Here is a 57,671-nt window from a genome sequence, read left to right on the forward strand (position 1 = left end):
TTTATCTTTTTTAACAACCTAAAGTCGGATAATGGTGCTGTTGAGCATACTGGTGATAACCGTACTGGTGAGGGCGACGGCGATGATGAACAAATCAAAATCAACCTTGCAAGCATTCCAGCTGACGTCAGCAAAGTAGCTATTTGCGCCATCATTTATGAAGGTCAAAACCGCAATCAAAACTTCGGTCAAGTTGGTGAAGCTTATATTCGTGTCGTTAACGACACTGGCCAATCTGAAATCGCACGTTATGACTTATCAGAAGATGGTAGCACCGAAACTGCAATGATTTTTGGGGAGTTATACCGCCATAACGGTGATTGGAAATTCCGCGCAGTTGGTCAAGGCTTTAGCGGTGGTCTAGGACCATTAGCTGCCTCTTATGGTGTCAATGTTTAATCATTGATTTTAACCATTTATGAGTAAACGTAGTCAATCAGATGTCTGATTGTATTTCCCCCTAAGCCATCAAGTGTATTGACCACATTTGATGGCTTTAAATATAGATGATTACGTAAAATATTTGAATATAATTGCTTAGTAAGATGTTTATAATCAATATAGAATTAGAAGGATTTTTCATTCATGACTGCTACGTTTAGCTTAATCGGAACTATCGAACCATTTTTGCATTGTAACCTTAAAAAAGGCGATTCGATTTATTGCGAAGCCAATGCCATGGTAATGATGGAGTCCAATCTTGAGCTAAAAGGTAAAATGCAAGGTGGATTGATGCAATCGTTAATGCGCCGCTTTGCTAATGATGAATCACTGTTTCAACAACAGATAGAAGCGGTCAATGGTGAAGGTGACTGCCTACTTGCGCCAACACTGGATGGCGATATGCAGATACTGGACGTCGGTACTCAGCAGTATACTCTGAGTGATGGCGCCTTTGTCGCCGCACAGACAGGGGTCGATATCAGAGCAAATATTCAGCGTAACCTCGGCGGTGCGGTGTTTGGTGATACGGGCGGCTTTATGGTCATGCAGACCCAAGGTAAAGGTCAAGTCGTTGTCTCTGGCTTTGGCTCCTTGTTTGAGATTGATGTGACGCCAGACAAAGATGTCATTATCGATAATGGGCATGTAGTCTGCTGGGACTCAAACCTTGATTACAAGCTGTCGGTCTCAACCAGTAAGAAAAAAGGTATTATGAGTAATATCATCAATTCAGTCACTAGTGGTGAAGGTATGGTGCTAAACTTTTCAGGCACTGGTAAGATCATTATTTGTTCACGTAATCGAGACAGTTATCAGGGCTGGCTACAAAGTATCTTAGGTAGCAGTTCGGGTGGTCGCGGCGGCAATGGTGGTTTTTTAGATAACATCTTATAAGCAAACTTTATAAGCAAAATGAATGGCTAACTACAGTAATCAACATTTAAATATTCCACTTACAATTACTAAAATACTATCGACAAAAATGCGAGTAGCAAGGAAAATAAGTGTCCGTACTATGCATCGTAGAACTACGCATCATAGACTAAGCAAGTTTGACGCAGCTAATCATAATTTTTGAGAGGGTATAAGGATCTCATCATGGCAGTTAGTTTACAAAAGGGTCAAAAAATATCCTTAAGCAAAGAAGCTGGCGGCAACCTTACCCAAGTCAAGCTAGGTCTTGGCTGGGATGTCGCACAAGGACCCCAAGACAAAAAAGGTGGCTTCTTAGGTAAGTTATTTGGTGGCGGCACTGGCGGCGACTCAATCGATTTGGATGCCTCATGCATTATGTTTGATAACAACAAACAGCCTGTCGATGCCATATGGTTCAGTCAGCTTAAGTCAAAAGATGGCAGTATTGTTCATACTGGTGATAACCGCACAGGCGACGGCGACGGTGATGACGAAGTGATCAACGTCGATCTTGCAAAAGTTCCTACTAAGGTAGTATCACTGGTTTTTACTGTCAATAGCTTTACTGGACAGACATTTGAGACAGTAGAAAATGCCTTTTGCCGTATCGTCAACGCTGACAACAACTCAGAAGTGGCACGTTATAACTTGTCTGCACAAGGCAGTCATACAGCGATGATTATGGCAAAAGTGTATCGCCATAATAATGAATGGAAGATGCACGCTATTGGTGAAACTGCTTCTGGTCGTACCTTTCATGATTTGATGCCTGCTATCACGCCACATGCATAATAGGTTTAAGCACAGTCTGCTATAATTGTATTGTGATTATAAAAAAACAGCCCGTATGCTATGCATAGACGGGCTGTTTTTTATTTAAATATCGGGGCTAAATATTACTTACGCCCGCGCTTCCAACTAAAGCCCCAATTAAAAGCTTTGTCCATTTCTTGATGACCTTTAAAATATTGATTGATGCGTTCAACGTTAATACTGCCTTGCTGGTTTACCAAACGCGCAATAGCACACATTGGTAGATTACCAGCGCCTTCGGTTAAGCGAGTTTCAATCGGTGGTTGTTCTGGCACATGTATCGTCGCCACCCCATCCGTCTGCGCCCAGTTTGGTGCGCCCTCATAGATAAAGGCAAAAATAAACACCTCTTCGATTTGTGCCCATTGCTGACCATTAATATCGAGCCACTCGCCACCACTTACCTGTCCAGTTCTGTCGTCAGCACGCAACAATACATAAGGCGCTGATTGCAAACTACCAAAACGATTGCCTAGTGCTTGAATCAGTGTTTTTTCGCCATTTTTCAGATGAATCATCGCACCGACATCAAGATCAATACCGCCTTTACCATGCTGCTTAAATAGATCGCCTAGTAAGCCTTTTTTGGGCGCTGCCTTATCCGTATTTGGGCGCTGATTCCAATCCAAATTAACTGATATTTTACCAAAGTCATCGCGTTTTTTGAGGTTAATGCTGGACTGGTTTTTGGTTAAGGTAATTTTACTTAAATTGATTGCAGGACTGGTCTGAATCGGCGGCGGTATGCTTGCTTGACTTGCACTACCCGCTTTTTGGGTGTTGATAGGTCTTTGGGTATTGATAGATTGTGATTGACTCTGTGGTTGATTTTGTGACTGGTTCTGAACTGGCGCTTCATCTGCAATCTCAACACCGAAATGCTCGGATAATGGTTTTAGTCCACCTTCAAAACCTTGAGCAATAAAGCGAAATTTCCAGCTACCTTGCCTGCGATAGCATTCTGCCAGAATGATGGCTTTTTCATTACGTCCAGCGCTACTAAGCTGGCAAGTCATCAGTACCTGACTGCCTTGCAATACTTGAATGTCGACATCACCCAGTTGCGCCAGCGTCTGCCCACTAGAAAATGCTAAGGCTATTTTTTCGATGCTTGCAGGCTGCGCAGGCAAATTGATATCAAAAAACCCATCACTGTCATGACCTCGAAAGCTGACGCTATTATCATCACTACTTTTTTGACCATAAAACACCATATCGCCATCACCGCGGACTTTGCCGCTGTTTGTCAGACGATAAGCGGCACAATCAATCGCATTTTGACTCAAAATTCTAATACTAATATTGTCATTTGGTAATGGCGCATTGGCACCTGCAACTAGGGTTTGACTCATGATTTATCCTTTATATGGTTATACAGTTGAGATATTTTTAGCCTTATTATCGTCTTATAGTAGCATGGATATGACTCAATTTTTAGCAGCTGCTGAATGAGAATACGCTTGTTATGGTTAAGCTTGAAATCTACTACATCAGCTGTCGTGCATTACTTGCATAATGATTTATAATTTGCCACATTTGTATATAATGACTGTGAACATAGTACGCCAAACCAAACGACGTTGAGAGATTTATGGACAACCAAGACAATGAATATCAGTATGATTTAAGCGCGGCTTGGCTTGCTGAAGGACAATCAAGCCAGCGCGATATGTTATCTAGCTTACAAACCCTAAAAACTCGTTCTAACACCCCATTTGATGTGATTGCCTCACATCGACATCATCGTCCTGAGATTTTTGAATTTGCTGATTTGACTTATCAAGAGCCTACTGGCGTGTTAATAGATGACGATCAAGACTCAGCCTTAAAACCTGACATGCCGCGTTGGCAATTTGTATTAGAGCATGCAAAACAACACAACGTAAAGGTGCTTTTGACTGGTCGTAATGGAATTGACTACGAAGTGCAGCGTAAAGCATTTGACACAGCAGGTATTCGTTTATTAACGGGTGCAACCAGCGTAGAGGCACTAGCGTCAATTGAAGATAAATTTGCGTTTATGCAGCAGTGTCATACGCATGATATCCCCGTGGCAGACGCTTGGCGCTTTGACACTACTGATGAGCTTGAAGCGTTACTGGCTAAACATGGTCATCAACCACTATGTGTAAAACCGGTTACTGGTATTTTTGCTCAAGGATTTTGGCGATTAGATACTGGCAAAGCAGCTAACGAACAATATGATAGTTTTGAGCATCTGTATTTTACAGACAGTAAGAAAATCAATATTGAACAGTTTGTGAATGCCTATACAAACAGTCAGATGGTGCATGAGCGTCCTATTCCTATGTTACTGATGCCTTACTTATCAGGGCAGGAATATTCTATCGATGTGGTCTGTGAATATGGCGAAGTCTTAGCCGCAATCACTCGCCATAAAACAGGGAAAATCCAGCATATCGGCTACGAGCAGTCAGTCATGGACGTCGTTATGCCATTGATTAAAACTTTTGGTTGTGATGGTATTGTTAGTGTACAGACCAAGGCGGATGATAATGGTCAGCACCGTGTCCTTGAGATTAACAGTCGCCCATCAGGTGGTATTAGCTATACGGCTCATAGCGGTGTAGATTTAACCCAAGTAGGGTTTGCCTATTGGTTAGGACTAACAGCTAAGCCAAAATTAGCTGACATCATCGAGCAGATTACCCCCTGTCAGGTGCGCTCAATTACGACGAGTGTGAAAGTTTAGAATGAGTTAAGACATCTAGTATTACTCGAAAATATTGGGTTCGGCGAGAAACTGCTTCCGCATCAAGATTGTATTCCATAAAATCTACTATGAAAAGACGTCAACACAGTACGGCAGAGGTGAGAATAAAGACAATGATTCAGATCATATAGTCAGTTGAAAATAAAACTGTCATAAGTTCAAACGTGATACTGGGATAAATTTTCCTTGCTTGCTGCGTTCTTAGAGACTGCGCAAAATTCATCCCAGTATCGCTGCAACACGTTTAAGTTAAACCTACTATATAAGAACAATGTAAAAAATCCTAAGCCTATAACGTCAATTTAAGTAGTCTTTTATTTAACGCGGCAACCTTAAAACAGTTTCACTTATAACCCTTTTACCGTATAGCTAAAGCTGGCTTAAGTATTCAGGCACAAAAAAAGGTTTCTAGATATAAATCTAAAAACCTTTTTTATGGTTTAACTATAAGAGTGTTATTAGCTTGTTATTATTCGCCAAACACTAGTGTCGCTTTTTTAGGTGCGTTATAAGAGGCAGCAGCCCATAGTAAGCTTAATACAATGACTGAGCTAATAAAGATAGTCAGTGATGAGGTGAATGCACCTGAATTGGTATAGCCCATAGACATCATATCGCCTGTATGGGTCATTTCCATCGCAGCCATACCTGTATAATGCATACCGCAAACCGCGATTCCCATAATGAACGCGCTACCAAAACGTTGTAAGTTACCGCGTAAGTTAAACGCCAACCATAGTGCAGCGGTAGCAGCTACGATAGCAATAATAATTGAAGCGATTAGAAGTGTTGTATTATACGACATGGTCGCTTCCATCTGCATTGATGCCATACCAGTATAGTGCATGGCTGCAACACCAAGACCCGCTAGTGTGCCACCGCCTAATAACTTAGCAATACTTGGTGTACCGCGACCTACAATAACGATTCCAATTGCAACGAACACAAACGCAAGTATCATAGAAGCAATCGTCATACCTACATCATAAGTCACTGGCATCTGCATATCGACTGCCATCATACCGATATAATGCATTGACCAGATGGCACCACCAATAGCGATGGCAGATAAAGCTACCCAAAAATACAGATCTGCGCCTGGCTTTGCAGCTGGAACACGAATAGCAAGGTTTAAACCAACATAAGAGCCAAATACTGCAATCGCGTATGAGACAAACACCAAAAGCATGTCATATTGAACTTCAATCATTTTTTTATCCTTCATATGTAATAAAAGTTGAGCATAAGACCATGCTGGTTTGGTTGAACCGAGGTGCTTAATACATCTACTATTTTTGTTTATAGCGGCTAAACTAACTATGAGCGACTATTTTATCTAATGTTAAACTCACAAGTATTGTTACCTCCAGCTCCACAGCTGGTCTCCTCAACACTTGCTTTACCTACTGCAGGATTGGCCGTTAAAAAGCCTTCTATGTAACCTACTACAAAGTCACAACTTGAATGACTGCTAGTTGACGAACCACAAAACGGACATCTAATTAAACTAATCATGTTTTCATTAGCTTTAACTTTAGCAAAACTTTTCAACGCTGGAACAAGCTCTCGACTGATGGCAACAGATTTTTTTAACGGACTCCCAAGCGCATAATCGCGTTGATAGATACCACCGCCAACCTTACGGCCTAGTTCGTGTAACGCAGTCGCACGCTTATTGTCTGCTAAACTGTCAGCGTATTGGTTGACCACATTAACTATATTGGGATATTGAGCACCGATAGTCGCCAAAACATCTTTTTCATCCATCGCTTTTTTGGTTGGTGCTTCAGTTTCTTCGTCAGAGATTTCTAAATTGAAGAGCGTACAGCCTGCGATAGAGGATAAGTCGTCGACCAGATCAGCTTGTGTTTTTGATCCTTGACTTCTAGCGACCACATGAATAATATTTCCACCGTTTTCTGATGGTTCTTGTTTTTGCGATACTAGTTGATAACCTGCTTTAATAAGAGGCGAGATTACGTTAACTAGGCGAATGCGTTCAGATGACGTTTCTAATGCACAAGAAAATTTCAAAGACCACTCCTTTTTTTGTAAATATAGCTAGACTTTTTAGTACCAAGCTATTTAGACAAAGTTCATAGTCAAAATAAATGGCATATACGGTTTATAGTAGCATTATATATTTGGTTTATAATTTTTATAAAAATTGCAGTATTTTTTTATAAAAATTATAATTATATCTAGCCAAAACCTTCGGTTTTATAAGTTATAATATATAGTCATTCCATAGTTTCTTTAGTCTAACCTTATGAATTCTATCTACATAAACGTAGGCATCAAACTAGTTTTAAAGATATAGAATTACTGATTTAACAAAGTGAGTATCAGCTATAAATATTAGCTTACAGATTAAATTGTTATATATTCTCTCTACTAATATTTATTTTCAAATTAATAAAGATAGTAGTTATGTTTTTATTAATTTGAAAAATATTCTTTTATCTTTTCTTAATATTACTAAAAAATCTAGCATCTGTTCTATGGAATGGTTTTTCAATATTATTACTGAAGGAATAAACACTAGCAAGCTTTAGCACAATATCATCCGATAAAGGGATGTTTCTTCCGATAAATGACATTCGACTAATAAAGAAGCCAAAATTAAATAAAAACTAATGCCTATTTTATTTAAATTCGTTAATCCGAATAAACGTAATAGGCATTTAGTTTACTAATATACTTATATTTATTTTACTTCTGCTGTTATTGTAAAAAGTATAAAACTTGCGCGTTATAATGACATTTTAGTTATCATATGCCCCAATCGTCGCTCTACAAAATTGAAAATTTAAAGGAACATCAATGTCATCTCAGCAGCAGCATACAACCATCGCCCTACCTCGCGGTACACTAAGTTTGACCTACCAAACTAAAGGTGTGACAAGTGATAATGACTTAGAGCAAAACGACCATTATCAGTTAGAAGATTTACTTGGATTTGCGCAGCGTATCAATCCAAAGCGTGCATTTTTGTTTGTATCAAAAGTCTTGGGGCGTCATATTCCAGTTGCGCCTACTACCATGCGCCAAGCGTTTACTGATTTGGCAAACTCAATTCCTAGTGACTTGCCTGAGCCAATTTTAGTCATTGGGATGGCAGAAACTGCCGTTGGTTTATCTGCTGGTGTTCATCAAGCGCTACAAACGCGCTATCCAAATGCCTTTCTGCTAAACTCTACTCGTCATGCACAGCATGCAGACGGTGACGAAAACGCCCTCTTAACCACCTTTAGCGAAGATCATAGTCATGCCAGTCAGCATCTGATCTATAAAAGCGCTGATAAAGCCATACAAGCACAGCTACTTGCCAGCAGAACACTTGTCATGGTTGATGACGAAGCGTCGACAGGCAATACTTGCATTAATGTGGTGACAGCTTTACGCAACTCAGGACTCTCAAAGCTAGAACAAGTACATCTCACCACGTTGGTTGATTGGTCCCTAAATCAGACCCAGACTGCAACTGACGCAGACGAGCCAGTCTCTGATCAGGTATCAGCATGTCTACCTAATATTGACTTCCAACGTCATCATTTGCTGTCAGGTACTTGGCAATGGACAGATACTCCTAACCCTAGAGCAATTATCATGCCACCGGTTGACACTACTGATGCCGGTAGTCAGCCTTTAGGAAACACTGGTAATTGGGGACGCTTCCCGACCCTCGATAGTACAGATGGGTTCGCTGACTATCTATTAAAGTTTCAAAAGGCATTCACTCACTTTAGTGGTCATTTACAGTTTGAACAAAAACAGTTGCCTGAGCGGATTTTGGTTTTGGGCAGTAATGAATTTGTTTGGTTGCCGTTTTTATTGGCGGAATGGCTTGAAAAAGAGACACAAATACAAGGCTCTGAAACAGTACCAGCCGTCAAATTTAGTGCATTAACACGCTCACCCATTGCGCCTGGTGGTGCGATTAGTACAATGATGAGCTTTAACGATAATTATGGGCTTGGTATGACCAACTTTGTCTATAACGTTGAGCCAAAAGATTGGGACTTGATTGTACTGTGTGTGGAGACACCTGCTGATAGTGTCGATGGAATGTGGCAAAGTTTGGATAATGTGTTGGTGGTGAGTCCTACGTTTTAGACTACTCTCCAAGTTGTGCTCTGACTAGGTTATGTTCTGATTTTCACACTCATCATTTACGGACACTTTTATGACTATCCCGTTTTTTAAGACCAACCCTGACATCATCAAACCTTATACACTTATGGATTTGGACGATACGCTGTTTCAAACTCAGCGTAAAATTGATGCGTGGGGTTTACCCACTTCTGAAACCGAACACTTAGTATGCGCCGCGGTCAACAAACAAGACGCATCATTGAGCTTTATGAGTCAGCGCCAAGCTAATTTCTTTAACTGGCTACTTGTGAGCACTGACTTAATAGTCGTCACTGCACGCGACCGCTATGAGATTAAACGCGTTAAATTGCCTTTTAACAGCTGGCAAGTCTTAACTCACGGAGCGATTATTTTAACTTCTGATGGTGAGCTATTAAGCACGTGGCAGCAGCATATGTATAACGAGCTTGTACCCTTACAAGATAAACTGCACCAATTAAGCCAAGTATTTGCAAACCATAGTAAAAACGATGACAGTCAGCTAGTATTTACACCGCATATCGACAGTTTTAGTAATGGGTCTGTTAATGAAGAGCTGACCATTTATCTAGCGATTAAACATGCACAAAAGGACCATCAAGCATTGGTAGAGTTGGCCAAGAAGCTGCCTACATTGATACGTGATTTTGAGCAAGATTTTTATGTCCACGTAAATGCTAACAATCTTGCCATACTGCCGCATGCAGTGCATAAGCGTCATGCCGTACAGTTTTTACTAGACCATCATTTAGACAGTCAACGACCAAGTTTTGGTTTTGGTGATAGCTTAGCCGATTTGCCGTTTTTACAGCTATTAGATTGGTACGGTATGCCCAATCATGGTCAGCTGCACGACAATATCAGTTCTCAGTAATTATAATAACAATAGCTTATACGAGAAAAAACCTTCTATGACCCACCCCAATATTCAACAACTAAAAAAATACAGCTCAGGCAGCTATCTTGCCAGTGATGTGACGGTACTGCTTGATATCGTCGATAAAGAGACGGTGGCCGATGTGCCAGTCAGTCAAAAAGAAGCCCTTATTCAAAGTGGTCAGCGTCATTATTCAGACATGCTAACCCTAGAGCAAGCACCGACCGCCATGCATGAGCAGCTATACGCGCAAGCCCTAGCTCAAGGCACAAATAGATGCGCGACTGATATTGCTCATTTGGCCCATACGCTACATCATACTTTTCAGCACACTATTCATGATGAGTGTCCGTTAGTACTGGTCAGCTTGGTACGAGCAGGTTTGCCAGTTGGGGTATTGTTGCAGCGAGCCTTAGCCGATGCCAATAGCAGCTATGCTTTGTCCAGTGTGCATTATGGCGTCAGCATCATTCGTGATCGCGGTCTTGACTCAGTCGCACTGCAGATGATATTGGAGGCTTATCCAAACAGTCCCATCGTATTTGTCGATGGCTGGACGGGTAAAGGCGCCATTTACCAAGAGTTGGCGCACAGTTTAGAAGCCTTTAGTAACCCCAACCATCCATATTTTGCCAGTATTTATCATCAAGGTAAGGGCACCATTCCTTTATTAACACTGGCTGATCCAGCAGGAGTCGCTTGGCTGGCAGCCAGTACTGATGACTGGCTAATCCCATCAGGATTACTTAATAGTACCGTATCGGGGCTGATCTCTCGTAGTTTGTATACCGAGCCGCAATCAGGGCTACATCGCAGCGTGTTTTATGATAATTTGGTAGAGGCAGACCATAGCCTAAAATTTATCGAGCAAATCGATAACGCGCGACGAGCACTGACGATAGCAGAGCAATGTTTGCCGACGTTTACGCAGCCCCGATATCAGACCGCCGAGCTGATAGATAAAATCGCAGCGGACTATGACATTGCCAACCGTAATCGCATTAAGCCAACGATTGCAGAGGCGACAAGAGCGATATTACGCCGCGACCCTGAGCGTATCTTGTTAGCAACTGCTGAGCACCCTGACACGGTGCTATTACGTCATTTATGTAGCGAGCGTAATATTGCTATCAGTGTTTTAGGTGCTAAAATACTGCCTTATCAAGCCATCACTCTTATTAAGCAGCGCGGCAAAGACGATTAGCGCCTTGTAATCTTCTACTCTTTGTCACCTTTTATACTTTCTCATTTATCCTTATTTACGATGCCAACTATGTCAGATACGCCAAACAACGAAACAAATATTTATAGCCACACACAGTCTTATGAGCATCTGATCACTGAACGTCATGCTATGATCAAGCCGCACACTTATCATCCCTATCAGCTTGGCGCAAGCCTTTATATGCCTGCTACCCGTCAAGACATTTGGCAAGTCATCAAGCGTGATAAATTACCGACGATTAATAGCATTATTATTTGTTTAGAAGATGCCGTTAGCCATAGCGATGTCGAGTTGGCACTTGAGCGCTTGCAAGCACTACTCCATACGTGGGCATTACACGTCGATGGCATTAATAAGCCTTCAAGACAGACGGATATTCAAACGCAGCAACCAACGCGGCCGCTAGTCTTTGTACGCCCACGTAATCCGATGATGCTACAACAACTTGCAGATTTTGCTCATATTGATCTTGTCGATGGTTTTGTCATGCCCAAAGTCGATATGTATAGCTTGTCGAATTGGCGTATGTCCTGCCAAAATGTCAGCACGGAGCAGTTATTGATGCCAACTTTGGAGACTGCCGCTTTATTTAATCCGCATCACAATCAAGAGTTGGCGATTGGTTTTAAAGAAGCCTTTAATCAGCCCGTCTATGCCTTACGCATTGGTGGCAACGACTTGTTTGCCGCGCTGCGTTTGCGCCGTCCAAAGGACAGTGTCGTCTATGATACTCCGATTGGTACGCTCGCTTATCAACTGCTTGGCTGCTTTGTACCGCATGGTTTTTATCTTAGCGCGCCCGTGTTTGAGTATTTAGATCAACCAACGCTGTTTATGCAAGAGCTGACACGCGATGTCAGCTTGGGCTTAGTCGGTAAAACCGTCATCCATCCAAGTCAGATTGCTTTGGTGCAGCAAGCTTACTGCGTGCCGCTTAGTATGTTGGATGAGGCGCAAGCGATACTCCATAGTGAAGCAAAAGCGGTATTTAAATATAACAATACGATGTTAGAGCCTGCGACACATCGCGCTTGGGCGCATGAAGTGGTGAATCGTGCCGAAGTGTTTGGCACAATTAATGATGGCAATAGTGACTACAAACCCCGTTTATAAGATTGATGATTTATACGGTACATTAACCTAAAAAAACCGCTACCCCGTTAGGGCAGCGGTTTTTTTAGGTTAGACTTTATATACTACACGCAGCACTCTAAAAACTTACTTATCACAGTATTTACTTGCTCAGGCTCTTCTACAGTCGCTGTATGACCGGCGCGCTTAATGACTGCAAACTTAGAGCTTTTAATGGCAAAGTGCATGCGCTCAGACTTTGAATAAGGGGTTGCAGCATCTTCATCACCGACTACGATCAGTGTTGGCGTAGTGATACTTCCCAGCTGCTCATAGGTTCCGTTACGTTCGATGACGCCCATTGTGGCCTTACTCACCCCAACCTTATGATTGTCTTGAATCTGCGCAAGCCACTCTTTGCATTCAGATTTGCGCGATTTATCTGCCAAAAAACTACTGCCAAACATAATAGGCAACGCTTTTTTACTGACTCGTTTCATCCCTAACCATCGGATCGCGGTAATGAGTTTACGGTACTGCGGGACATTTTTGGGATCTTCAGGATCAGATGATGTCTCAAGTAGTATCAAAGAGGACAGAAGTTCTGGACGGTTTATAGCGATTCGTTGCCCAATAAACCCACCCATTGACAAGCCTACGAAGTGGCAACTATCAATATCAAGAGCGTCCAGTAGCGCAATGGTATCATCAGTTAAAGAGTCCATATCATAACCAGTTTTGGTGACCTGCGACTGTCCCTGCCCGCGAAAATCAAAAGCAATACAGCGATAATCTTCTTTGAAATAAGCGACCTGCTTATCATACATTCGTGAGCTCCACAGCAGACCATGAGCGAATACCATGACCGGTTTATTCTGATCGTTGGGTGCACTGTCCTCGTAATAAATATCGGCATTGTTGATTTGTATATGTGGCATAGAAGCGTCCTTGTCTGATGTAGTCAATTAACTATAGTTGTTTATAAGCAAAAAGCGATTGGCTTGTTTGTGAGTATTTTTATATACAGGTTTTTATGCTTCAGCATAAGACACAAACCCTCTGTCGCCTAGTAGGGTTTTTCGTAATGAATGTAAGCAAATTTAAATAAATACATTGTTTTTATCAAGTGTTGAGACTGACCCCTGATTCATAATCTTCTATATATTATTTATCTTACTGTGGCTTTAGCGCTCACAGAACCTGCTTTTATAATCATAGCAAGCTGCTATAGTAATTGGCATTAGTAGAACCGACTTATTATCTTCTCTTTGTATTGACTGCTAATAGATATAAACAACTATATAAGACAAGGAAATCCAAAATGCTCCAATCTCTCGTTGAGTATCAAAGCGAAAATCATATCGCCACTATTACCCTAAATGATCCAAAGAGCCTAAACGCCTTTAGTACCCCTCTTAAAGAAAGTGTACTAACAGCGCTTAAGCAGGCCGACGCTGATGATGACGTTCGGGTAATTATCTTACAAGGTGCTGGCGGTAACTTCTCAAGCGGCGGTGATATCAAAGAGATGCTGTCTGAAGGCATCGACAAAGAGGTAATTTCCAATAAACTAAAAGGTATGGTCGAAGGCGCAGGCGAAGTCAGCTTAAAGCTGCGTAGTATCCCCAAGCCTATTATCGCCAAGCTCGAAGGTGCTGTCGCGGGCGCTGGCATGAACTTGGCGCTTACCTGTGATTTTCGTATCACCGCAGACAACGCCAAATTTGTCCAAGCGTTCGTCCATATTGGTCTCATACCTGATGCTGGCGGTGTGTACTTATTAAATCAGCTAGTCGGTCCTGCCAAGACTACCGAGCTTGTCATGCTGGGAGATAAAATCGGCGCACAAGATATGGCTGACTTAAATCTAGTCAATCAAGTTGTCACTGCCGAGGCGTTAGATGACGCAGTACTAAAGCTCGCCTCTCGTCTGAGTGCCTTGCCCGGTAAAGCACTGTCTATCATGAAAGACTCTCTTAATACCCATGCCTATTCTGGCCTACACGAAGCCCTAGATAGGGAAGTACAGCAGCAAGCCATGCTGGCCAAAACCGATGATTTTATTGAAGGGGTAACCGCCTTTATCGAAAAGCGCAAGCCAGTTTATCAAGGCAAATAACACCTCTTTATATCTGTATAAATTACTCAAAAAGCTGCCAATAATAGGCAGCTTTTTTTGAGCATAGTTTATAAATAATAAGCAGTACTTTGATATATTGGTGCTGTTTAAGAAGCAGGGGCTGGCTTATGATGGTTTGGTAAGGTAAATATCTTGTCAAAAATTAAGGTAAAAACGAAAGTGTAAACTAAGAAGAAAAGCAGTAATGCCACCTCCATCATGAAGGCTTCTAGCAAACCAACATCGTACCAAATCATATAAATCGGTAGGCAAACCAATACCAAGCCGCCTTCAAACCCCAATGCATGAATACTGCGGATTAATAACGTACGCTTTGCCACCTGTTGGCGCCGCTCCCATGCTTCAAAAGCGGTGTTATATATAAAGTTCCAAATTACCGCTGCCAATGACACCATCACCGCGACTGGCAAAGACTCTGCCGCATTGCTACCGCTAAGTTTCATCAATACATAAGTGGACGAGATAATAGCGATAATTTCAAAGATAACCACATAAACGATGCGACGTTTGAGAGGGGATAAAGTAATCAACCAAGACTCCAAAGCACCTGGATTATAAGTGCATAATTAAAGTATCGGTCCGTCCCGAGATAGAAAAAGTAAAAAAGTGCAGAGCCACGGTTTCCGCCTGCCCTTATATTATACAGAAGATAACTGGGAAAATCAGTTAGTGCTTTTATCGTTAGATAAGCGCCAGTAAAACGCTTACTTTGCTGGTGGACCCCATTGATTGGTTTCATGCTTGGTATCGCTTGCCATAAACACTAATAATATGATACCGCCTATAAGCGGCACAAACGATATCAAAAACCACCATCCTGAACGACCAGTATCATGTAATCTGCGCACAGTCACCGCCAAACCTGGCAGAAACAAGCCAAACGCTACTATAATATAAAACAGTCCCGTCTCTGAACTAAATATTATGGCATCTACTATCATTGCAAGGATAGTTAAACCCAATTGTACTAAGAAAAAATACCAAAATTCTTTACGGCGAGCACGGCCCGAGAAATTGACATAATTTCTCAAGGCTTTTTTAAACCAATCAATAATTCCGTAGTTCGCTTCGGCGGCATTATTATTGATAGTATTCTGTGGTAAGGGTGGCGGCGTCGCTTTATTGAGCATATTTCTATTTTCCATAGGGGTTGTCATCATTTATTTGTAACGGTAGAATCGGCAACTCAAGATTTTAACTGGCTCCTTAAATTATAAACACTCAATAAAAGTTTGCAAACCGTTATTAAAGTATTTTGTAGTTATAAAAAAACCCCGCATCATTTCGATACGGGGTTTTCTTTCAAAAGATTAAAAAGCTTTCAAATGAAAAACTAGGTCAACTGAGCAACGTTAATTTTATCCGCTTCTTCAGTATACTCTTCCATACGATCGAAGTTCATATATTGATAGACTTCATCGCCCATGCTATTTAGCATACCAGCGTACTGCTGGTACTCGTCGTTGGTTGGCAGTTTACCCAGTACCGCAGCGACCGCAGCAAGCTCAGCTGAAGCCAGATAAACGTTTGCGCCTTGACCCAAACGGTTCGGGAAGTTACGAGTAGAGGTCGAAACGGCAGTAGACTTCGGTGCGATACGCGCTTGGTTACCCATACATAGTGAACAGCCTGGCATTTCAGTACGAGCGCCTGCTTGTGCGTAGATGTTGTAGTAACCCTCTTCCATCAACTGGCGCGCATCCATCTTAGTCGGTGGCGCAATCCATAGACGAGTCTTGAGACTACCTGCTGGTACGTCTTGTAGCAGTTTACCTGCCGCACGGAAGTGACCGATGTTGGTCATGCACGAACCAATGAATACTTCATCAATGGTATCGCCTGCCACATCTGCCAAAGTTTTGGCATCGTCTGGATCATTCGGGCAGCACAGGATCGGCTCTTTGATTTCGTTCATATCGATAGTCATATCGATAGTATATTCAGCGTCTTCGTCAGCACGCATCAGGCTTGGGTTGGCAAGCCAGTCTTGCATCTGTTCGATACGGCGGCTGATAGTACGCGCGTCGCCATAGCCTTCTGAGATCATCCACTTAAGCAACGTGATGTTTGAGTTTAAGTACTCAGTCACTGACTCTTCAGATAAGGTAATGGTACAACCAGCAGCACTTCGCTCAGCGGAGGCATCAGATAGCTCAAACGCTTGCTCAGCGGTTAAGTCTTCTAAACCTTCGATCTCAAGGATACGACCGTTAAACTCGTTGATTTTGCCTTTTTTGTCGACCGTCAAGTAACCTTCTTTGATCGCTTGATAAGGAATGGCATGCACGAGATCACGTAGTGTGATACCAGGCTGACGCTCGCCAACGAAGCGGACACGCACAGATTCAGGCATATCTAGAGGCATCACACCAGTCGCAGCAGCGAATGCAACCAAACCAGAACCCGCTGGGAACGAGATACCCATTGGGAAGCGCGTGTGCGAGTCACCACCAGTACCAACGGTATCTGGAAGAAGCATACGGTTCAACCACGAATGAATAATACCATCGCCCGGACGTAAGCTCACACCGCCACGGTTCATGATAAAGTCAGGTAGAGTATGCTGAGTCTCAACGTCAACTGGCTTTGGATAAGCGGCGGTATGACAGAATGACTGCATGACGAGGTCCGCTTGGAAACCCAAACATGCTAAATCTTTTAGCTCATCACGAGTCATCGGACCAGTAGTATCCTGACTACCAACTGTGGTCATTTTTGGCTCACAATACATACCAGGACGTACGCCTTCTAGACCACACGCTTTACCAACCATTTTTTGCGCAAGGGTAAAGCCTTTACCAGTATCGGCTGGCTCTTCAGGCTTAGCAAAGACATCTGAATGACCAAGACCCATGTACTCACGAGCGCGGTTGGTTAGACCGCGACCAACGATCAATGGAATACGGCCACCAGCACGCACTTCGTCAAGCAACGTTGGTGAGTTCAATTTAAATTCAGAGATAACTTCATCTGAGTCATGCTTAGTGATTTTGCCATCATGTGGATAGATGTCAAACACATCGCCCATATTTAGGTTATCAACCGCCACTTTCTCAATTGGCAATGCGCCAGAATCTTCCATAGTGTTAAAGAAGATAGGAGCAATGTTGTTACCTAATACTAGACCGCCACCACGTTTGTTGGGCACATTCGGAATGTCTTCGCCCATCAGCCATAGTACTGAGTTGGTCGCAGACTTACGGCTAGAACCCGTACCAACCACGTCACCAACGTACGCAAGTGGGTGGCCTTTTTCTTTCAGCGCTTCGATTTGCTTCATCGGACCAACAACGCCCTCTTCGTCAGCATTGATGCCGTCGCGAGAGTTTTTGTGCATGGCTAATGAATGCAGTGGAATATCAGGACGGCTCCACGCGTCTTGCGCAGGAGATAAGTCATCGGTGTTGGTTTCGCCTGTGACTTTAAACGTCGTATAAGTTGATTTCTTTGGTACCTCGGCGCGGTTCAAGAACCATTCAGCATCCGCCCAAGACTGTATGACTTCTTTGGCAATATCGTTGCCGGCTTCAGCTTTTTCAGTCACGTCATTGAACGCGTCAAATACGAGCAAAGTCTTTTTTAACGCTTCAGCAGCATCTTGAGCAACTTCGCTATCATCAAGGGCAGCAACCAATGGCTGTACGTTATAGCCACCTTGCATCGTACCTAAGATTTCAACCGCTTTTTTCTTATTGATAAGCGGTGATGAGGCTTCGCCCTTTAAGATAGCAGCTAAAAATGCGGCTTTAACATAAGCCGCTTGGTCAACCCCTGCTGGAATACGGTTTTCTAGCAAGTTCATTAAGAAATCATCTTCGCCTGCTGGTGGGTTTTTTAATAGCTCAACCAACTCTGCTACTTGTTTTTCATTTAATGGTAGCGGTACAGTTCCTAGCTTGGCACGTTCTTCGACATGTTTACGATAAGCTTCTAACACAATAGTCGTCCTCGTTAGTTGGGAATTAACACAATACGTGGGTAGTCAGTATGACTGCCTGCGTCTATGTACTTTATAAAATAATTTCGGTGCAATCATAGCTTAAAATGCTCTCAATGTTAATGGCTATGGCTTTAAAAGGTACAGAATAAAGCCATATTGGACATTTATTATAAAAATAGTACTATCAATTGTATGATTAACTACCCTCTCATGATGCTAAAAATAGGCGCCTATTTTTAGCATCATAGTTAGATATATAAATGGGCGATAGTCGATACTAAACAAAATAGATACACTGTATGAATACGCTAAACTAACTTGAAAAAGCAAATTTTATTCATAAATAAGAACCGTACAAAAGAAAAGATCTATAGGGAATAATGACATTAAAAACAATAGGAAGGAGCTTAAAATGACAGAAAATGTCGATTATCAAAATGGTCTACAAGTGCGCACTGAAGTAATGGGTGAAGCACATATTAAGCGCTCGCTTGATAGCGCGACTGGCTTTACTCAGCCGTTACAAGACTGGATCATTGAACACGCTTGGGGCAGCACATGGCAAGATGACTCAGTACTACCGCGTAAATATCGCTCTTTAATAACCATTGCTTTTTTGATCGCGCAAAAAAGTCCGACCGAGCTCAAAGGCCATATTCGCGGTGCCATTAATAATGGTGCTAGTGTCGCTGAGATTCGAGAAGTATTGATGCATAGCTTGCCATACTGCGGTGCACCTGCCACTCAAGAAGCGTTTCGCGCTGCCATAGAAATCCTGAATGAGTTGGATATTGATATAGATATTTAAAACTATGGTAGTCAAACAATTCATAGTAGTCTTAAGAATATTCACTAAAAATTAAACCCTAAATTTCTGCTATAATACCGACACTTATCAAACATTCTGATCATTCCATAAACCCTTATAGTATAAAGGGTTAAGAGATAACTCCATTATGACAACTGCCGTACAAACACATGTACCTGCTGCGAAGGTCAAACCCAAGAAAGCCATTCAAGGCGAAAAACTGCGTGGCTACGACAAAGTTGCGCGTATCCCAATTAAGGTCATCCCGACCGTCGAGGCGAAGAAAAAGCCAGATTGGATTCGGGTAAAGATGTCGTCGCCTGCTGAAGTCGCGCGTATCAAAGCCACCTTGCGTGAGCAAAAGCTTTATACCGTCTGCGAAGAGGCGGCCTGCCCTAACCTGCCGCAGTGCTTCGCTGATGGTACAGCTACCTTTATGATCATGGGTGATATCTGTACCCGCCGCTGTCCGTTCTGTGATGTGGGCCACGGTCGTCCAAACGAGCTAGATAAAGATGAGCCACGTCACACTGCTGAGACCATTCAAGGCTTGGGTCTTAAATATGCGGTCATTACCTCTGTCGATCGTGACGATCTAAAAGATGGCGGCGCTGGGCATTTTGTAGAAGTATTGAATGAATCGCGCGCGCTAAGCCCAAACTGCTTGATCGAGATATTGGTGCCAGATTTCCGTGGTCGTATGGAGATTGCGTTAGACTTATTGACTGAAACACCGCCAGACGTCTTTAACCACAACATCGAAACCGTGCCACGTCTATACAAAGCCTTCCGTCCAGGTTCTGACTATCAGCATTCGCTAGATTTGCTTAAGATTTATAAAGAGCGTCGTCCTGATATCGCCACTAAGTGCGGCTTTATGGTTGGCCTCGGTGAGACTGAAGAAGAAATCTATGCGCTGCTCGATGATCTAAAAGCTCATGATGTGGATATGATCACTATTGGTCAGTATCTACAGCCGAGTAAAAACCATGCGCCTGTCGATCGGTATGTCCATCCAGACGAGTTTCAGCGCTATATGGACTACGGTAAAAAGATTGGCTTCTTTAGCATTTGGGCAGGTCCAATGGTACGCTCAAGCTACTTCGCTGATCGTCAATATTACGGCGAGGACTGCCCTGCGCCGGTTCGTAGCAAAAAGGCATTGGCAGCTGAAGGTAAGCTTGGCTGCTAGTCTATGATTGACTATGCTAGTGATAGAAAGTTAGTTATACATAAAAAAGAGACCTACTATTGGTCTCTTTTTTATTGGATTTTTATAAAAACCATACTACTTTTTCATACAGCGATTCTAATGAGCCTTAGAACTTGAAAACTAACTTATTGAAAAATTAAACTATTAGTCAATTTTTCTACTCAAAGTGACTACATTAGTACGTTAAGATAGTGCTATATTTTGCATTAATAAATGATGCTAACTCTCTTACCCTCTTATTAATGAAGGACTAACTAATGAGCAGCGAATTTACCCCACAAGATGGCTCTTGCTCCTGCTATAGCAATACCTATACGATCACCCATACGCCTATTGCGCGCTTTATTTGCCACTGCACTATTTGTCAGGATTACACAGGAAAGGCATATAACGATGTTACAGTTTTGCTAAAATCGGATATTAGCGAATTAGAGATAAATAAAACGCGTTTTCGCCGCTGGAAACTACCGCCGAATATTAGCCGCGGCCTTTGTAAATATTGTCACAAACCCAGTATAGAAATGGCGGTAGGTGGTAACCTTGTATTAGTACCGACGGACAACTACCCAGATATCGACGCCTTGCCTCAGCCGTCTATGCATCTGTTTTATCATCGCCGCGTTAGAAATGCGGATGATAATTTGCCAAAATACAACGGCTTTGTGCAAAGTCAGGCAATGATCGTTAAAGCGCTTGCCCAGGGTATATTTGAAAGAGTGGCGAGTCGTTAGTGTCTGTGTTTAGGATCTAGGTTTAGAACTCAAATTCAGAGCCTAGAAATCATCACTAAAAACAGTCAGCTGAGAATATAAAAAGGGTGAATAACAGATAATCATTATTCACCCTTTTTTATGACTTTAATAAATCTGTAAAGCCTTCAAACCTAACGCTTTAAACAGTTAGAGTTGGCGTTGGCTTATCAGCTGTTTTTATATTAAATACCGCCACGATTAATACTATTACTCCCCCGATTAATCCTGTCGTAAGCTCAGGATAAATCAGTAGTAACGCGCCGATGGTCAATACGCCACGCGTGAGTGGACTCATAGCACCTTTAAAATACCCTTCTAACGCGGCCCCTAAGGCAATAACACCTGTTACCGATGTCAATACGACTGTCACTATGTCAAAGATAGGTGGCAGCGGAAAGTCTTTTGCTGTAACCGCTAGACCAGTTGGATCTATCATCAGCATCGTCGGACTATAAATAAACATAAACGGCACGATAAATCCGGCCAATGCTAACTTTAACGATAAGAATCCTGTCTTCATCGGATCACCACCAGATATCCCCGCCCCAGCAAAGGCGGCTAGACACACAGGCGGGGTAATATTGGCAAAAATACCAAAATAAAACACAAACATATGCGCTGACAAAATCGGAATATCAAAACCTGCTAGCGCAGGAGCTGCCATCGTTGCTGTAATAATATAAGCAGGAATAGACGGCAAGCCCATCCCCAAAACCATCGAGGCCAGCATGGTCAAGATTAAGGTGAGGAACAACGACCCCGCTCCTAATGTCACGATGGATGAGGTCATCACCGTCCCAAAGCTGGTCAAGCTGACCACACCAATAATCACCCCGACGACCGCACAAGCAGCCATCACAGCCAGCGACTGACGAGCACCATCTTCTAGTGCGCCTAAAATATCGGAGAACCCCATTCTGGTCTCTTTGCGTATCATACTAATTGCGACTGTAAAACCGATGGTATAGGCCGCTGCATAGCCGACCGGTACGTTTTTGATTAATAAAAATATTAGAAACACAATCGGTAGTAGCATATGGCCACGCGCTTTTAATACCTCTTTGACGGCTGGTAAGTTTTCTTTAGCGATGCCTTTTAGGTCGCGGCGCCCTGCACGAAAATGCACTTGGGCAATGACACCCAGATAATAGAGTACTGCGGGTAATAGAGCGGCTAAAGCAATGGTACTGTACGGCAAGCCTGTTGTCTCAGCCATAATAAAAGCACTGGCTCCCATAATAGGCGGCAATATCTGTCCACCAACCGACGCACTTGCTTCTACTGCCCCTGCAAAGTCTTTATGATAACCGACCTTTTTCATCAGCGGGATAGTAAACGCTCCAGTACTAACAACGTTCGATAACGCTGAGCCATTGATACTGCCCATAAAGCCGCTAGAGATAACCGCGACTTTTGCAGGTCCGCCTTTTTTATCACCAGCTAGCGCAAGTGCCAAGTCATTAAACAGCTGACCCATGCCCGAGCGCGCTAAAAATGCCCCGAATAGAATAAACAAAAAGATAAACGTTACCGATGCGCCAATCGCGACAGAATATAGACCTTCAGTTTTTAAAAATAATTGACCAAAAATATCGCCCATATCATAAGGACGCGTGAGCAATCGATCAGGCATAAAATCTAGATGACTGATAAATGGATAAGCCAAAAATATCGACGCCAGTATGGGCAGTATCCAGCCTGTGATACGTCGACTACCTTCGAGTACACAGATGACCGTAATAATAGAAAATATCACATCAACCTGATTGGCCATGCCGCCACGTGAGGTCACAATGTCTTGATACTCGTATATCAGATAGGCCATCCCTGACAAGGACAGCATAAACCATATCCAGTCATACCAGGCTACGCGCTTACGGCTGCTTTTTTTACTCGCTGGAAAGATAAGAAATATCAGGGCAAATCCAACTCCGACGTGTACAGAGCGTTGTAGCAATGCTGGCATCGGATTAAAGGTGATATACAAATGAAAGATAGAATATAAAATGCAAATTCCAGCGATAAAATACTTGACTGGACCTTGAGTGATTTGACGGGTGATTGACTCTCGATCATACTTTTCTAATATGGCTTGATTATGAGCTTGCGCGTCAAGCTCAGCATCTACATTGGTATCAGCATGGGTGTTGGCATGTATGGGCAGATCAGCTTGATTGGCTGATATCGTTGTCACATTATCGTGATCCGTCACTTGAGAGTTCATGACAAAAATCCTTTTTTAATCTATCAATTAAATGATACGCTTTGGGCGTAATCGTTACTTCAGAATAATCTGGCGCCCATTCGTGAATTAAAAGCCGATGGTCGGCATAATTTAGTTCACCCTTGGTCAGCCTAGACACTACCCAATTCAGACTTGGCATTTTTTCATTGATTTGATAACCCAAATAGCCAGGTTTTTGTATGGGGGCTAGCGCTTCAGTCGAAGGCGTACCTGCGCCAAACGCTTCAAAATAAGTGGTGGTCAACAGCAGACCATCGTCTGTGCGCTGATACTGCTCCTCCCACCACTGCTTTTCTACAGAATGAATCCAGCGCAGCTCAAAGTCGGGTTCAGTAAAATAACAAGTCACTGTATCAACTTGCACTTCGATGACGGACTGACGTGATAAGCTGGCCCATAGCACAAAAAAAACTAGCGCAGCAACCAGTGCCGCGCTAGTTAATAGCCATAAACGTTTATTTGGCTGCTTGCTCATCGTAGTACTTTTTAGCGCCAGGATGAATCGGCGCTACCATACCGGTATTAGCAGACTCTAAGCTGATATCGTTGGCCGCTTGATGCGCTGTTTTTAGACCATCTAAATTTTCAAACAAAGCCTTGGTGAGCTTATAACCATCGTCTTCAGATAAGTCTGAACTCACCAATAATGCATTCATAATCGCTGCAGTTGGTATCGCAGTATCGTTGCCATAAGTACCAGCAGGAATCTCAAAAGTCTTAAAATAAGGTTTGGTTGCGATGATGTCATTCAGCTTGTCTTGATCGATCGTGATCAGCTGCAAGTCTAAGCCTTGCTCTAACTCCATCAATGACGAGTTTGGTAGACCACTACTAAAGAACGCCGCTTCGATTTTACCAGCCTTCATACCATCAGCTGCTTCAGCAAAGCCTAGATAATCCACATCGATATCATCATAAGTAATACCAAAACCTTCTAATAGGGTTCGAGCGTTGACTTCTGTGCCTGAACCTTGATCGCCTACTGCGATACGCTTACCACGCAAATCTTCGATATTCTTGATACCTGACTTTTGAGACGTCACGATCTGAACCACATTCGGGTATAACACAGCGATCTGTTGAATGTTGTCAATTGGCTGATCAAAGTTGTTTTTACCTTCAACCGCATCGGTGACGACATCACTCAGCGCCAGTACCATATCAACCTTGCCTTGAGTCAATAGGTTGACGTTTTCAACTGAGGCGCCTGTCGTCTGCGTCTTTGAGTTAACGCCAAAGGTTTTGGCATAAACCTCAGACAATGCAGTGCCAATGATATTATAAGGGCCAGATGCGCCGCCTGTGGCTATGGTGACAAACTTTGTGTCCAGCTTATCATTCGCAGTAGCCGCAGTGGTTTCTGACTCGCCAGAGACCGCTGAATCCTCAGCGCTTGCTGTTTCATTTTCTGTATTAGAGCATGCTGTGAATGCCAAACTAGAGGCAACCATTGCTATCATTAGAGCCGTCTTACTGGTCAATTTCATTGATTTCTTCCTTGATGGTTAAGACTATTTTTGGTTATCAATTAATCTAATTGCTTCATAACCTTGTAAGCATACCGCAACTCACTCCAAATAAAAATGATATCTAACGAATTTTTCGTGTTATACCTATAGGTACTTAGTAATAGTGATTTATTTTTTGAAAAAATATAGGTTATGCTGACCCCACATTGATAACCAATTGGAAGCCAATTAGGATGAGCACAATAAAAGATAGCCAAGTTGCAAATAAAGCGTATTTAAACGACCGCACCTCTACAACTATTCAACATTCCGCTGATATCGCCATCATCGGTGGTAGTGGTCTGTATCAGATGCAAGATTTGACTAATAAGCGCAGCATTGTTATTCCAACGCCTTTTGGTAAGCCATCTGATCAAATTGTATTGGGTGAAATGAATGGCATAACGGTCGCATTCTTAACGCGGCATGGTCAAGGACACCGATTATCCCCGTCAGAAGTACCCTATCGCGCCAATATCTATGCGCTAAAGTCCTTAGGCGTACGCTATGTCATCTCAGTATCAGCGGTCGGCTCATTGCAAGAAACACTAAAACCTCTAGATATGGTCGTCCCTGATCAAATGATTGATATGACTAAGCAGCGTGTTAGTACGTTTTTTGGTGATGGTGCAGTCGCTCATGTATCGATGGCTGATCCATTATGCTCTAAAGTAGCAGATATTTTGCTGCGAGCTTATAAAAAAGCGCATATTGTCGATGGACAGTGCCACTCAAAAGCGACCTATATATGTATCGAAGGGCCGCAGTTCTCCACTCGTGCGGAGTCACACTGGTATCGGCAAATGAATGCTGACATTATCGGTATGACCAATATGCCAGAGGCAAAACTTGCGCGTGAAGCCAGTATCGCCTATGCCACCTTGGCACTAGTGACCGATTTCGATAGCTGGCATCCTACCGAGGAAGCTGTCAGTGCTGACTACGCCATTCAGAACCTGATGAAAAATGCCGACAATGCCCAGCAAGTTATTAAGCAAGCAGTCGCGCTACTCGCTGCTGAACAGCCTAAATCCATCGCCCATACTGCGCTTGCCCAAGCGTTAGTCACGCCCGTTACAGCAATGGATGAGCAAACCAAAACAAGACTGGCAACGTTACTTCCTTAATGGTTGAAACCTTAAATTTATAGGTTTTTTGTACACATAAAAGGCTATCAAAGCATTTGATGGCCTTTTTTATCTTTGGGAAGTCATTGTAGGCTGGGTTTTTAACCCAGCGCTCTACTTATGCAAAGTTAAGATGCTGGGCTAAAGCCACAGCCTACGAAAAAATATTCAAATAGTCATAAATTAGCTATTAGTCACTCTATAACCGTCCAGCCAGCCTACGGGCAGGTATTTTAAATCCGCAGGCTCATCAATATCGTTTAATGGCTCTAATAACGCCAGCGACCAATTCAATGCTGTAATACGCTGCTGCGTCACCGTAGCGACACTAGCGGTACTCCACTCGATATTTGAGAATAGACTGGCACAAGCTTGCTTAAAACCAAAAAGCACATAACCGCCATCAAAGGCTGGGATTATTACGCTTTCAAACGTTTTTAACTGCCGCACGGCCCTTCGAATTTGAGTCGTGCTAAGACTAGGACAATCAGTGCCAATTAATATAACTTGCTTAAATTGAGCTAAAGCTTGCTGGCTAGCAGTTAACATACGTTTCCCCAAGTCACCCTCTGCTTGCCCTGACCACTGTACTGACCCGGGTAAATTAAGCGTTTGCCAGCATGAATCGCTTGGTGATGGACTCACGCAAAGCTCAACGGTTAGACCAGTAGCGACGGCTTGCTCTATGCTGTGTAAAAGCAACTTGCGCGCTATTTGCGCAGCGCCTGCAACCCCAAGCGCCGGTTGCAGACGGGTTTTTGCCATACCCTGAGCAGGAAACTTGGCAAAGATAATGATAAGGGTGTCTTTTGGCATAGGATATGTATTGTCATCTAGTTTTTGTAATAACGTCGCCTTATGCTATCCGCCGAAACACCGCGCCAATAATCGAAGCGTAATCGCCACATTAGTAGTATCGTGCGCCAAGTGCCGTTCTGCTGCCAGCGCCGTGCTGAAGTCACGACCTTGCTGGTTAAACAAGCAGGTTTGCCGATGGCTTTTAGACGTTTGCACAGCTCGATATCTTCCATCAACGCTTGATTGGGGTAACCGCCAAGCTGCTCAAAAATTCGTCGCCTAACAAATATTGCCTGATCGCCTGTGGCAATGCCACTGAGTCGTGAGCGTAGATTTATCATACTGCCAACGAGTTTCAGCAGCAGTTTATTACTGTCCAAATGCACATCAAAACGTCCCCACTTAGCTTGTGTAATAGCCAATGCTATCTCAGTCATAGCGTGGTCTGGCAACTTCGTATCTGCATGCAAAAATAGCAGTACATCACCAGTAGCCAATGCCGCACCCCTATTCATTTGCAATGCACGACCAGCGCTAAAAGCTAGCACTTGCCAATCGATAGCTGACTGCTGAATCGTTATCATCTCTGTCATGAGACTTTGAGCCAGTGTAAGAGAGCCGTCTATCGATCCGCCATCAACGATGATGATTTGCTGCGGTTTTGCAGTCAATTGATGCAAATGCTCAAACAACTTTGGTAAATTGTCCGCTTCATTTAATATAGGAACAACAATAGAAACAGTAGGTGTGGCGGTCATAGTTAGCAGTACTCAACCTTTTATCTCTTATTTAGGTTCCAATTATAATTGGTGTAGCTTATTTTGGTTTTGCCAGCTTTTAGGTCAGCAGTTTGTGATTTATTAAGACCCAAAGACGAGCTATAACGGGCCAAAAACCCTTCTAAGTCGTTAGTACCACGCCAGTTCGTCTCAAAGTCCTCTTTATACCACTTAAATATCGGTGACACCTCAAGCGTACTACCTTTAAGACGATTGCGACTGCTGTCTGCTAAGAATTTATTGGTGACTTGCTCTAACTGTCTTTCTAGCTTCTTGCCGGTAAAAGCATCGTCCAATAAGGCTGGACAGCCAATGCTGGCGCAGTTGACCGCAAAATGAATGCGCGGTTCGTTATAACGTTTTGAGCCGCGTATAAGGTTATGCTCAATATCATCTAGCGAACGGGTTTTGCCAAGTAGCGGAATAAAGTCTTGCTTCCATGGTGAGCTTAGTAGTCCACCGATATCTTTAATGGATTTGATATTAGGGTATTTTATGAGCACCAGCTCTATCGTAGCAGCATTGTAGACATTGATTAAAAAGGCCAATTGCTCATCTTTATTCCAGCGGTTAAATTCTGCCTGACTGACTTTGCTTGTGGCATTCAAATAGCTACTCAACTTGCCGTTGTCTGCTTTCATGCCAGCATAGTTGACCACAGACGCTTTACCGCCATTGGTCATAGTGACGTTTTTGTCCAGCAAACTATCCCAGCTACTGTGATTAAAATCAGCGTAAGCGGCGCTCGATAGCATAATTGTGGCAGCGAGAAGAGCTTTGGTCGTTGAGACCATAGATATTGAGGTCATAGATAAAAGTGCCTTATTGGTAAACATGGAACGCGCTCCGTAGCTACTGACATAGTAGATTTGGTCTAAAAGTATTACATTGCTACTGATGTAAATTTTTTTGCTTGCGGCGCATTCACAGACAGAGGCTACAAAAAATTTATAACAATCGCTTGGAGTAAAACTCGTGAATTTTTATTTAAGAATGACTGAGGTGTGTTGAATAAAAATGGTTAAAAATAATCTTAAACTACGTTTCTTTCTCTTCTTCTAAAGCACCGCCACAACTACTACCCTGTCCTGCAGTACAGCCATAACAGTGATCGGCAATAGCGATATCATCACCAGCAGGGTATTGCGTTAATAAATCTCTAAGATGACGACGAGACTTATTCGGTACTGGTATCTGTAGCTGTTGGTTAAAGTCACAATCAAACAACTCACCCAGCCAATTGACACTAATCGTCGAGCGACACATGACGTCATTTAAATTACGAGCGTCATAATTGTCTTTGAGTAAATCCATATAAGGATGAAATTCGTTCTTAGCCAATAACACCGCACCGAAGCGCTGGATCGGCATATTGGTTAAGGCAAACAGCTGATTAAACTCAATATCGAAATGTTCTTTTAACTCGCGCTTATAGTCCGCTTCTAGTCGCTGTTGATTGGGCGGCAAGCTTGCGCCTTGCGGGTTGTAGACAAGATTGAGCACAAGGTTGGGGTTGTCTTTGCCATAACCGAGCGCATTTAACTTATGCAGACCTAAGATGCTGTCATCAAACGCGCCTTTGCCACGCTGTTTATCGACGTTTTCTAGCGAATAACAAGGTAAGGAGGCGACCACTTCAACCTCATGGTCTGCCAAAAACTGAGCGATATCCTCATATCCCTCTTCCATCAAAATTGTCAAATTACAACGATCAATCACTTTGACACCAAGCTTGTGTGCCGCCTTGACTAAATATTTAAAGTCCTCATGCATCTCAGGGGCGCCGCCAGTCAAATCCAGCGTATCGATATTTTGTGTTTGTAGCACTTTTGGAATAAGCTCAATCAGCTCACGCGACATCATCTCCGTTCGGTACGGACTGGCTGCAACATGACAATGTACACAAGACATATTACATAGATAACCCATATTAACTTGTAGGACAGTAAGTCCTCGTCTTTTAATAGCAGGAAAGTCAGTGTCTTCGAGTAATTCAATGGTAGATTTCATAATGATATAGAACCCAATTGTCAGTCCTCTTTAGTATAAATAGACATAGCTAAGATTTTAACGTCACAAAAATAATCTTATAAATTCACCGTCAAAATAAAGTTAATCTAATCAATAATACCTTATTTTCTTTTGTATATTTTCATTAATATGTTTTATATTTTTATCAGCATTAGCGTTTGTTTCTCACTGCTAAATGCTTATCAATATTGTAAAGTAATATAAATAGCCAAATAACATTGACCATATAAGGCTTTATCGTTAGATTGGTTACATTCATCCAGCTATATATTTAATACAATTAGGAACAGCATAATGACCACGAATATATTTATAAAACCAACTTTATTAAGCCTTGGGATTATGGGCATCATTGGCTGTACTGTTAATCAGAATGTTGATAATCAAAAAGCCAATCCGGCGGTGGTACAGACAACAGCTGCCCAAGCGACTGTTTACTATAATGGTAATATTATTACGATGGAGAGTGATAAGCCACGAATGGTTGAAGCTTTAGTTACTCAAGCAGGCAAAATTGCTTATGTTGGAAGCTTGAATTCTGCCCAATCAAAATATAAAAACGCAGCACAAGTAGATCTAAAAGACCAAACCTTACTACCAGGTTTTATCGATCCGCACAGCCACTTTGGTATGGTCTCAAACACCATGGGACAAGTGAACCTCAATCCGCCGCCCGTCGGCAAGGTTGATAGTATTGATAAAATGCTAGAGGCTTTAAGCGCTTATAAAAAAGACAACAATATCGCTGATGGCGAGTGGATCTACGGCTGGGGCTATGATGAAAGTCAACTTGACGAGGATCGTCACTCGACCAAAGATGAGATCGATAAAGCGCTACCCAACAATCCCGTTTATTTGCAGCATACCAGCGGGCACATGGGCGTTGCCAACTCAAAAGCGCTTGCGGCTATGGGTATTGACGCTGATAGCGAAGCCCCTGAAGGCGGCAATATCGCTCGCGTAAAAGGCAGTAGTGAGCCCAATGGCTTGGTGCAAGAAACCGCCATGTATCCGTTTGTGCGTAAGATGCTAGAGGTCCTTGAGCCTAATCAGGCAGAGTTTTTTGAGCAAACCCAAGATTATTATGCTCAGCATGGCGTCACCACCGCGCAAGATGGCTCAACCACGCGCGATGCGATCAAGTTTTTTCAATCGCAAGCCGATGCCGGTAAATTAAAGATTGATTTGGTGTCGCTCGCTGGCGTCAGCGACTTGGATGAAAACTTAGCCGATAAAGACCTTGTCTGGAAAACCTACCAAAACGGCTTTAAGGTTCAAGGCACCAAAATCATCGCCGACGGCTCACCGCAAGGCAAGACGGCGTATTTTAGCCAGCCGTATCTGACCCCAGTACCCGATTGTGAGTCAGACTGCCGAGGACTACCAAGCGTGAGCCAAGATGCGCTGAACGAGATGTTTGCTAAAGCCTATGCGCGCGACAACCAATTATTTATTCATAATAATGGCGATGCGGCGACTGATATGATCATCAAAGCCCACGAATATGCCGCAAACAAAACCGGACAACCACTAGACAAAGATCGCCGCACCGTACCCATTCACGCGCAATTTGCCAGAATGGATCAGCTAGAGGCCTTTAAAAAATATAACATGCTGCCGTCATTTTTTACCAATCACGCCTACTTTTGGGGAGACGTGCATGTCAAAAATTTAGGGGAAGCGCGCGCCAACTTTTTAAGTCCACTTGCGACCGCTGATAAGATGGGGCTGAAATTTACCAATCACTCAGACGATACCGTGACTCCAGTCGATCCATTATTCGCCGTATGGTCAGCGGTCAATCGCACCGCGCGTAGCGGCCAGATTATCGGTCGTGATGAGCGCGTCAGCCCCTATCAAGCGTTAAAAGCCACCACTTCACATGCGGCATATGAGTACTTTGAAGAGGACAGCAAAGGCACTTTAACGCCAGGCAAATTGGCTGATCTGGTCATTTTGGACGCCAATCCATTGACAGCGGCGCCTGACAGCATTAAAGATATCGAGGTAGTTCAAACCATCAAAGAAGGCAAAACGATTTATCAACGTTGAGCCAATATTTAAGTATAATGACGCTTATTTTTACCGTTATGTCTTAACACGTGACGGTATTGTCGTCATCTTTATTGTGACCTTTTTGACCTATTTGATTTATCAGGGAATTTTATGAGTACATCGACGCCGATCACCTCATCTGACAACAGCCATTATCTGCACCATACGTTTTTTGAACCTAAAGACGACATCAAAGCGACTTTATTAATCGTACACGGTATGGCAGAACATAGCGGCCGCTATAGCGATTTTGCGCAGTTTTTAGCCGATCACGGCATCGCAGTTGCCACTTATGATCAGCTCGGTCATGGTCGTACAATTAAGTCATCAGACGAGCTAGGATTTTTTGGTAATGAACATCCAGCACAATCATTATTAAAAGATGTCATCATCATGGCAAACACCTTAAAAGAGCGTCATCCTGACGTCCCGCATTTTATTATGGGGCACTCTATGGGCTCATTTATTGTGCGTGTGGTACTTAAACATCATGCGCAAGACTTTACAGGTGCCATTCTTATGGGGACTGCTGATGCCAACCCACTTGTAAAAGTACTGCTGCCGTTGAATGCTATTCTTGCCAAAACAGCCCCCAAAAAACAAAACACCGTATTTGCTGAAATTATGAATAAGGTACTTAATGCCAAGCTTAGTGAACGCCTGTCTTCTTCTCCCTTTGCTTGGCTAAGTGAAAATACTGACAATATCGAAGCTTATGAGGCCGATCCGCTAACTGGCTTTGAATTTACCAACAATGGCTTTATGACCCTGTTTGCGTTGATGAAGGCTGGACTACATAAACGCTGGGCATCCACCATCAACAAGAGCTTCCCCATGTTATTTGTCAGTGGCGAAAACGACCCCATCGGCAATATGGGGCGCGGTATTCGTAACATCACCAAAAACTTAAACAAGCAAGGTTTTCAAAATACTGACGCGCGTTTATACCCTAACATGCGTCACGAACCGCTACATGAGCAAGATCATAGCGTGGTCTATCATGATATTTTAAATTGGATAAAACATTTAAGTGCGTAATGAATACTGACTTGGTTTGCTAAAATTCGCTAAATTAGCGACAATACGGCAAGTATGTTTTTTGTCTAAGTTAACGTCCTTATTTCCTTACAAACTTTCCCTTTTACTAATTTTAGGAACCCTTTATGTCATTACAACAAACCATCGAGCAAGCTTTCGAAAACCGTAACGAATACAGTCCAAGTACGATGCCACAAGACGTACGCACCGCCATTGAGCAAGTGTTAGAACAGCTTGATAACGGTAGCCTACGCGTCGCTGAAAAAAAGGATGGTGAATGGGTCGTCAATCAATGGGCCAAAAAAGCGGTCTTGCTATCATTCCGCCTTAACGACAACTATGTCATGCCAGCTGGCGAACATGTACAATTTTATGACAAAGTACCCACTAAGTTTGCCGATTGGACTGAAGCGCAGTTTAAAGAAGCTGGCGTTCGCGTTGTACCGCCAGCAATCGCTCGTAAAGGCTCATTTGTCGCTGCAGGTGCGGTACTGATGCCGTCATATGTCAATATCGGTGCTTATGTCGATCAAGGGGCGATGGTTGATACATGGGCAACGGTTGGCTCGTGTGCGCAAATCGGTAAAAACGTGCATCTATCAGGCGGCGTAGGCATCGGCGGCGTACTTGAGCCATTACAAGCCAATCCTACTATCATTGAAGACAACTGCTTTATCGGTGCGCGCTCTGAGATCGTTGAAGGCGTGATCGTCGAAGAAGGCGCTGTCATCTCTATGGGGGTTTATATCGGTCAGTCTACGCGCATTTATGATCGTGAAACTGGTGAGACTTATCGCGGCCGTGTACCAGCAGGTTCAGTTGTTGTACCAGGCTCACTACCTTCTGAAGATGGTACATATAGCTTATATGCCGCTATCATCGTCAAAAAAGTAGATGCGCAGACACGTGCTAAAACTTCAGTTAACGAGCTATTACGCTTGGCATAAGCGTTTTTATAAAAGCATTTAACCAGATAGCCAAGAGAAACACCAAGGTGCTGAAGATAAGCTTCAGCATCTTTTTTGCAGCTTAATAAGCCATCTTACGCTATAATTCGGCATAAAATATGCCTATCCTATCTAAAAAGTAATACCCAACTTGCACATGTCACTTGCCAAGTCCCTAAACTTGTCAGCTCTCTTGTGTCTTATTTTTATATTGTCTGATAACCATATGGTAACAGCCTCTCTGATTTAGCCTATTTTTTATTTTTAGTTTGTATATTTGAGACATTTAACCACGGTATCGACATCTTATTCTGTTTGATAATACTATGAATGAGTCTTCTCTAAGAAACACTTATATTCCCGTCACTGATCCGACCGCAGGCCTGCGCTTGACAGAGATTTTTTACTCTCTACAAGGCGAGGCGATTACCTCCGGCTTACCGACGATATTTGTGCGCCTGACTGGCTGCCCGCTACGCTGTGTCTACTGTGACACTGAATATGCTTTTAGCGGCGGTGAACGTCAAGCATTAGAAACCATTATGACCACGATTGAAGGTTATCCTTGCAAGCGCATTTGCCTTACTGGCGGCGAGCCTTTAGCGCAGCCAAATGCCATTGAACTGATTAAACGCCTATTAGACGGCGGCTATGAAATTTCTCTTGAAACAGCAGGTGCGCTCACGGTAGAAAACGTACCGCCAGCGGTCAGTAAAGTCATGGACCTTAAGACGCCAAGCTCAGGGGAGGTTGATAAAAACCTATGGTCAAATCTTGACCACTTAACTCAGCATGATCAAATTAAGTTTGTCATTATGAATCGCACTGATTACGATTGGGCAAAGACGATGCTGCTTGAGCATCAGCTTGATACATTGGTCGATACCGTTTGGTTTTCACCTATGTTTAATGTAGCAGATGATGCCAGTGAAGAGGCTAGCCCTGACGTGCCAGTACTAGCTCGTGAACTGGCAGAGTGGATGCTCGCTGATGCACTGCCAGTACGCTTTCAATTGCAATTACATAAGATAATTTGGGCAGATGCCAAAGGTAAATAACTCATAATTAAAGCCTACTGTAAGGACACAGGAATGGTCAGATTGATTTTGTTAGGCCTACTGGCTGGTGCGTTTTTTAGCTCAACGTTTGTGTTAAATGAGCTGATGAGTGCAGCTGGTGGTCATTGGTTTTGGTCAGCCAGCCTGCGCTATGTATTTATGCTGCTATTGCTAACAGTAATGATTGCGATTCAGCACGGCATGGGACGCATCAGCGCGCTGTGGTCAGTTTTTCGACAGCATTGGGTATTTTGGTGTATCACTGGCAGTATCGGCTTTGGTGTGTTTTATACAGGCATCTGTTATGCAGGTGACCATGCCAGTGGTTGGGTAGTGGCCGCAACCTTTATGTTTACGGTGGTATCTAGCCTGTTGGTGTTACTGGCATTTGGTCAGCGCTTTGATAAAAAATTTGTCGTCTATGCGCTGGTAGTATTTGCTGGCGTGGTGTTGGTTAATATCAGCGAAGGTCTACATGCCCCCAATAATGCCAATACCATCCCGTTGACACAAATGTTGCTGTACGGTGCGCTCCCAGCACTGATTGCCGCGTTTAGCTACCCCATTGGCAATCAGTTGGTCTGGCAGGCTTCTTATAATGCCAAGCAATACAAGGCCAACACGCAAGCTGACCAGCAGTCATCACATCCTATGCGTGCTGAGACCGCCCTATTGGCCAGTGCTCATGATGATTCGAGCGCTCTTAGTGAGCATGGCATCAATCATGCCCCTACAAAAACCTCCAATCTACAAACCTTGATGGGCTGTATTCCGGTTATCGAGACAGACCTATTACAGAATGCATTTAACAAAGTATGGTTAATGACTGTGGGTAGTTTGCCATTTTGGTTGGTATTAGGCATTATAGTGCGTCCTGAGTTACCGGGTGGCGCGCAGGTGTTTAATACCCTACTGGTTGCGCTATTATCAGGCGTAGCGGCGACCAGTCTTTTTTTGTATGCGCGCGAACAAGCAGTCACGTCAAGTGAGGTGGCGGGCGTTGACTCAACCCAAGCCAGTGAGATTATTTTTGCTCTGATCGGTGGTATGATCTTGCTGGGTAATCCGCTGCCATCAGCCATGGGCTTGTTTGGTATTGTGCTTATTATCGTAGGTTTGATACTGTTTGCTAAAGATGGCTAAACGACGATCTAATATGAGGCGAATTTCGTTTAAATCATATATAAAACAACAGCTCAAAAAACATCCAACCATTTTGATGTTTATGATTTGGTAATATAACCATGGTTAATGATTTGATTTTTCCTGATATTTTATTATATTTATTGGACATGGTTGGTATTATCGCCTGTGCGATTGCAGGAACCTTACTTGCACAGCATAAAGGCTTCGATATTGCTGGTTGCATCTTGGTATCGATGGTTAATGCGATTGGCGGCGGTACAATACGTGACATGGCATTAGATCGCCATCCTTTATTTTGGATGACCGACCTCAATTATGTGATTGTCATTACCGTGACGTCCTTGATTCTACAAATCTTTTTTCATTTGTATCATAAGATCGATAACGCGCTCAAGCTCTTCGATGCCATTGGTTTAGCCGCCTTTAGCGTCATTGGTTTTAAAGTTGCTTTACACCAAGATGTGTCTCCGATCGTTGCCATTATGATGGGAGTTTGGACCGCCATTATCGGCGGTATGCTACGTGATATTATTTGTAATGAGATACCACTGGTGCTACAGCGTGAGATCTATATCTCTGCCAGTATCGCCGGATCAGTAACTTATTTACTACTTGAGCGCCTAGGTGTAGATGCAGGACTCAATGAATTTATCATGCTTGGTGTTATCTTTGCAGTACGGATGCTAGCATTGCGCTTTGATTGGCATCTGCCTTCTATTCGTTTGGTTGATTAGAATGAATTTTAGTGAGATTTTCTCATGTTAACGATAGCATTGGACCCTACGGAACTGATTACCACTTTTGACCCACGCTCTTTGATATATCTGTTTGATATGATCGGCATTATTGCTTGTAGTATTTCTGGTACGATACTGGCCAAACATAAAAACTTCGATGTATTTGGCTGTTTACTGGTATCGATAGTGACGGCAATTGGCGGTGGTACGGTACGTGATGTGATTTTGGATCGTCATCCGTTATTTTGGATGGTGGATATGAGTTACCTTACGGTTATCACTATCTCTTCATTAGCGATGCAAATATTTTTCCATCCCAATTCAAAACGGGTCGATAAGTTTTTAAAACTCTCTGATACGATTGGTTTATCAGCGTTTACTTTAATCGGTATCAAGGTTGCCGATAGTATGGGAACCAATGTCCCCGTGGCGTTGTTACTGGGCGTCATTACAATCATTGTCGGCGGTATCATTCGCGATATGATCTGTAATGAGATTCCGTTAGTGCTCCAGCAAGAGATTTATATTACTGCTGCATTGACGGGCGGTATTCTCTACTTTGCGTTGCAGAATCTAGGCGTAGCTGATTGGGCTGCTGATATCTCTGCTATGACAACTATCTTTACCTTGAGGATGCTTGCCATTCGCTATGACTGGCAGTTTCCGACCCTCGAATGGAAGTATTAAAGATATGCAATGACAAGCTTATTCAATACCCTAGCCTGCTTCTACCGTCTCTTTTACAAGTGCCAAATCTCTCACCATAAGCTGCAAGCTTTGTTTGCCATTCCATTCATTAATATCTAGCTGAAATAACAAATGCACTTTTTCGGCGCGATAGTCCCAAGCGCTGCTATCAAAGTTAAAATAAATCGCCTCAATCGGATATTGCACTTCAGGATAACGCAACGACAGTTTAAGGTGCTTGTCTTTTAAGATTTTGAAGCTTAACACTTCAAATACACCATCAAATATCGGCGGTACAAACCCGTGACCCCAAATACTGGCATGTGCTAAATGCTCTGCGAACCATAAACTAAAATCGCCTGCCTGTAATGGCCCATCGGTGAATTTTTGCTCGGCGAATACTGTATTGTCCACCTCTGCCATGACTTCATTGAACGCCGTCACAAAACCATCAAAGTTGCTACGTTTGATAGTCAAACCTGCCGCCATCGCATGACCACCAAAATGACTGATTAAATTAGGATAGCGCTCCGCTACTTGCTCAATGGCATCACGAATATGTACGCCAGCAATTGAACGCGCTGAGCCTTTGATCGCATCATCATCTCCAGTACGCTCTGTATCCGCTGGTGCGAAAACGATACTGGGCAAATAATGACTTTCTTTTAAACGTCCAGCAACGATACCGATGACGCCTTGATGCCAATCGTCTTGATATAAAATAATACTACGCTTGCTAGAGCGGCTAGATTTGTTGTTAATAGGGCTACCAGAGTGAATAACTTGATTGTTATCTTTATCGTTGTCTGTATCAGCCGTCAATGCCTGCACAATGCCATCAGCTTGCGCGCGCATCTCGCCTTCTACCTGACGTCGCGTACGATTTAGCTGTTCAAGTTCTTGCGCTAGGCGCTGGGCAGTGCCCCAATCCTCAGTCAATAAACATTCAATACCGATACGCATATTGTCCATACGCCCAGCGGCATTAATACGCGGACCCAAAACAAAACCGAAATCTTGTGCATGTAATTGTTTAGGGTCACGACCCGCTTGCTCAAGCAGGGCTAAGATACCTATACAGCAGCGCCCTTGACGAATGGCATTTAGCCCATGATGTACCAAGATACGGTTATTCTTATCAAGCACGCCAACATCGGCGATCGTACCAAGTGCCACTAAATCTAAATATTGACTGACTTGGATGGTAGATTTGTCAGCTTCACGCCGTAGTTTTGCCAAACGTCCAAGTACATAAAACGCCACGCCGACCCCTACCAATGCTTTGCTGCTAAAATCACAATCGAGTTGATTAGGATTCACTACGGCCTCAGCAGGCGGTGTCTCTTTGGTCGTAAGGTGATGGTCGGTAATAATGACGATAATGCCCTCAGCCTGCGCACGGGCAACCCCTTCATGACTTGAGATACCATTGTCAACAGTAACTATCATATCGGGCTTATAAGTCTCAATACCCAGCTCGACAATCTCAGGTGTCAATCCATAACCATATTTGAAGCGATCTGGTACTAAGAAATCAACGACCGCGCCCATCTTGGTGAGCGCACGCATCATCAGCGCAGTACTGGTCGCGCCATCACAATCAAAGTCGCCAACGATAAGAATACGCTGACCTTCATCAATGGCGATATCTAATAAACGCACCGCTTCGGTAACGCCGTGCAACCTCTCAGCTGGTAGTAGTCCAGACAAACCCGTTTCAAGCTCATCAAGCGCAGTAATACCGCGCCCTGCATACAAACGTGCAAGCGTAAGCGATTGAGTAGCAAGGGGTTGCAAGGCAGAGGGCAGCTCGTCGATGCGAGTGCTGGTATAACGAGGGGTCAAATTTAGCATAGCCGTATTCTACTGGCTTTCACAAAGGGTCACAACGGGAATTTATAACGATTGAGTACATAATAAATAATTATAGCAATTTATACGCTTTAACTTGCCCATGCTCTTTAATGATTTTAACCCAAATTTATATTTCAGAATTTACGTTTTTACAAAAACTGTGCATAGTAAGTGTGTTTTTCTGCATTTTGATACAAAGCAATGATTGTAAGCTGACTATAAATCCATAAAATGGTAACCATCTGAGATATTTGTTATCTGTTAAACTTTTCATTTTTTATAAGGAAGCTTTATGAAAACCACTCCAGCAGCTGAAAAACTACCAAATACCATCGATCCAAACTTAGACTTAGAACAAGTCAAAAAAGAATGTAAAAAATTGGTCAAAAAGCGTGCCAAATACTCTGCTGGTGTAGCGGTCGTCCCTGTGCCATTTTTTGATGTTGCAGTTGATGCTGGTATGCTTACCCAGTTGTTACCTGAAATTAGCGAACGCTTTGGTCTGATTGAAGGACGTGAGTCAGCGGTAGATTTAGATTCACGGGCAATCCATTGGAGCGCTTTAAAAGATCGTACTGTTGATTTTGCAGGACTTATGGCAACGCGCGGTATTGTCAAAAAGACCGTACAAGGCTTCGGTGGTCGTATTGCGGCGAAACAAGTCACTAAGTTCATTCCACTTGGCGGTCAGATGGTAGCAGCTACGATGGGCTACATGATTTTCAAAAAAATTGCGACTGACCATATCAACGAATGCTACAAGCTGGCAAAAGATATTCAGAATAAACAACACGGTAAAAATGTTTAAAACCATTAGAGACTGTTGAATACTCAACTCACTGTAATGATGAAATAAAACCAGTTAAGATACTTTATCTTAGCTGGTTTTTTAGTTCTTAATCAGCCAAAATATATCGTTAGGCTTTATTAGTGATTCATAAATGCAGTCTAACGTGCCTCAATTTAGACCCTACTAAACACCTTGAAGGAACAATCATGAAAAAAACCCTAGCCTCAACTGCGCTTCTTGCTTCACTGACCTTGGCTGGATGTACAACAACAGGGACCAATACCAATGCAAACACTGCAATAGGTACCGCCAATGAAATCGGTATGAACGTGTTTAAAGCCGCTATTGACAACCAATGCCGTAGTCAAATTGAAAATCAAAGTGCTTGGCGTATTGCAAGCGCAGCTATGACTGAAACACAAGAAGAAGCGGTAAAAAGTAAGGTTTGTGGCTGCGTCAGTGAGCAAGCTCCGCAGCAAGTTACTATCGTTGAGTTAGGTAATGCTGCCATTGATCCTGCGTACCGAACACAGCTGGTCACACGTGTGGTTGCCAAATCGTTGCAGTCTTGCTACGCAAGCTTCACTCAATAAGTGTTCCATTCATTTAAGCAAAAAACCCAATGTGTTCTATCAATAAGCACATTGGGTGTTGGCAATGACTAGCGTTTAACCTCTCTAGCATCTGATACTTCTAACGTCTATTCTGTTTAGCTTTTACTGTCTAGTATTTATCAGCATCTGTAATTACCCCGTCATTACCTAAAGAAGCACCCATAGGCAAGACCCTAGACGGACGGAAATATTTAGAATGGCTGCTGATAATGTCGTTTACGCCATCGACTAAATCTTCAATCACATCATCATAAATACCATGATGCAGCTCAGTTTCAAACGCAGTAAAGGGATGCTTTCGCGCTGCGGCCCGCACATCTGTAATGCCTTCTTTGGTATAAAACATATTTACAGAGCCATCACTGTTCAACACGCAATTGAGCTCACCATTATCAATAGCCATGTCAATACGTTCAGGCGTAAAGATGTAATCTTCTACATCGAGCAGCTGTTTTTCTACTTCTTTTTTGAAGATGTCTTTAATATCCATCTGTCAAATACTCCTTTGTGTCTATTGTCAGTAAAACGGTCATAATCATAAATACAATCATGACCCAAACCGTGTCTTATTTTTTATATTATAAGATGTCTACTTTGTTTTTAAGACAAAAAATGTAATTGTGCGTTTGCAGTTGGTAATGGTGAAAGGCAGTCGTTAGCCTTGATATTAAAGTAGGTTTACAAATGTTAGCTTATAGAAGTCAGATGAGTTTAGTCAGTATATCTATCAAATAACAACTACATAAAAAAGGCGAGCTGCAAACCATGCAACTCACCTTTTTAAGTATTAATTTTAGTGCTAATTAATCTCTTTTACATCGTCAACTAAATCCAACCTTTCTCACGAAACGACTTTAATACCTCAATGAACACCGCCATCTCATCAGGTGTGCCAAGTGTTAGGCGGCTAAAACCTTCAATTGGTGGAAACTCGCGTCCGACCACAATGCCATGCTCTCGCATTCTGTCCATGTAGACTTTTACATTGCCTTTAACTTCATGAAAAATAAAGTTGGCTTGTGAAGGCAAATGATGCAGACCCAGCTCATCTAACGTCGCCTCAACCATTTCACGTGATTGATTAGTAATGCGTAAGCTGCGCGCCAAGAACTCTTCGTCATCTAGGGTCGCAATGACGGCCACTGCACCTGATAAATTGGTGTTATCTATGGACATAAAAGCTTCGATAGCAGCGGTCGTTTGCGGATTGGCAATGGCATAGCCCATGCGCATACCTGCCAGCGCACATAGTTTTGAGAAAGTACGAACGACGATCAGATTAGCTGATAGCTCTTGCTTTACCCACTCAACCCCACTCTCAAAACTTGGGTCGGTAATGTACTCTGAATAAGCTTGATCCAGTAAAAAATAGTGATTCGCTGGGGCATCTTTTATCCAGGCTTTTAGCTTGTCCGTTACAGTGATAGTTGCCGTTGGATTATTAGGATTGCAAAGATAAAACAAGCTGATGCCATCGAATTCATTAGCTGCTTTTTGCAGGTTGTCAAAATCTAAATCGTAATTGTTAGGCGTTAGTGGTACTTTTACGACAGACTCGCCGATAGAGAGTGCATACAATTCTGCATAAGCAAAAGTAGGATCAGGCACGATGACTTGAAATTGCTTGCCTGCTTTTAAAGCTTTGGTTTGTAGCATTTGCACGACGGCTCGGATATTTTCGCTGGAGCCGTTGCCTAGTGAGACCTGGCTTTCTGTTACGCCGTTGACCTCAGCAATTTTATTAATAAGAGCTGCGCGCTGATCGTCTGGATAACGAAACCCGATATCAAAAGATTCTAAGATAGCTTGTTTGGCAGAGTCTGCCATGCCAAGTGAGTTTTCGTTAGAGTTTAACTCTAGTAAGTTATAAGTATGCACAATGGATAATAGACCTGATTTGAAGGTGGGTGATGGGGTGAATGGGTGTCATATTAAGTGGCATTACATCTGATTACAAGGTTTCTTCCTATTGATTTATTTTAAAAAAATTGAGTGCTACTGGAAGCAATTTTACCTAGCTTCTAGAGTAACTAATATGGTCAAAAGAGCATTTTTTAGTTTTGAACACGCCATAAAAAAGGTGAGACGCAACTTATGCACCTCACCTTTTTCAATATTGATTGGTCCTGTTAAACGCACTAATCTTTTAAACCATTAATCACACCCAGCCCTTTTCACGAAATGACTTTAGTACTTTAATAAATACTGTCATCTCATCAGGTGTGCCAAGTGTTAAGCGGTTGAACCCTGTCACAGGAGGAAACTCGCGACCTACTTTGATGCCACTATCACGCATCCTATTGATATATGTGCGCAAATCTCCTTTGATTTCATGAAAAATAAAGTTGGTCTGTGAAGGTAAATAGCGAAGTCCAAGCTCGTCTAATGCTGCTTCAACCATCTGACGGGATTGTTTAGTTGTGCGTGAACTTAGCTTCAAAAAATCTATATCATCTAAGGTCGTAAGAGCAGCGACCGCACCTGACAAGTTGGTGTTATCCATAGACATAAACGCTTCAACAGCAGCGATAGCCTGCGGGTTAGAAATCGCGTAGCCCACTCGCATACCGGCTAAAGCATATAACTTTGAAAAAGTATGAATGACAATAAGGTTATCTGACAATCCTTGTTTTACCCACTCAAATCCACTTTCAAAGGTTGGGTCTGTCACGTATTCTAAGTACGCTTGATCCAATAAAAAGTAATGGTTGTCTGGTGCGTTACTTATCCAAGTTTTAAGCTTGGCCGTTGAGGTAATAGTCCCTGTCGGATTATTAGGATTACAAAGATAAAGTAAACTAATTCCATCAAACTCATCAGCAGCTTTTTGCAGATTCTGTAAGTCTAAATCATAATTTTCGGCCGTTAAAGGTATCTTGACTACCAAGGCGCCAATAGAATCTGCGTACATCTCAGCACAATCAAACGTTGGCACAGGAATTACCATTTGGAACTCTTTGCCCTCTTTAAATGCTTTGTGTTGCAGCATTTGAATGGTAGCTCGCATATTTTCAGTCGAGCCATTACCTAACGAGACTTGGTTTTCTGCCACATTATGCATAGTGGCAATTTTGTTAATGAGTGCAGCACGTGGATTGTCTGGATAACGAAAACCTGCACTTAAAGACTCCGTAACGGCCTGTTTGGCAGAATCCGACATGCCGAGCGAGTTTTCATTCGCGTTTAACTCCAAAAATTTATTATTATGCATAGGAACGATACGCCTAAATATCAGTGGAAGATAAAATCAAATTTGATGATTGATATCATATTAAGTGGCATTTGGTATGATTACAAGTTTTCTAGACCCCAAACATTAGTTATTAGTTATATTTCACAAAAATCTTTCTACTTTCAAGCATTTAGCAGCCAATAAAAAAGGATAAATTGCAAAGATGCAACTTATCCTTTAACCGCTAAATAAGACGGATACTCACTACGGTTTAAATAAACTATTAGATTAAATGCGCTTTTAACTCTAATACCTTATCCCTTGTTTTCGCTGCATCCTCAAACTTCAAATCACGAGAAAACTGCTTCATAAGCTTCTCAAGACGATTGATTTCTTTAGCCAGCAGATCAGGACTGCGCAAAATACTGATATCGACATCAGGCAGATGACTCTTAATTGGAATCACTTGATTGTCATTGGCATCCAAGCTTTCGCCCGTGTCAATCTTGTCCGTGATACTACGGCGCGCGCCTTTTGGTGTGATGTTGTGCTCAAGGTTAAAAGCAATTTGCTTATCACGACGACGATCCGTTTCGTCTATCGCCGCTTGCATACTGGGCGTAATACGATCAGCATAGAGGATGGCTTTACCATTTAAATGGCGCGCTGCACGACCAATAGTCTGAATGAGGGAGCGTTCAGAGCGCAAAAAGCCTTCTTTATCGGCGTCAAATATCGCAACCAACGACACCTCTGGCATATCCAAACCTTCACGCAATAAGTTAATACCGACCAACACATCGTGTACGCCAGTACGCAGCTCGTGAATAATTTGCATCCGTTCAACCGTATCAATGTCCGAATGCAGATAGGCAACTTTGACATCATACTCTTTAAGGTAGCTGGTCAGATCTTCTGACATACGCTTGGTCAACGTCGTAATCAGTACGCGTTCATCTTTTTCGCGGCGTTTGATAATCTCCGATAACACATCATCGACTTGCGTGAGCACGGGACGAATTTCAATCTCTGGATCAATCAAACCCGTTGGGCGCACCACTTGCTCAACCACTTGTTCGCTGTGCTCAAGCTCATATAACGCAGGCGTGGCACTCACATAAATGGTTTTGGGCTTGATACGCTCCCATTCTTCAAACTTCATCGGACGATTATTCATCGCACTTGGCAGACGAAAACCATAATTGACCAAGTTTTCTTTACGCGATCTATCGCCTTTATACATCGCGCCAATTTGCGAAACGGTCACATGCGATTCATCGAGGAACAATAACGCATCCTCTGGAATATAATCAAATAAAGTCGGCGGCGCCTCTCCTGAGGGGCGACCGGAGAGGTGCTGCGAGTAGTTTTCGATACCATTACAGTAGCCAAGCTGCTGAATCATCTCAAGATCATACTGGGTGCGTTCTTTGAGACGCTGAGCTTCAATCAACTTATTATTATCACGGAAATACTCTAAACGCGGCTCAAGCTCCTCGCGAATGGTATGACTGGCTGCTTCTAATTTATTACGAGGGGTTACGTAATGAGATTTTGGATAAATAGTGATGCGCGGTACGCTACGTACGGTTTTACCTGTCAAGGGATCAAACCATGTGATTTTTTCGACTTCATTGTCAAACAGATGCACACGCACAGCCAACTGCTCAGATTCAGCAGGATAAATATCTAATAGCTCACCGCGCAATCGATAAGTACCACGTCCAAAGTCTAATTCATTGCGTGTATATTGCATCTCGACCAGACGCTTAATGGTTGCAGTACGGTCTATCTTGTCTCCAACCACGACATGTAACAGCATCTTTAGATAGCTTTCTGGATCGCCCAAACCGTAAATACACGATACTGAAGCCACAATAATAGCATCACGGCGCTCAAGTAGCGCACGTGTCGCTGATAGACGCATCTGATCAATATGATCATTAATGGCGCTGTCTTTTTCGATAAAGGTATCGCTCGCTGCAACGTAAGCTTCAGGCTGATAATAGTCGTAGTAGCTGACAAAGTACTCAACCGCGTTATTAGGGAAAAACGCTTTGAACTCACCGTATAGCTGGGCAGCCAAGGTTTTGTTGTGTGCCATGATAATGGTTGGACGTTGGCATTCGGAGATGACCTTAGCCATGGTATAAGTCTTACCAGAACCGGTCACCCCAAGTAGCAACTGCTCATCCATACCCTTATCGATACCCTTGACCAGTTTTTCAATCGCTTGCGGCTGATCACCCGCTGGCTCAAAATCGGTGACCATCTCAAAGGCGCGACTTGATATTTGCGTCCCAGACGCATTGACACCAACGATTTCAGCTTCGCCTTGGAGCTGAGTGGCCAATTGGTTTAACTGACGCGACGAGCGCGGTTCAGGCATTCGCATAATGGCTTTCTTCCTCGTTAAGTTTAAAATAATATGGGGGTTAAACTGCTCTTTTTAAAGGATAATAGTAAGTTTTATCCTTAGTTATAGATAGCAGGTGTACTAACATTATGATTGAGCAAACTGTTAAAAATGGGCCTCGAAGTATCAACTTTCGACAGACTCATATTCGTTAATAGTAGATAGAGAAAATTTGAGCTGATAATGCTAGTCACAGTACCTTTAATTACGACCAAATTTACAAAGCTTTTCACGATTAACAAAGTCATTACACGACCACTTAATAAAGCATAACGCTTGAGGGTTCAATCATTCATGTAAACTGCTATCATCGTTTATGAATTGACTGGTAACACTCAAGCGAAGCGTTAGTCATTATCTTATTAATAGATTGTCACAAATCAATCGTCACAATCTTAGAATTATTTTTAGATAAAACACAAAGGCTAACGTGAGACAGCTGTTTAAGAAAATATTAATAAAGAACAATTCGTCTTAAAATTTTAAACTCAGCAAAATAAATTTAAATAATGGAGTAAAATATGAGAGAACGTTACGCAAGCGGTATTACTGATGATACAGCGAAAAAAATGGTAGATTTGCTAAACTCTAATTTAGCCAATTTGATCGACTTGAGCATGGATAGCAAACAGTGCCATTGGAATCTACAAGGTACTGGCTTTATCGGTGTGCATCAATTGTTAGATGACACCTACGAGCGTTTAACAGAAGCATATGACACTGTAGCCGAACGTATTGTTATTTTAGGTGGTAAAGCGAACGGTATCTCAAAACGTGTCGTTGAAGACTCTGTACTAGAGACTTACCCTACTGATATCACTGAAGTTGATCAGCATGTTCGTGAGTTGACCAATCGTTATAAGAAGATTGCAGAAGAGCTGCGCAAAGCCATTGATACTGCTGGAGAAGCTGGTGACGAAGATACAGCGGACTTATTTACTGAAGTCAGTCGTATTATCGATAAAGATGCTTGGTTCATCGGTGCTAACGCACCAAAAAAATAATATTTAGCATATAAGTATTATCTTAAAGTTAAAAGGGTCACTTTAAATAAGTGACCCCTTTTTTTATATCTACCTACTGAGCGTCAGAGATTCATTAATTCGTCATTCGTTGTGAGGCATTAGGAATGCGTTGTCACTCGTTATGAAAGTTATCAGAAATATCAAACAGCCTCACTATTCTCTAAATTCAAAACTTCAGCGTCAGGTACTGATAAGGTTAAAATAGCCTCTTGGAACAGTGGATTGGCTCGGAATTGATTTTCGATAGTTTCAAACTTACGAGCGAGAGATTCTTCGCGTTGATTGCCTGCAATATCTACTGCTGCCACCATAAATATTTTTTTGGGACCGACCCATTCCAAATGTAAATACGACACGCTATCGACATCTGGATGTTCAAGTAGTTTGCCTAGCACATAACGATGCATTTTATCAGAGACTTTATGGCCTACTAAAAAGTCACGGTTACGACTGATTAAAAATATGGCGACTGCGCCCAAAAGCAAACCAACAATGATAGAGCCAAGCGCATCCCAAAATGGCTGACCAGTATAGGCATGCATACCCATCGCAGCAGCAGCGACAACCAAACCGATCACAGCTGCCAAGTCTTCAAAAAACACGCCGCGTAGCGTTGGGTTCGACGTATCAACGACATAACCAATCGCACTTACATCAATTGCTTCACCATGTTTTTTACTTTGTAGATAAGCCTGTACTAATGAAAACCCCTCAAGTACAAAAGCGATCGCCAATATAATAAAACCAATGGTATAGTTGGTCTCACTCTCCGCTGCATTCCACTCAGTGATACCTGTATAAATAGATACAATAGAGCCTGCCATAAAGACACCAAAAGCGGCAATCATCGACCAGACATACGACTCTTTACCATAGCCCAAAGGATGACTTCTATCAGCAGGTTTCACTGCTTTTTTTTCAGCGACAATCAATAGTGTCCCATTGCCCGCATCTGCCCAAGAATGCGCTGATTCCGCTATCATCGATGCAGAACCAGTCATAAATGCCGCCAACGTCTTCGCAATAGCGATAATAAGATTTGCCCCAACTGCGATTAGTACTGTCGTCAGCGAACTTGAAGACTTATGCTCGGATGCAGAAGTATTATCATCAGACTTCCCAACACCGCGTGTGCGCGTACTTACTATGTTGGGATCATCAGTAGGATGGGATTGTAGGTTGGTATTGGGCGGCTCTAAACTCATACTAAACTCAATAAAACGATACGTGATAAGGCATGTGCACTTTATAGGAGCCATGCTGTTTATGGTAGGTAACAGCTTAGCTTAAAATAGGGCCTTGAAAATATCAGTAGCTTTTTAGTGAGTCATGTCAAAGGGCTTTGAGCTGAGGTATAGGCTTATTTAGGTTTACTGTTAGTCGTATTTTCTGGACTTTCAATCATGTTGTTAATATCGCAACTAGGACGTTGTGAGCTATCCATCCGCAAATTTTTACGCGCCAAACCTGCATCAAAGCGACACTGTTGCATAGAGTTTTTAATGTCAAGCGGTGGAACTGGATTGGGTTTGCCATTGTCATCGATAGCAACCATTGTGAAATAGCAGCTATTGGTATGCCGGATAGTACGTGCGCGCACATCCTCTGCCTCAACACGAATGCCTATCTCCATTGAGGTGGTACCCACATAGTTAACGCTTGCAGCAAAAGTGACCAGCTCACCCACATAAATGGGCTCACGGAACATCACTTGGTCAACAGAGAGCGTCACTACATAACTACCGCTATAACGGCTGGCGCAAGCATAAGCAACTTGGTCAAGCATTTTTAGCAGATCGCCACCATGCACATTACCAATGAAATTGGCCATATCAGGTGTCATCAGTACTGACATGTACAGCTCATGATTTAGAGGCGCTTTTTTGGCTGTTGACGAAGTGTTTAGTTGTGGCATAATCTTCCCGTTTCGCTATGAGCAGTTAAAAGTAGTATAGGTGATTTGCATTAGTGTAACGCAAACCACCTGTTTTGTGACAGCCCTTACCCTCATAACAATGTTTAACTTAATAACATTTATCACATGGAGCCAAATCAGTCTCCCATCCCCTATTAACCATTGAGACAGCACAATATCAGCATGCTACAATGCTAAAAGCAAGGTTATAAGAGCTTATATAAAGGGTAGTATATTCTTTATTTAACATGCTTTTATCTTGTATTGATAATAATTACAACACCATACAACTAGTCTCGATCAACCAGTTTCCCTCCCAGTTAAAAAGGATCTCCCATGAGTGAATTGCAATTGTCTGACCGTGTCAATAGCATCAAACCATCACCGACTCTAGCGATTACCAATAAAGCCAAAGAGCTAAAAGCGGCTGGCAAAGACATCATTGGCCTTGGCGCTGGCGAACCTGATTTTGATACGCCAGAGCACATCAAAAAAGCGGCCATTGATGCAATCAATGACGGTTTTACCAAATACACCGCTGTCGATGGGACACCAGAACTCAAAAAAGCCATCATCGAGAAGTTCAAGCGCGATAACGACATCAGCTATGAGCCAAATGAAATCCTAGTGTCAGTCGGTGGTAAGCAGTCTTTTTTCAACCTTGCTCAAGCCTTTATCAATCCAGGTGATGAAGTCATCATTCCAGCGCCATACTGGGTCAGTTATCCTGACATGGTTATCATCGCAGGCGGTAAACCTGTCATCGTCGAATGCCCAGCGTCGCAAGATTTTAAAATCACAGCTGAGCAGTTAGAAGCCGCCATCACGGACAAAACCAAACTATTGGTATTAAATAGCCCATCAAATCCAACAGGCATGATTTATACTTTGGATGAGCTAAAAGCCATTGCGGAAGTATTGAAGAAGCATCCACACGTCTATGTGGCCTCAGATGATATGTATGAGCACATTCGCTGGACGGGTGATAAGTTCTACAATATCTTAAACGCTGCACCTGAGCTAAAAGACCGCGCAATTATTTTAAACGGCGTCTCAAAAGCCTATGCGATGACAGGCTGGCGTATCGGCTATGCAGGTGGCCCTGCCAAACTCATCGGCGCAATGAAAAAAGTTCAGTCACAATCAACCTCGTGCCCCGCTTCTATCAGCCAAGTCGCCGCCGAAGCTGCTATTAGCGGTGACCAGAGCGTACTTGCGCCAATGGTAGAAGCTTTTGAGAAACGTTGTGATTTGGTCGTCAATGGTCTAAATGCTATTAAGGGCATTACTTGCCTGCGTCCTGACGGCGCCTTTTATGTCTATCCTGAAATCAAACCACTTATTAAAGCCGCTGGTCTGTCATCATGTACTGAGTTTTCAGCATGGTTATTAGATAAGGTTGGCGTAGCTGTCGTACCAGGTGACGCCTTTGGCCTTGGCGGCTATATGCGCATCTCTTACGCAACGGACGAAGCGACGCTAAAAGATGCCTTATCACGCATCGAAAAAGCAGTGGCTGATTTAGACGTTACTGAATAAATTGCAATGAACAGCTGGTTCCACTATTGCTTCTACAAAAAAAGCCGCTTATATACTCTATAGAGTGGCTTTTTCATGGTATTTTTTGATAAAAACCCTCTATCACATCATTAAAATGATAATTTTTACTAATTATGCAAAAAAAGGCTTGACGTATTTTTTATTTTTGCTAGAATACGCCCCACTTAGCAAGAACTCGTTAGAGGATTTCTAAGCTTGTTGTAAGTCATTACATACTTACAGCCTATTCTCCAATAGCTCAGTTGGTAGAGCAACGGACTGTTAATCCGTGTGTCCCTGGTTCGAGCCCAGGTTGGAGAGCCACATTTTAGTAGTAAAATCTTGAATTGTTTGTAATTCAATTATGGCATTTGCCAAAACCCTCATCGATTTGATGAGGGTTTTTTTATGAGTGTTCTATCTATAATACTAGGTCTTATGTTTATCATTGACTAAAACAGCTTATCAGAACTGTCAAATACGTCGTACAGTACCTCTTAAATCTCATTAAAAAAGAAATTATAATAAATAACCATGATTAATGATTTATTTGGTTGACAGTCTACAGCTACTTGGCTAAAATGTGCCCCACATAACGCAAACGAGCTTAGTGCTTGCTATGTTAGACACGTACAGTAGGTTTGCCGTTATCACAGCTTATTCTCCAATAGCTCAGTTGGTAGAGCAACGGACTGTTAATCCGTGTGTCCCTGGTTCGAGCCCAGGTTGGAGAGCCATATAATGAAAACCTTCATCAATATTAGATGAAGGTTTTTTTATGGTTGCTATTTTTACTACTGTAGTGTTTTTTGCAGTGGTTTTGTTGTATGGTAAGTAGTATTGATAACTGTTTGTTTATGACAGCTATCTAAAATGTTTATAAGTAACGACTTCAAGCACTTATTGCAAATGAATAGCTACTATCATTCTCGTTGAAGTTCTTTGTTTTTAGTCACTAAAAGTAATGGTTTATTATGATACCTGTACGCATAAAAAATAAGTTCTCTGATCATCCGCAAAAAATCATGCGCCCAGTCAGCATTCGTCTTTCTGAAGAGATGATTGAGCTACTAGAGGCAACCTCATCAGAGCTTGGGTTCAAACGTATTCAAGGGCTAATCCGCTTGTATATTCGCCAAGGTCTTGACCGTGATCATCAAGATTATACTTTAGCGCATGATGAAGTTTTCATCGAGACTCTGCGTAAGCGTGGTGTCAGCCAACGTATCATCGATGAAGCGATCGTGGTTACGCACAATAATAGTATCACGCATCCGTTGACGGAATTACAAAACGACGACTAGCACTGAGGTTTTTATCGAGCTGATCGTTGTTATTGATAGTTTAAGATAACCCTAAAAAAGCCAGTCGCTAAGTGTATTTTAGTCACTTAGCGACCGACTTTTTTACTTAAAGTATTCTACTTACTTTATTCTCCACCACTGTCTTTACCATTCACTTTGCCATCCCACTTTGCGATATTTTGCCTCTTATTTCCCCTCATTGTCGCCTTCTTTTTTATTATATAAGTCACTAGTATTAAGCATAATTTAACACAATAGCTAATGATGGCTCCTAATACTATTTACCGAAGTAAGGTATATTCTAATTGACGTCGATTATAGAGTTGATTAAAAAAATATAGTCAGTCCTAAGTAAAAGCTGTACAAAGATTAAAAAACACTGTTGAAATTATTTTTTTGCTTGCTATGCACACGCAGCTCGTTGCTGTATATAACTTATTTTAGTGGCTTTTGTTTATTTTATAGTGGATCGATTATAACAAGGAGGTAGATCATGGTAAGGCCTTTAAAGAAGCGCATGATAGCGAGTACACTCATTTTATTCCGTAGCTTTGACTTCCTGCCCATACCTTATAATAAGCACTTTTATCAGCGCTTAGGTACCGCTATGTTGCTTGTTTTGTCACTAGTGGCAGCGGGTTTATTGAGTGGCTGCTCACAGCCGCCAACTGACCCGAGTAAGCAAACCATACCGACGAACTCTGATCATTGGCAAAAAAAGCTAGGCGCTACTTTTGAGCAATTGCCTGAGAGTGATAGACAGCTTCTTAGCCGCTATATGCTACGGATGAAGCTTAGCGATGCTTACGAGTCTGGCGCCATGCCGCGTATAACGATTAAGCAAGCACTAGTACAGCAACGTGAATATGAGCGCCTGCACCCTAACAACCCGACTGGCAAAAAAAGCCCTGTTACGGTCAATCAGCAGATAGATGCTATGAATACGTTGACTTACCCTCTCGCCTTGTTACCTGTAAAAAGTAGTGATAGTGACAGCCTAAATCAGGTAAAGCTGCAGTTTATGCTATCCAATCATGGCTCGGTGCCTATTGAAAGCTTTAAGGGGACTTTGCTGATGAAAAATGCAAAACTGACAGAAGGTAAAAAATTCAATGTTCCGCTTACGCAGTTTAAACCAGCTGTTGAGCCTGAGCAGTCAGGTAAAATCGTCATTGAAAGTAGTATTGAGGATGTGAATGTCATGCGTGCGATTAGGAACGCACAAGATGTTACGATAGAGATTAGTGAGGGTGTTCTACTTTTAACTGATGGTCAGCAGATTGAGTTTAAGGAGGCTCCTCTGGAGTAAACAGCGCTATAGTCAGCACTAAACAAAAGAAGTACAAAGGTTATAACTATATAAAAAATAACCATAAAAAAAGGCCCCAATCAATTAATGATTGGGGCCTTTTAAATTTGGCGGAGACGGAGAGATTCGAACTCTCGAAGGGCTATGAACCCTTGCCGGTTTTCAAGACCGGTGCATTCAACCGCTCTGCCACGTCTCCATTGGTGCATCATTATATAGATATCGTTTCATATTGCAAGCGCATATCTAAAATAAATTAAATTATTTTACTTCTTATTGTTTTTTAGTGAATGTCTGCTTGCTAGAAGCCAGGTGCAAACACATATCAAGTAGCCTATTGGCATAGCCCCACTCGTTATCGTACCACGCAAAAACCTTGTATTGATCATCCACTTGCATGAGTTGCTGCCCATCGATAATAAGTGATTCTGTCTGATGGATGAAGTCACTTGAGACCAATGGTTCATCAGTATAGGCCATAATATCTAGCAAATGCGCTTGACTGGCGGACTTGAGTACTTCGCGTATGGCATCGATACTGATGCCCGATGCGTTAAATACAAACGTTACATCGATTGCTGCGACATTAATGGTGGGCACACGAATAGAATGTCCATTAATCTTGCCCATCATCGCTGGCAACACGCGTTCTGAGGCGGCAATACTACTAGATGTTGTAGGAATGATATTATGACCAGACGCTCGCGCGCGTCTTGGGTCACGATGTGCTTGATCAAGGACCGTTTGATCAGCTGTGACAGCATGAATCTCAGTCATCATTGCGGACTTGACACCAAAGGCCTTATCGAGCGTATCAATCAGTGGCACTAGCGCTTGCGTGGTACAAGAGACACCTGAGACAATCGGTAGCTCACGCGTCAGTAGCTCAGTATTAACACCCATTACGATACAAGCGTCAACATCGTCAAAGGGTGCAGCACCGATGATAACTTGTTGCGCACCTGCTTCAATATGTAGATTGGCTTGAGCATAAGAGCGAAAATGTCCTGTACATTCCAATACCACATCGATACCAAGAGTGTCCCAAGGCAGCGTTTTTGGATCATGCCTTGATAATAGACGAATACAATAGGTTAGATTGTTTTTTGTTAGGCACAGCTGGATGTCACTTTTTGCAGTAGCAGATGGTTTTTGTTCCTTATCAGTGATGCCGTCCTGAACAATTTCGGCACTGACCCCCAGTCTGCTCAAACGCCCATGCGTGCTATCAAATTTCAATAAATGCAACAAAGTCTCAGCTGGGGCCAAATCGTTAATAGCCACCACATGAATGGCGCGTCCAAGTACCTCAAAGCGCTCTAGCAACGCACGTAATACGTTACGACCTATACGTCCAAAGCCATTGATGGCGACTCTCAATGGCTGTGTGTGCTCGCCAGCAGCATGAGTCGTCGCTCTTATAGATTTAGAGTTTAGGTGGTAAGTGGTATTAGAGAATTCAGGCATAAAAAAGTATCGCTATAAAGGTAGGAGATGATGTAGGAGCGAAAATAGTAAGTCTATGGTGTAATAAAAATTAGCGCCAATCTAATGGTATTATAATCAATACTTTGCTTAAGACTCTCGTAAATAGGCTTAATTTTTACACTGCCATTATCGTTAAAATCATTAGGATTGTTGGCCACTTTGATTGCCACATAAGCATTACCTACTGCCATCATTGTATCGTCATCAGGACGTAGATGATCACAAGAAAGACTTGGGTCTTGACGTTTTAGATCACTAATATGGCGCATAATCGTTGACTGCGCAAGCTCACGTGTCTGAGCAATATCAGCGATGGACAAGCTTTCCTCTAACAATAGTCGCGTTGCAAGCAAGGTGCTCTCTGACTTATCTGAGACTTGATTGCCCAACTTTAGCTTCTTATCTTGCTGCACTTGCTGTTTTTCGCGGCGTTTTTTTTGTAGGCTTGTATAGGCATCAATCACAGACTGGCTCAGCGTACCGCCCGACTTTAAAACAAACTTATCATGCGCCTGCTTCATGCTTTTTTCATCAAGCATCGCATAGTTGGCATCGGCTTCCTCAGATAGTACCAAAAACCGCTTGTCGGCGCCACGCGCTAACGGATCAAGCTGTAAACTCATATCATTCATACCTAGCAGTTGTAGCCCTGCCAGCGATTTTAATCGTGACAAAGCTACATAGCCTTGCCCAAGCTCAAAGGTACGCGACAAGTCAATCTCAGCAGCATCTAATGTCATTCCTTGTGACTTATGAATGGTAATCGCCCACGCCAGACAGAGCGGCACTTGATGGTAGCTTGCTAGTACATCTCCCGTTTCATCTTCGATGATCCATTCTTCAGGCTCAGCGATGACCTCACGACCAGAATTGAGTCTCACCACGGGCATTTTTTGCATGATAGTTTTTTTATTTTTTGATTGCTCGGTATCTGTATCTTTTTTCTTACTGTTTTTGGTTTTTTCTTTAGCAGTCTTAGTTTCATTATCGCTATTGGTTTCATCGTCTTCAATCAGCGTATCATTATGGTCTTTACTGTCGTCAACTTTGACAGCGGCAAAGCCTATTAGCTCACCCATCGTACCATTAGAGACGCCAAGTTCAGTATTGTTTTTAATAAACATCACCTTAGCGCCAACTTTGAGAATCAGCTCATCTTGAGTACGTACGGTTTTTTTTAGGGTCTCAACCAACTTGTTATCGCCCGTAGAGGTAGCTTCAAAGCGCATCATATCGCCATCTAACGCTGCTAGTTCTTTGTCGTTGATTTTATTGACGTTAAGATTATGCGTATAGAGACGAGTGCGCTTAATATCGACGTTTTGATCAAAGGTGGCCTCGAGCGCAGCAATTGCTTCAAAAGTGACTTCTTGCCGACGAATTTGGTTCAAAATGTCATCCAAATCAAGACCGCCATTAGCCACCTCGCTCACTTGTCGATGCTGCTCTGATAGATAGCAAATATGAAACTTAGCATCAAGCCAAGCCTCCGACATAAAAGCAAACTTCTCACGATTGCTCTCGCCCTTACTTCCAATCGGTGGGAGCTGAAAAAAATCTCCAGCGACGACGACCTGAATACCACCAAATGCCTTGTCGTTTTTGCGCACATATTTGAGGACCTGACTGACCAAATTGAGCTGCTTGGCATGGAGCATGGATATCTCATCTATGATTAGCACCGCTGTATCTTTTAATCTATCTGCCAAAAACTGCTTGCGCGATAAATTGGTTAAATCACGATCCGTCAGCTCATCCTTAATACCGATACCCGACCAACTATGGATAGTCGTGCCGTTCATATGCGTTGCTGCAATGCCTGTACTTGCCGTAACTGCTACTGGTACGCGGCGTGCACGCAGATAATTGATATATTGGTTGAGCGTATAAGTCTTACCTGAACCTGCTGAGCCTGTCAAAAAGACATTTTGACCTGTTTTTAAAATATCAAGAGCAGAAGATTGACGCATATATTCAAACCAATTAAGTTAACAATGAGAAAAAAGTATAAGAAATAAAGTCACCGATTGTATACGTATAATTGAGGCAACTTAAAAAAACAAGAAAGTAAATGCGGCTGCATATAAAAAGTACACTGCGCACACTGGACAAGATTGAAGCCCATACAATGGATAAGTGCTTTGAAGACAACCGCTTAAATTACTTGGCAACGATTATAACAGTTACGCCAGTTTTGCGAACCACTTTAATCTTCAGCGCTTATATAACGTAAAGTTATGCGATACAGAATATATCATTATAAAAAGTCATTATCACTCTGTCTTAAAGCTAAGTACGATAGAGTGAGTAATTAGTCAGGAAGACTAATTATGAAACACGTAAGTATCTATTTTTTATAATATTTTATAAAACAATAAATAAACTTTCCTGTGATCTCTCTCAAACAACACAACAAGGAGTCGTTGATGCTATACGCCTACCCTAATACTGAAGACAGTCCTGTCCAATTCCGCGAAAAATATGACAACTTTATCAACGGTGAGTGGATTGCACCCGTTGATGGTGAGTATTTCGATAATCCAAGTCCTATCGATGGTAAAGTCATCTGTCAGGTCGCTCGCTCAAAAGAAGCAGATATCGAAGCCGCGTTAGATGCGGCTCATGCTGCCAAAGACGCTTGGGGTAAGACCAGCGTTGCTGAACGCGCAAACTTACTACTCAAAATCGCCGATAGTATGGAAGCCAATCTAGAGTCTATCGCTATTGCCGAATGCTATGAGAACGGTAAGCCTGTGCGTGAGACTCTCATGGCAGATATTCCATTAGCTATCGATCAATTCCGCTATTTTGCCAGCGCGATTCGTGCCCAAGAAGGTGGTATTAGCCAAATAGATGAAGACACGGTTGCTTATCACTTTCATGAGCCGCTTGGTGTCGTCGGTCAAATTATCCCATGGAACTTCCCTATTCTGATGGCAGTATGGAAAATTGCCCCAGCTCTTGCTGCTGGTAACTGTATCGTCATGAAGCCTGCTGAGCAAACGCCAGCTTCTATCTTGTTC

At 42.6% G+C, this 57,671-nt stretch carries 50 protein-coding genes and 3 tRNA genes (2 of these 53 running past the window's edge); 29 read left to right on the plus strand and 24 right to left on the minus strand.

Translation table 11 applies throughout. The features are described 5' to 3' along the window. The 3 genes from ACS8FC_RS03295 to ACS8FC_RS03305 form a co-directional block, all read left to right on the plus strand. Positions 1-399 carry the 3' portion of a TerD family protein gene (locus ACS8FC_RS03295; protein WP_439295862.1) on the plus strand. 177 nt of this gene lie to the left of the window's left edge, so 399 of the gene's 576 nt are visible here — the last part of the coding sequence; its start codon lies off the left edge, out of view; the stop codon is at positions 397-399. Between the two features lie 186 nt (positions 400-585). Continuing rightward, entirely contained in the window at positions 586-1,338 is a 753-nt protein-coding gene (locus tag ACS8FC_RS03300; protein WP_299186313.1) for a TIGR00266 family protein, read from the plus strand. Between the two features lie 204 nt (positions 1,339-1,542). Then, positions 1,543-2,151 (plus strand): TerD family protein, encoded by a 609-nt coding sequence (locus ACS8FC_RS03305; RefSeq protein ID WP_439295863.1) that lies wholly within the window; start codon positions 1,543-1,545, stop codon positions 2,149-2,151. A gap of 104 nt (positions 2,152-2,255) precedes the next feature. On the opposite strand, the gene ACS8FC_RS03310 is transcribed toward ACS8FC_RS03305, so the two are convergent. Beyond that, complete coding sequence (locus ACS8FC_RS03310; RefSeq protein WP_439295864.1) at positions 2,256-3,524, minus strand: TerD family protein; 1,269 nt, start codon at positions 3,522-3,524, stop codon at positions 2,256-2,258. A 239-nt stretch (positions 3,525-3,763) separates the two neighbouring features. Between ACS8FC_RS03310 and ACS8FC_RS03315 the strand changes: the two genes are divergently transcribed. Next, on the plus strand, positions 3,764-4,885 hold the full coding sequence (locus ACS8FC_RS03315) for an ATP-grasp domain-containing protein (RefSeq protein ID WP_439295865.1): 1,122 nt from the start codon (positions 3,764-3,766) through the stop codon (positions 4,883-4,885). Positions 4,886-5,375: 490 nt separating this feature from the next. Here ACS8FC_RS03315 and ACS8FC_RS03320 read toward each other — a convergent pair whose 3' ends face one another. After that, positions 5,376-6,116 (minus strand): MHYT domain-containing protein, encoded by a 741-nt coding sequence (locus tag ACS8FC_RS03320; RefSeq protein ID WP_439260519.1) that lies wholly within the window; start codon positions 6,114-6,116, stop codon positions 5,376-5,378. A 122-nt stretch (positions 6,117-6,238) separates the two neighbouring features. Next, the gene (locus ACS8FC_RS03325) at positions 6,239-6,940 is read right to left on the minus strand and encodes a hypothetical protein (protein ID WP_439260518.1); all 702 of its coding nucleotides are present in this window, start codon (positions 6,938-6,940) and stop codon (positions 6,239-6,241) included. A 789-nt stretch (positions 6,941-7,729) separates the two neighbouring features. Here ACS8FC_RS03325 and ACS8FC_RS03330 point away from each other — a divergent pair. The 4 genes from ACS8FC_RS03330 to ACS8FC_RS03345 all read left to right on the plus strand — a co-directional run bounded on the left by ACS8FC_RS03330 (position 7,730) and on the right by ACS8FC_RS03345 (position 12,255). Then, on the plus strand, positions 7,730-9,022 hold the full coding sequence (locus ACS8FC_RS03330; protein WP_439295866.1) for a phosphoribosyltransferase domain-containing protein: 1,293 nt from the start codon (positions 7,730-7,732) through the stop codon (positions 9,020-9,022). Between the two features lie 70 nt (positions 9,023-9,092). Beyond that, entirely contained in the window at positions 9,093-9,914 is an 822-nt protein-coding gene (locus ACS8FC_RS03335) for an HAD hydrolase family protein (RefSeq protein ID WP_439295867.1), read from the plus strand. Between the two features lie 37 nt (positions 9,915-9,951). Then, positions 9,952-11,121 carry a cysteine protease StiP domain-containing protein gene (locus tag ACS8FC_RS03340; protein ID WP_439295868.1) on the plus strand — a complete coding sequence of 390 codons (1,170 nt, stop codon included), beginning with the start codon at positions 9,952-9,954 and terminating at the stop codon, positions 11,119-11,121. Between the two features lie 69 nt (positions 11,122-11,190). Beyond that, entirely contained in the window at positions 11,191-12,255 is a 1,065-nt protein-coding gene (locus ACS8FC_RS03345; RefSeq protein WP_439295869.1) for an HpcH/HpaI aldolase/citrate lyase family protein, read from the plus strand. 83 nt (positions 12,256-12,338) lie between these two features. On the opposite strand, the gene ACS8FC_RS03350 is transcribed toward ACS8FC_RS03345, so the two are convergent. After that, positions 12,339-13,151: an alpha/beta fold hydrolase gene (locus tag ACS8FC_RS03350; protein WP_439295870.1), complete on the minus strand. Its 813-nt coding sequence runs from the start codon at positions 13,149-13,151 to the stop codon at positions 12,339-12,341. A gap of 383 nt (positions 13,152-13,534) precedes the next feature. On the opposite strand from ACS8FC_RS03350, the gene ACS8FC_RS03355 reads away from it, so the two are divergent. Continuing rightward, entirely contained in the window at positions 13,535-14,332 is a 798-nt protein-coding gene (locus ACS8FC_RS03355) for an enoyl-CoA hydratase/isomerase family protein (protein WP_439260510.1), read from the plus strand. 107 nt (positions 14,333-14,439) lie between these two features. Here the strand turns inward: ACS8FC_RS03355 and ACS8FC_RS03360 are convergent, their stop codons facing one another. The 3 genes from ACS8FC_RS03360 to acnB form a co-directional block, all read right to left on the minus strand. Continuing rightward, a complete protein-coding gene (locus ACS8FC_RS03360) occupies positions 14,440-14,883 on the minus strand; it encodes a PACE efflux transporter (RefSeq protein WP_439295871.1) in 444 nt (147 codons plus the stop codon). 174 nt (positions 14,884-15,057) lie between these two features. After that, a complete protein-coding gene (locus tag ACS8FC_RS03365) occupies positions 15,058-15,498 on the minus strand; it encodes a DUF805 domain-containing protein (protein ID WP_439295872.1) in 441 nt (146 codons plus the stop codon). Positions 15,499-15,686: 188 nt separating this feature from the next. Continuing rightward, a complete protein-coding gene (gene acnB, locus ACS8FC_RS03370; protein ID WP_439295873.1) occupies positions 15,687-18,290 on the minus strand; it encodes a bifunctional aconitate hydratase 2/2-methylisocitrate dehydratase in 2,604 nt (867 codons plus the stop codon). 415 nt (positions 18,291-18,705) lie between these two features. Between acnB and ACS8FC_RS03375 the strand changes: the two genes are divergently transcribed. The 3 genes from ACS8FC_RS03375 to ACS8FC_RS03385 all read left to right on the plus strand — a co-directional run bounded on the left by ACS8FC_RS03375 (position 18,706) and on the right by ACS8FC_RS03385 (position 21,045). Beyond that, complete coding sequence (locus tag ACS8FC_RS03375; protein WP_439260506.1) at positions 18,706-19,101, plus strand: carboxymuconolactone decarboxylase family protein; 396 nt, start codon at positions 18,706-18,708, stop codon at positions 19,099-19,101. 148 nt (positions 19,102-19,249) lie between these two features. Beyond that, positions 19,250-20,293, plus strand: a complete 1,044-nt coding sequence (gene lipA / locus ACS8FC_RS03380) for a lipoyl synthase (RefSeq protein WP_439260505.1) — start codon at positions 19,250-19,252, stop codon at positions 20,291-20,293. 278 nt (positions 20,294-20,571) lie between these two features. Further along, positions 20,572-21,045: a GFA family protein gene (locus tag ACS8FC_RS03385; RefSeq protein ID WP_439260504.1), complete on the plus strand. Its 474-nt coding sequence runs from the start codon at positions 20,572-20,574 to the stop codon at positions 21,043-21,045. A gap of 160 nt (positions 21,046-21,205) precedes the next feature. On the opposite strand, the gene ACS8FC_RS03390 is transcribed toward ACS8FC_RS03385, so the two are convergent. From ACS8FC_RS03390 to ACS8FC_RS03400, 3 genes are read right to left on the minus strand one after another with little or no spacing between them, the layout of a single operon-like run. Then, positions 21,206-23,290, minus strand: coding sequence for a TRAP transporter permease (locus tag ACS8FC_RS03390; protein ID WP_439295874.1), 2,085 nt, complete (start codon positions 23,288-23,290; stop codon positions 21,206-21,208). Further along, on the minus strand, positions 23,262-23,786 hold the full coding sequence (locus ACS8FC_RS03395; protein ID WP_439260502.1) for a DUF1850 domain-containing protein: 525 nt from the start codon (positions 23,784-23,786) through the stop codon (positions 23,262-23,264). The genes ACS8FC_RS03390 and ACS8FC_RS03395 overlap by 29 nt, the downstream gene beginning before the upstream one ends. Then, on the minus strand, positions 23,767-24,798 hold the full coding sequence (locus ACS8FC_RS03400; protein WP_439260501.1) for a TAXI family TRAP transporter solute-binding subunit: 1,032 nt from the start codon (positions 24,796-24,798) through the stop codon (positions 23,767-23,769). Before ACS8FC_RS03400 ends, ACS8FC_RS03395 begins: the two co-directional genes overlap by 20 nt. A 215-nt stretch (positions 24,799-25,013) precedes the next feature. On the opposite strand from ACS8FC_RS03400, the gene mtnP reads away from it, so the two are divergent. After that, positions 25,014-25,946, plus strand: coding sequence for an S-methyl-5'-thioadenosine phosphorylase (gene mtnP / locus ACS8FC_RS03405; RefSeq protein WP_439295875.1), 933 nt, complete (start codon positions 25,014-25,016; stop codon positions 25,944-25,946). A gap of 183 nt (positions 25,947-26,129) precedes the next feature. On the opposite strand, the gene ACS8FC_RS03410 is transcribed toward mtnP, so the two are convergent. The 4 genes from ACS8FC_RS03410 to arsS all read right to left on the minus strand — a co-directional run bounded on the left by ACS8FC_RS03410 (position 26,130) and on the right by arsS (position 29,533). Further along, the gene (locus tag ACS8FC_RS03410; protein WP_439295876.1) at positions 26,130-26,762 is read right to left on the minus strand and encodes a TIGR04282 family arsenosugar biosynthesis glycosyltransferase; all 633 of its coding nucleotides are present in this window, start codon (positions 26,760-26,762) and stop codon (positions 26,130-26,132) included. Positions 26,763-26,779: 17 nt separating this feature from the next. Continuing rightward, positions 26,780-27,502: a TIGR04283 family arsenosugar biosynthesis glycosyltransferase gene (locus ACS8FC_RS03415; protein ID WP_439295877.1), complete on the minus strand. Its 723-nt coding sequence runs from the start codon at positions 27,500-27,502 to the stop codon at positions 26,780-26,782. Positions 27,503-27,522: 20 nt separating this feature from the next. Beyond that, entirely contained in the window at positions 27,523-28,332 is an 810-nt protein-coding gene (locus tag ACS8FC_RS03420; protein ID WP_439260495.1) for a DUF547 domain-containing protein, read from the minus strand. 229 nt (positions 28,333-28,561) lie between these two features. Beyond that, positions 28,562-29,533 carry an arsenosugar biosynthesis radical SAM (seleno)protein ArsS gene (gene arsS / locus ACS8FC_RS03425; RefSeq protein WP_439295878.1) on the minus strand — a complete coding sequence of 324 codons (972 nt, stop codon included), beginning with the start codon at positions 29,531-29,533 and terminating at the stop codon, positions 28,562-28,564. 315 nt (positions 29,534-29,848) lie between these two features. Between arsS and ACS8FC_RS03430 the strand changes: the two genes are divergently transcribed. The 7 genes from ACS8FC_RS03430 to ACS8FC_RS03460 all read left to right on the plus strand — a co-directional run bounded on the left by ACS8FC_RS03430 (position 29,849) and on the right by ACS8FC_RS03460 (position 37,222). Beyond that, positions 29,849-31,606: an amidohydrolase gene (locus tag ACS8FC_RS03430; protein ID WP_439295879.1), complete on the plus strand. Its 1,758-nt coding sequence runs from the start codon at positions 29,849-29,851 to the stop codon at positions 31,604-31,606. 114 nt (positions 31,607-31,720) lie between these two features. Next, positions 31,721-32,647: an alpha/beta fold hydrolase gene (locus ACS8FC_RS03435; RefSeq protein ID WP_439260492.1), complete on the plus strand. Its 927-nt coding sequence runs from the start codon at positions 31,721-31,723 to the stop codon at positions 32,645-32,647. A gap of 125 nt (positions 32,648-32,772) precedes the next feature. Then, on the plus strand, positions 32,773-33,594 hold the full coding sequence (dapD, locus tag ACS8FC_RS03440) for a 2,3,4,5-tetrahydropyridine-2,6-dicarboxylate N-succinyltransferase (protein ID WP_439295880.1): 822 nt from the start codon (positions 32,773-32,775) through the stop codon (positions 33,592-33,594). 326 nt (positions 33,595-33,920) lie between these two features. Further along, positions 33,921-34,652 carry a 7-carboxy-7-deazaguanine synthase QueE gene (gene queE / locus ACS8FC_RS03445; protein WP_439295881.1) on the plus strand — a complete coding sequence of 244 codons (732 nt, stop codon included), beginning with the start codon at positions 33,921-33,923 and terminating at the stop codon, positions 34,650-34,652. Positions 34,653-34,685: 33 nt separating this feature from the next. Beyond that, entirely contained in the window at positions 34,686-35,795 is a 1,110-nt protein-coding gene (locus tag ACS8FC_RS03450) for a multidrug resistance efflux transporter family protein (RefSeq protein WP_439295882.1), read from the plus strand. 101 nt (positions 35,796-35,896) lie between these two features. Next, positions 35,897-36,532, plus strand: coding sequence for a trimeric intracellular cation channel family protein (locus ACS8FC_RS03455; RefSeq protein WP_439260488.1), 636 nt, complete (start codon positions 35,897-35,899; stop codon positions 36,530-36,532). Between the two features lie 24 nt (positions 36,533-36,556). After that, the gene (locus tag ACS8FC_RS03460) at positions 36,557-37,222 is read left to right on the plus strand and encodes a trimeric intracellular cation channel family protein (protein WP_439260487.1); all 666 of its coding nucleotides are present in this window, start codon (positions 36,557-36,559) and stop codon (positions 37,220-37,222) included. Positions 37,223-37,252: 30 nt separating this feature from the next. On the opposite strand, the gene recJ is transcribed toward ACS8FC_RS03460, so the two are convergent. Beyond that, positions 37,253-39,076, minus strand: coding sequence for a single-stranded-DNA-specific exonuclease RecJ (gene recJ / locus ACS8FC_RS03465; protein WP_439260486.1), 1,824 nt, complete (start codon positions 39,074-39,076; stop codon positions 37,253-37,255). 292 nt (positions 39,077-39,368) lie between these two features. On the opposite strand from recJ, the gene ACS8FC_RS03470 reads away from it, so the two are divergent. Both ACS8FC_RS03470 and ACS8FC_RS03475 read left to right on the plus strand, forming a co-directional pair. Then, the gene (locus ACS8FC_RS03470) at positions 39,369-39,884 is read left to right on the plus strand and encodes a hypothetical protein (RefSeq protein ID WP_439260485.1); all 516 of its coding nucleotides are present in this window, start codon (positions 39,369-39,371) and stop codon (positions 39,882-39,884) included. A 188-nt stretch (positions 39,885-40,072) separates the two neighbouring features. Further along, complete coding sequence (locus tag ACS8FC_RS03475) at positions 40,073-40,459, plus strand: hypothetical protein (protein ID WP_439260484.1); 387 nt, start codon at positions 40,073-40,075, stop codon at positions 40,457-40,459. Between the two features lie 130 nt (positions 40,460-40,589). Here ACS8FC_RS03475 and ACS8FC_RS03480 read toward each other — a convergent pair whose 3' ends face one another. The 4 genes from ACS8FC_RS03480 to uvrB form a co-directional block, all read right to left on the minus strand. Beyond that, positions 40,590-40,970 carry a hypothetical protein gene (locus ACS8FC_RS03480; protein WP_439260482.1) on the minus strand — a complete coding sequence of 127 codons (381 nt, stop codon included), beginning with the start codon at positions 40,968-40,970 and terminating at the stop codon, positions 40,590-40,592. Between the two features lie 335 nt (positions 40,971-41,305). Beyond that, on the minus strand, positions 41,306-42,358 hold the full coding sequence (locus tag ACS8FC_RS03485) for a pyridoxal phosphate-dependent aminotransferase (protein ID WP_439295883.1): 1,053 nt from the start codon (positions 42,356-42,358) through the stop codon (positions 41,306-41,308). 280 nt (positions 42,359-42,638) lie between these two features. Further along, positions 42,639-43,691 (minus strand): pyridoxal phosphate-dependent aminotransferase, encoded by a 1,053-nt coding sequence (locus tag ACS8FC_RS03490; RefSeq protein ID WP_439260478.1) that lies wholly within the window; start codon positions 43,689-43,691, stop codon positions 42,639-42,641. A gap of 244 nt (positions 43,692-43,935) precedes the next feature. Then, positions 43,936-46,047 (minus strand): excinuclease ABC subunit UvrB, encoded by a 2,112-nt coding sequence (gene uvrB, locus ACS8FC_RS03495; protein WP_299216926.1) that lies wholly within the window; start codon positions 46,045-46,047, stop codon positions 43,936-43,938. Between the two features lie 542 nt (positions 46,048-46,589). Between uvrB and dps the strand changes: the two genes are divergently transcribed. Beyond that, on the plus strand, positions 46,590-47,072 hold the full coding sequence (gene dps, locus ACS8FC_RS03500; RefSeq protein ID WP_439260476.1) for a DNA starvation/stationary phase protection protein Dps: 483 nt from the start codon (positions 46,590-46,592) through the stop codon (positions 47,070-47,072). Between the two features lie 161 nt (positions 47,073-47,233). Here dps and ACS8FC_RS03505 read toward each other — a convergent pair whose 3' ends face one another. After that, positions 47,234-48,298, minus strand: coding sequence for a cation diffusion facilitator family transporter (locus ACS8FC_RS03505; RefSeq protein ID WP_439295884.1), 1,065 nt, complete (start codon positions 48,296-48,298; stop codon positions 47,234-47,236). Between the two features lie 155 nt (positions 48,299-48,453). Continuing rightward, positions 48,454-49,008, minus strand: coding sequence for an acyl-CoA thioesterase (locus ACS8FC_RS03510; protein ID WP_439295885.1), 555 nt, complete (start codon positions 49,006-49,008; stop codon positions 48,454-48,456). A gap of 336 nt (positions 49,009-49,344) precedes the next feature. Between ACS8FC_RS03510 and ACS8FC_RS03515 the strand changes: the two genes are divergently transcribed. From ACS8FC_RS03515 to ACS8FC_RS03535, 5 genes are all read left to right on the plus strand, one after another. Beyond that, positions 49,345-50,547 carry a pyridoxal phosphate-dependent aminotransferase gene (locus ACS8FC_RS03515; RefSeq protein ID WP_439295886.1) on the plus strand — a complete coding sequence of 401 codons (1,203 nt, stop codon included), beginning with the start codon at positions 49,345-49,347 and terminating at the stop codon, positions 50,545-50,547. Between the two features lie 248 nt (positions 50,548-50,795). After that, positions 50,796-50,871: transfer RNA gene (locus ACS8FC_RS03520), tRNA-Asn, on the plus strand. A gap of 337 nt (positions 50,872-51,208) precedes the next feature. Beyond that, positions 51,209-51,284 (plus strand) — tRNA-Asn (locus ACS8FC_RS03525). Between the two features lie 237 nt (positions 51,285-51,521). Then, entirely contained in the window at positions 51,522-51,851 is a 330-nt protein-coding gene (locus tag ACS8FC_RS03530) for a CopG family transcriptional regulator (protein WP_299216955.1), read from the plus strand. Between the two features lie 493 nt (positions 51,852-52,344). Continuing rightward, positions 52,345-53,160, plus strand: coding sequence for a hypothetical protein (locus ACS8FC_RS03535; protein WP_439260473.1), 816 nt, complete (start codon positions 52,345-52,347; stop codon positions 53,158-53,160). A gap of 108 nt (positions 53,161-53,268) precedes the next feature. Here the strand turns inward: ACS8FC_RS03535 and ACS8FC_RS03540 are convergent. From ACS8FC_RS03540 to ACS8FC_RS03550, 3 genes are all read right to left on the minus strand, one after another. Beyond that, a tRNA-Ser gene (locus tag ACS8FC_RS03540) sits at positions 53,269-53,359 on the minus strand. Positions 53,360-53,433: 74 nt separating this feature from the next. Beyond that, positions 53,434-54,627: a type I glyceraldehyde-3-phosphate dehydrogenase gene (locus ACS8FC_RS03545; protein WP_439295887.1), complete on the minus strand. Its 1,194-nt coding sequence runs from the start codon at positions 54,625-54,627 to the stop codon at positions 53,434-53,436. Positions 54,628-54,680: 53 nt separating this feature from the next. Next, positions 54,681-56,618: an AAA family ATPase gene (locus ACS8FC_RS03550; RefSeq protein ID WP_439295888.1), complete on the minus strand. Its 1,938-nt coding sequence runs from the start codon at positions 56,616-56,618 to the stop codon at positions 54,681-54,683. A 456-nt stretch (positions 56,619-57,074) separates the two neighbouring features. On the opposite strand from ACS8FC_RS03550, the gene exaC reads away from it, so the two are divergent. Then, positions 57,075-57,671 carry the 5' end (the start) of an acetaldehyde dehydrogenase ExaC gene (exaC, locus tag ACS8FC_RS03555; protein ID WP_439295889.1) on the plus strand. The gene runs 930 nt beyond the window's last position, so the window shows 597 of its 1,527 coding nt (coding positions 1-597); it begins with the start codon at positions 57,075-57,077; the stop codon falls past the right edge of the window.

This window comes from Psychrobacter sp. 1Y4 (assembly GCF_051847555.1).

What these genes read in the sequence shown, in the direction of transcription:
- ACS8FC_RS03470 (WP_439260485.1), top strand. Translation starts at nt 39,369, where the DNA reads ATGAAAACCACTCCAGCAGCTGAAAAACTACCAAATACCATCGATCCA.
- ACS8FC_RS03375 (WP_439260506.1), top strand. Translation starts at nt 18,706, where the DNA reads ATGACAGAAAATGTCGATTATCAAAATGGTCTACAAGTGCGCACTGAA.
- dps (WP_439260476.1), top strand. Translation starts at nt 46,590, where the DNA reads ATGAGAGAACGTTACGCAAGCGGTATTACTGATGATACAGCGAAAAAA.
- ACS8FC_RS03305 (WP_439295863.1), top strand. Translation starts at nt 1,543, where the DNA reads ATGGCAGTTAGTTTACAAAAGGGTCAAAAAATATCCTTAAGCAAAGAA.
- ACS8FC_RS03400 (WP_439260501.1), bottom strand. Translation starts at nt 24,798, where the DNA reads ATGAAATTGACCAGTAAGACGGCTCTAATGATAGCAATGGTTGCCTCT.
- ACS8FC_RS03535 (WP_439260473.1), top strand. Translation starts at nt 52,345, where the DNA reads ATGGTAAGGCCTTTAAAGAAGCGCATGATAGCGAGTACACTCATTTTA.
- ACS8FC_RS03410 (WP_439295876.1), bottom strand. Translation starts at nt 26,762, where the DNA reads ATGCCAAAAGACACCCTTATCATTATCTTTGCCAAGTTTCCTGCTCAG.
- ACS8FC_RS03315 (WP_439295865.1), top strand. Translation starts at nt 3,764, where the DNA reads ATGGACAACCAAGACAATGAATATCAGTATGATTTAAGCGCGGCTTGG.
- ACS8FC_RS03515 (WP_439295886.1), top strand. Translation starts at nt 49,345, where the DNA reads ATGAGTGAATTGCAATTGTCTGACCGTGTCAATAGCATCAAACCATCA.
- ACS8FC_RS03385 (WP_439260504.1), top strand. Translation starts at nt 20,572, where the DNA reads ATGAGCAGCGAATTTACCCCACAAGATGGCTCTTGCTCCTGCTATAGC.
- ACS8FC_RS03480 (WP_439260482.1), bottom strand. Translation starts at nt 40,970, where the DNA reads ATGGATATTAAAGACATCTTCAAAAAAGAAGTAGAAAAACAGCTGCTC.
- ACS8FC_RS03455 (WP_439260488.1), top strand. Translation starts at nt 35,897, where the DNA reads ATGGTTAATGATTTGATTTTTCCTGATATTTTATTATATTTATTGGAC.
- ACS8FC_RS03365 (WP_439295872.1), bottom strand. Translation starts at nt 15,498, where the DNA reads ATGGAAAATAGAAATATGCTCAATAAAGCGACGCCGCCACCCTTACCA.
- ACS8FC_RS03320 (WP_439260519.1), bottom strand. Translation starts at nt 6,116, where the DNA reads ATGATTGAAGTTCAATATGACATGCTTTTGGTGTTTGTCTCATACGCG.
- ACS8FC_RS03390 (WP_439295874.1), bottom strand. Translation starts at nt 23,290, where the DNA reads ATGAACTCTCAAGTGACGGATCACGATAATGTGACAACGATATCAGCC.
- ACS8FC_RS03510 (WP_439295885.1), bottom strand. Translation starts at nt 49,008, where the DNA reads ATGCCACAACTAAACACTTCGTCAACAGCCAAAAAAGCGCCTCTAAAT.
- ACS8FC_RS03530 (WP_299216955.1), top strand. Translation starts at nt 51,522, where the DNA reads ATGATACCTGTACGCATAAAAAATAAGTTCTCTGATCATCCGCAAAAA.
- ACS8FC_RS03310 (WP_439295864.1), bottom strand. Translation starts at nt 3,524, where the DNA reads ATGAGTCAAACCCTAGTTGCAGGTGCCAATGCGCCATTACCAAATGAC.
- ACS8FC_RS03350 (WP_439295870.1), bottom strand. Translation starts at nt 13,151, where the DNA reads ATGCCACATATACAAATCAACAATGCCGATATTTATTACGAGGACAGT.
- ACS8FC_RS03340 (WP_439295868.1), top strand. Translation starts at nt 9,952, where the DNA reads ATGACCCACCCCAATATTCAACAACTAAAAAAATACAGCTCAGGCAGC.
- ACS8FC_RS03330 (WP_439295866.1), top strand. Translation starts at nt 7,730, where the DNA reads ATGTCATCTCAGCAGCAGCATACAACCATCGCCCTACCTCGCGGTACA.
- ACS8FC_RS03435 (WP_439260492.1), top strand. Translation starts at nt 31,721, where the DNA reads ATGAGTACATCGACGCCGATCACCTCATCTGACAACAGCCATTATCTG.
- arsS (WP_439295878.1), bottom strand. Translation starts at nt 29,533, where the DNA reads ATGAAATCTACCATTGAATTACTCGAAGACACTGACTTTCCTGCTATT.
- ACS8FC_RS03355 (WP_439260510.1), top strand. Translation starts at nt 13,535, where the DNA reads ATGCTCCAATCTCTCGTTGAGTATCAAAGCGAAAATCATATCGCCACT.
- recJ (WP_439260486.1), bottom strand. Translation starts at nt 39,076, where the DNA reads ATGCTAAATTTGACCCCTCGTTATACCAGCACTCGCATCGACGAGCTG.
- ACS8FC_RS03550 (WP_439295888.1), bottom strand. Translation starts at nt 56,618, where the DNA reads ATGCGTCAATCTTCTGCTCTTGATATTTTAAAAACAGGTCAAAATGTC.
- ACS8FC_RS03475 (WP_439260484.1), top strand. Translation starts at nt 40,073, where the DNA reads ATGAAAAAAACCCTAGCCTCAACTGCGCTTCTTGCTTCACTGACCTTG.
- ACS8FC_RS03460 (WP_439260487.1), top strand. Translation starts at nt 36,557, where the DNA reads ATGTTAACGATAGCATTGGACCCTACGGAACTGATTACCACTTTTGAC.
- ACS8FC_RS03490 (WP_439260478.1), bottom strand. Translation starts at nt 43,691, where the DNA reads ATGCATAATAATAAATTTTTGGAGTTAAACGCGAATGAAAACTCGCTC.
- ACS8FC_RS03450 (WP_439295882.1), top strand. Translation starts at nt 34,686, where the DNA reads ATGGTCAGATTGATTTTGTTAGGCCTACTGGCTGGTGCGTTTTTTAGC.
- lipA (WP_439260505.1), top strand. Translation starts at nt 19,250, where the DNA reads ATGACAACTGCCGTACAAACACATGTACCTGCTGCGAAGGTCAAACCC.
- ACS8FC_RS03300 (WP_299186313.1), top strand. Translation starts at nt 586, where the DNA reads ATGACTGCTACGTTTAGCTTAATCGGAACTATCGAACCATTTTTGCAT.
- ACS8FC_RS03420 (WP_439260495.1), bottom strand. Translation starts at nt 28,332, where the DNA reads ATGACCTCAATATCTATGGTCTCAACGACCAAAGCTCTTCTCGCTGCC.
- ACS8FC_RS03345 (WP_439295869.1), top strand. Translation starts at nt 11,191, where the DNA reads ATGTCAGATACGCCAAACAACGAAACAAATATTTATAGCCACACACAG.
- ACS8FC_RS03415 (WP_439295877.1), bottom strand. Translation starts at nt 27,502, where the DNA reads ATGACCGCCACACCTACTGTTTCTATTGTTGTTCCTATATTAAATGAA.
- ACS8FC_RS03430 (WP_439295879.1), top strand. Translation starts at nt 29,849, where the DNA reads ATGACCACGAATATATTTATAAAACCAACTTTATTAAGCCTTGGGATT.
- mtnP (WP_439295875.1), top strand. Translation starts at nt 25,014, where the DNA reads ATGAGCACAATAAAAGATAGCCAAGTTGCAAATAAAGCGTATTTAAAC.
- uvrB (WP_299216926.1), bottom strand. Translation starts at nt 46,047, where the DNA reads ATGCGAATGCCTGAACCGCGCTCGTCGCGTCAGTTAAACCAATTGGCC.
- ACS8FC_RS03505 (WP_439295884.1), bottom strand. Translation starts at nt 48,298, where the DNA reads ATGAGTTTAGAGCCGCCCAATACCAACCTACAATCCCATCCTACTGAT.
- ACS8FC_RS03335 (WP_439295867.1), top strand. Translation starts at nt 9,093, where the DNA reads ATGACTATCCCGTTTTTTAAGACCAACCCTGACATCATCAAACCTTAT.
- queE (WP_439295881.1), top strand. Translation starts at nt 33,921, where the DNA reads ATGAATGAGTCTTCTCTAAGAAACACTTATATTCCCGTCACTGATCCG.
- ACS8FC_RS03395 (WP_439260502.1), bottom strand. Translation starts at nt 23,786, where the DNA reads ATGAGCAAGCAGCCAAATAAACGTTTATGGCTATTAACTAGCGCGGCA.
- ACS8FC_RS03545 (WP_439295887.1), bottom strand. Translation starts at nt 54,627, where the DNA reads ATGCCTGAATTCTCTAATACCACTTACCACCTAAACTCTAAATCTATA.
- dapD (WP_439295880.1), top strand. Translation starts at nt 32,773, where the DNA reads ATGTCATTACAACAAACCATCGAGCAAGCTTTCGAAAACCGTAACGAA.